This window comes from Vibrio sp. S11_S32, from assembly GCF_014694465.1.
Taxonomy (GTDB): domain Bacteria; phylum Pseudomonadota; class Gammaproteobacteria; order Enterobacterales; family Vibrionaceae; genus Vibrio; species Vibrio algicola.
This window is the reverse complement of record NZ_JAAUWS010000009.1, coordinates 1-57,671: the sequence shown is the minus strand read 5'-3', so window position 1 is coordinate 57,671 and position 57,671 is coordinate 1. Positions and strand designations below refer to the sequence as shown.

Here is a 57,671-nt window from a genome sequence, read left to right as displayed (position 1 = left end):
AAGACTAGGGGCTGTTGATCTTTCGTGATTAAATTTTGTTCGAGATAAAAGCCTTTTAATCGAGGAAAGTCGATTGAAGCCTAGTTATTCTAAGTAAATGAGACTTAACGAAGAGTAAAAGGCTTTTAGCCGAACCCTTCGGGCTGCGTTTGTTGGTCTTTTCTACTTCGTCATCGGCTTTTCGTGTAGCCAGCTACACCACAAAGCCTCTTCCTTGTATAAAAACCCAACAATTCGCAGCAAAAACAACCACGAAAGATCAACAGCCCCTAATCAGATTCAAGCGTTATTAAAGCTTCGTTTAAGAGTGTCACAAACTCAAGCGCTTAGATAGAAAAAAGCCCCAGTCATCACGACTAGGGCTCACTTTCTTTTGATACTAAAGTAAAATTAATCGAGAGAAATAAACAGCACTCGACCTTCTTTCTTGATCGTTGCGTCACCTTTGATTGTGAGTCGCGGATCGTTTATTACTTCAATATTGGCATTTTTCCAACCATATTGATAAAAGAATGGCTTAATGTAGTGATAGCGCAAATTCGATTCTATGTTAAATGAAGTCGATTGTGTGCGATCTAACATATACTTGCTCATTTTTTCTTCATCAACACTCACCACCACTTTATCAAATAGCTTTGGCTGCTTGAGGTAGTCTCGACCATCGTGCTGCATTAAAATCTGCGACATTACATCACGACTGTGGGCGTAGCTGTAGTTATAAGCATGCATCTGATATGAAAAAGGAATAAACAAGGTTAGTAATGTCAATAATCGCCACCATTTATTCGGGATCAACATCAAGAGCACCGCCATACCAATTGGGAAGGTCACTCCAGAGCGAAGTGGCACTTTCACCCCTAATGGCACTACACTGGCATACAGTGAGATCACCACAATTAACACGATGACAGTATATTTAAAGTGCTTAACCAGCGCCCATAAGGCAGTCAAAGCAATCGGGATATAAAGCCAAGGACTTAACGCGCCAAAGTAATCAACGTTACGATCAAAGTTACCAGCACTTTTAGCAATATTGGCCAGTAATGATGACAAGCTATTTGATGGTGTTTCTTGACGCCAACTGACAAAATGAATAAAGGTCGCATGATCGGTAAACATCGAGGTATACAAGTACACCAAGCCATTCGCAACCGCATAACCGGCGACATACCCTAAAACCCAAAAGCACAAGAACTTAAAGATCTCACCATAAGTTGCATTTCTTAAATATGAAAGAAAAAGCAGTGGTATTAAGAAGTAAAAGGCCGGGTAAGTGGCAAATAATAAAATCCCCGCCACAATCAGTAAGGCTGAACGATGAATACTCTCTTTATAACAAGCAAACAACGCTAGCATAAAGCAGCCTGGAAGCAAGGTCATTGGCCATTTCAACAACATGGTAAATGACGGAATATTGATAATTAATAAAGCAACTGCAATCGCTAACCAATAGTCTTTCTTCACCCCCATCACGACTTTATAAGCGAAGATGAACAAGAAGATATTGGCTAAGCTCGCCGCCATCACCGCCGGCATTGCTCGTAAAGGATAATAAAGCGCAAAGTTAATCCAACGACCTTCAGTGGTGAACTTCTCTGCGTAGCCGTTCATATATGGCAATGCATCATGGGCAATATTCGACGACATAGCCAAATGCAAATTCAGCACCGTCACTACTGCAAATACAACCACCACTAACCATTGAATAACTTGTAGCGGATCAAGGCGACCATTTTTGTCGTAAAATCCTTGAGTTAACTTGTCCATCGAAACTCCATCTGTGAACACTTTCTTATAGCCAAAATAATTGATCCCCATTGAGACACAGACCGCTAATGCTTGGCCGATATACACATGTAAATGACCAAAATGCACCAGCAAATACAGCGAACCGGTTGAACACGCCAATGAGGTCAAGTTGACCACACAAAACGGGATAAACTGCCCGCCTTTTTTCTCGCTTTTAAATACAAAAGTACGATTAAGCGCGTAACTCACTATCATGCCAACAAAATACGATAAAACCGAGGACACCAAATAGCGCCCCGACATTTCATAAAACGCCATAAAGGCCAAGTAGGCGGTGACAGTATTCAGTCCCCCTACGATGGCAAAGCGTAACTTTTGCTGAAAATCAGAAGTAACTAAGTTACTCAGCAGTTGGGCTGGTTTCTTCAGCATCGGTTTCTCTTTGTTGTTTAATAATATATAGAGGACGATCTTTTGATTCGTTGTAAATACGCGCAATGTATTCACCGACAATACCGATGGAGATCAATTGAACCCCACCCATAAATAAAACGGCGACGAAAAGAGAAGTCCAACCCGACTCCCAATGATCAGTCATAATACGAACATAAACCGAATAAAGCAGCATTAACATCGCGATACCAGAACAAGCAAAGCCCATTAATACGGATAATTTCAATGGTTTAACCGAGAACGACAAAATGCCATCCAAACCAAATTTAATCATTTTTGTTAGTGGGTATTTAGATTCACCCGCAAAACGTGGAGAACGCTCGTATTCAATTGCCGTTTGATTAAAACCAATCCAGCTCACCATACCGCGAATAAAGCGCGATTTTTCAGGCATCGCAATCAAATGATCCACCACTTGGCGATCCATTAAACGAAAATCGCCGGTATCCAATGGGATTTCAACTTCTGACAAGTAATTCAATAAGCGATAGAAGGTTTTGGCGGTCACTAATTTAAACCAAGATTCACCATCACGACTGGCACGAGTGCCATAAACCACGTCAAAGCCTTGCTCCCACTTAACGATCATATCTTCGATGACTTTAGGTGGATCTTGTAGATCGGCATCGATCAACACCACTGCATCACCGGTGCTAACATCTAAGCCGGCACTCACTGCTTGTTGGTGACCAAAGTTACGAGAAAATGAAACTGTTCTCACATTATCATGCAGCTTACTATGAGCTAAAAGCTTAGCCTCAGTATCATCTGAACTGCCGTCATTAACGAAGATCAATTCAAATTTATAGTTAGCAATTCCCTTAGTGACCGAAAGTAACTCGTCCATCGTTGTATCAATAACTTCGCTTTCATTAAAACAAGGAACCACAATAGAAACTGTTTTCATATTTTCTCCAGGAACTTCTTTAGCTCAATCACCAGTCAAACACTCACATGTCGCTAGTTTTCAAAAATTAATGTTGCTTTCCCGCACCTTAAGTGCCGCCACATGATCGTCTGATCATTCACTAATATTGAAGTTAACAGTTCAATGTTAGAGAAATGACAAGTAAAAGTGTAAATATTTATTACTTAGTGAAATTTAAGTCAATTAACGTCTTATTGATCAAAAAATGCAAGTTGTGAGGCACCTCACACCCAATTCAATCCTAAGTAGGCACCTAAAGCGTGATTTAGTTCGCATTTATTTTCTATTAATTAAACGTATTCAGCTAACCGGTCAGTCACTACGACCTAGATGATAAGTTTAGTTACAAATTGAGATTGTGCTTAGGAGTTAAGGTCTGTTTTGTGTTGAGAGGAAAAGAAACAAAATCAGTGGGGCAGAAGAAATAAAACTTTAAACGCAAAAAAGCCGACCCATGAGGATCGGCTTTTTTCTAAATAGTGGTAGCGGTAGGCGGACTTGAACCGCCACGCCCGAAGGCAACGGATTTTGAATCCCAATTTAGCAGTTTGCATAGGTATAATAGTTGAGTTAAGGCGTTGTTTCAATTGTTTTTAGCTTTTTCTGGTTTCTTCCGGTTTTGGTAGGTTTACGCCTAGTTTACGCCTAGTTATCATTCCTGTAGTCCATAAAAGAACACTGTTTTTTTATTATCGGAGCCCACGCACACAAAAAAAAGAAAGCCCCATATAGGGGCTATTTCACTTAATCAGGTTGTTTGTCTGCTGAGGTGGTAAGCACTTCTTAGCTGATGCTATGGCCGCTTTCCTTGCGTGTTGGTATATCTTAGCCTTGCGCGCTCTTAATGGGGATACAATCTTATTTAATGCCGATGTAAGCGACTCAGCAGCTCTCTGTTCGCGCTCTAAGTCACGAATGACCTCTGGCTTGCCTTTCTCGCCCTTAAGCCACTCAAATACGCTCATGTGAGATTTAGACAGAGCATTCTTAATAGCGGTGCGTTCTTCTTGGTTTGCGTTGAAACCAATAAGTGATAGTAGCTCGTTAGTTGTTGTTGCGTTGTCGTAGTCAAACATATTTACTTCCTTTGCTTGGTTTAGCTTAATGAAAAACACATAAAAGTGACACTCATCACATTACCCAACGTTAAGGTGTGGTAAACAATATTTTATTAGAAGCACCTTAGCAGGAAGTATTTAAACTCATGACTATACTGAAAGTTGATTGTGTATAGTGATTTAACTTAAACAAAGAATGGTCTTAATATGAAAAAAATAATTATGCTTATCGCGCTATTCCAATCAGGATTTGCCATGGCGAACTGGGGCAGAGTGAGTGACGATACATCAGTAACAACAAACAAACACGGCTATAGCGCAGTGCTATATTCGGGCGAGAATGGACTTAGCATTGGTTTCACAGCTCCCGCTTCAGGATGCATTGCACGCAGCGATTCTCTGATAGCAATGAACGCACCGATCCGCGTAGATGGTGTGCCAATAAAAGCTAACGCACAGTGCGCAGATAAGGGGCTTGCGGTATTTTTACCGAGAGAATTAGATCAAGGCACGGTTAAAGCTATATTTCATTTCGGATCGTCGGTAAAGGTTGAATTCAATAGTTATGATAGTCAAACTTATTCTGCTATGGGATACAAGGCGCAAAGCGATAGAATATTTAATAATTGGGTCAAAAGCCGTAAGTAATATAAAGCCCCGAGCAGGGCTTTTCTTTATCAAGGGGCTTAGGAACAAAGTGTACGCTAACAACAAAACCTCCTATTACCCCACCAACTTATTGATTTATATAAAAAAACCACCCCACCACCCCACATTATCCCGCATTACCCCGACCACCATCACGATAAGTGTATAATTTTAAAGGAAAAAAACGCCGTTATCCCGTTATCCAAAATTCTATATATATAAAAACAAATACAGATTAATAGATAAACTTATCAATACTAAGTAAAAAAAAGAGACACTCAAAAGACGGGATAACGGGATAATATATATATTATTACTTATATATCAATCGCTTACTCACACCCTAGCACGAATAATGACCGGATAATTAGGGATAACGAAGGCACAACCCCTTACGAGACAAGGGCTGAGACGGGATAACGGGCACAAAAAAGCCCCCAAAATGGAGGCTCTTACTGCTAAAGTGCTCTTTTTAGTTCAGATAGAGCCAAATTCTCCTATATTGCTTCACTTGCTAACCTCACTTGATTTTTTTCGTTATCTACCGAAAGGACACCGCTCATAACAAGCCGGCCTAATGCGTGCTGATAGATTGATGACTTGCCTTGTTTCTCTGCTTTGCGTACTGCTGAAGATATATCTTTCGGCTTACAAACCTTCTGTTTGAGTGAACTCAATGGCAGCCCCTCGCTAGTGCAAAACTTTAGAATTCGCTCATTAATCATGGTTAGCTGATCTTCATATTCACCACTTTCTGCTGCTGTAGCTTTACTTAGTAGGAATTTGCAGTCCTCGATGTGACGCAAAACAAGCGCAAATGCATAGCGCACATCGGCCTCGGTAACTTCGCCAGTTGTTACGGCTAGCAGTGAGCAAATACATAGCGCACGGTCGCCCAGCCGAGCATATAGGCCGCCTAGCGTTGGATGATTCCGCATGGTCCTATCAAAGTGAATGACGAGACTGTTGAATAGCTTTTTTGCTGTTGGAGTAATTTTGACGTTACCAGAACGGCTCAAGGATCGCTCTAGAGCGATAATTGTATCCCCACTGCACAATTCAGGGCTCGGGTTTAAATTTAGCTCTCTGCGTTCTTCATCGGCGCGAATCACTATAGATCGACCCATTAAGCCGCTTTCTATACTCTCGCTAGATACAACGTTATCTATTTTTTCCGGTGTGGATGCCATGCTCATATTAATCAGCGGATTCTTGAAGCCTGACTCGATGCACTCAAGAACACGCTCAAGCTTTTTGATTTTTTTATTTAAGGCATCCTCGCGCTTTGAATTGAAAGCCTTATCACTCTCTAGAATGTCATTAAGTTGCTTTTGAGTCTTGGCTAAGTCGGCCTCGTATTTTTGGCGAAATTCGCGGCGGTGGTTGCCTGATAATACGTAGTTTGATTTAGTTGCCATTGTTAGCATTTCCGCGCCCATAGCAACCTGATAGCTTTGCGCGTTCTTACTGCTCATTGCATCAAATAGGCCGTGCGCTTCATCAACGGAATACGCCGTTAATCCCTCAGTTTCCACCAGGTTAGTGATCAAGTCTTTGTCCGATCGCGGCTTATTAAAGCAATATTGAGATAGGCTTAGCTGGCTAGCGATTTCATCAAAGAATGCCTGCCCGTTTTCCTTTCCTGCTGCTGTTGGTGCGATCAGTAGTGTAATTACGTTTAGCTTTGAGCCAGTAAACGAACGAATACCAGCCTTAGCAGCCACCAGCGCAAGGACTTGCAAGCCATATAGCGAATAAGCCTCTGGAAGCGCCCTGTGAGCCGATTTAGCCATTGATGCACACATGTCTCCAAGAATTCCGTGCGGCGCTGTTATATCCACTTGAGCAAGGCCGAATGGGTTTGTTTGTTTTTCTGGTACATTACGATCGACTTCACATAGTTGACCTATAAACTTATCAATGGTGTTGTCATGGTTGCTTTGCATAGTGTAACCTCATATCGCTGGTGGATCGTCGATAAACTAAGCCACCAGCTATAGATTAATTAATTAAGCCGCTTCTCTTTGAGTTGTGGCTTTTTGTTTTTTTAAGATTCGATTTGTCGCCTCAATGAATAGCAGTTTCGCCTTTATTCGGTTAAGGCTGGCTTGTGCTTTTTGGGATAAAGGTCTACTCACCTGTACCACCTTGCTGCTCTGGTAGCAGCCCAGCGAGATATAGACCAAACAGGGGGATATTTAGATAGCCGCGCTTACCAACTTGTCGGTAACAAGTTGATAGACCGGCGTGCTTATCTCTTTGCCAGAACAGGCGCTTTAGTTGCGCTGCAGTGAATTGTTGGAAGTGTTTAGGGACCTCTGAAACTGGTAGCCAGTTAGTTAGGTCGCTAGATAGTGTTGCTATTTTTTCTTGGTCAAAAGTAGTCATTTGAGTTTGCCTCCGTCGCATGTGGTTAACTCGCAATAAAGATACGGTCTGCCACTTTTTGAATCACCGGAAGAAAATCAGAAAAATATAACTACTTTTCCCTTCTTATTGTTTTTTAAAGAATTTTACCGCCTCTTTATACTCTGCCGAGTCACTTTTTGCTACGAACACGCCGCTTTTGTGCTCGCGCCATTTGCCTGCCTTTTTATCCGAAGCCGTCTGTTCTGTTTCGTTCCAGAATGCTTGTCCAGTCGCATGTAAAACAATCGTTGCAAGGCTTGTAGCATCTAACTGTTCAGGCTTCAACTCAGGAAACCCACCGCTTAGCCAAAGCATTTCCACATAAGCAAACATCTCAGCCCTTTTGTCACCCTTGATTTTTAGCTTCTCAGACCTTTCTTGTGATCCCTCGACTATTGCAGCCACTTGCAGTCGTGGGTTTATAATGCGCTGGTTGGTTTCCGCATTAAATAATGTATGATCTTTCCAATATTCTGACGGTCTGGCGTTTAGCTTTCTGAGTAGTTCGGCAGCTAGGCGTACTATGTCATCCTCCCTGCTTTTGTTCTCGCTCTTTGAGTCGGGAACTGGTGCCACATCGGTGCAATATATAAAGCTGTTAGCGAATCGCTCCGCTGTTGTATCCCTGCCGTTTTTGATTGGCACATCAGTACAGCCAAGGTATTCAACGTAAAAATCTTTAAGGTCGTTTAAGATTTTGCCCTTATCTTTCATTTTGCGATACCTCCAAAAATTCTATCGGTTAAGTTGGCTTTATGTTCGGTGCATAAGTGCGCGTAACGCTGCGTCATGGTGATTGATTTATGTCCCAACACTTGAGCGATCTCAAGTAAGCTAGCTCCATTCATGGCTAACAAGCTCGCGCATGTGTGGCGCAAATCGTGAAATCGAAAGTCTTTTATATCCGCTTTAGTTAGCGCCTCACGCCAATGGCAATCAAAGTTTTTAAAATAGCCGCATAAATTATCACTGTACGGAAACACATAGCCGCCGATTTGCCTAAACTTAATCAGCTCGGTAACTAGATCGTTGGTTAGCGTCAAAATGCGCTGCTCGCCGTTCTTAGTTTTGGGTAGGTGTGCAGTCCTTGCTTTTAGGTTGATACTTTCCCATTTGAGCGTGATCATCTCACTACGGCGTGCACCTGTCGTTATCGCCATAACTACCAATAAATAAAGCTGCTCCCAGCCCGACTCCTTACAGACGCTTAAAAGTCGCTGTAATTCGTCATTGCTTAAAAACCGCGTGCGCGCGTTATCCTCAGTGGCTTGCTGGATGCCCTTTGTAGGATTGTGATCAATGTCGTATTCGTTTGAAAGGAATTTATACAGCGAGCCAAGCGCTGCTTTGTATCGGTTTACTGTAGCAGGGGATTTACTGCCAGAAAGGCTTTTTAGTTCAGCTCTGACTTGCTGACGTGTGACTTTGCCAACTGGTTTATCACCGAAGATAGAAACCCAGTAATTTAAACGTTGGATTTTTGATAGGTCTTTGCCGCTATCCTGCTTTATAAATTCGCTTGCAGCATCAGCAAAAAGTAATGAATTGAGTGTGTGGTCAGTTAAGGCGTGAGAAAAGTCATCATTCACTAGTACATTAGCCGCGAACTTTTGAGCCTCTTTCTTAAGCTTAAATGTTTTAGATACGCGAAAACCACCACGCATGAATTCAACTCTATACGTAGTGCCTTTTTTACCCTTACGGGATTGAATTGTTGCCATATTTTTACCCTTTACGCCAAATTACGCCAAAAACGCAACCGCATAACGGGGAAACAAAATCAAACAACTGGTTTTAATTTCTCTAAGTCTTTGACCAAAAAGACAAAAAGAAATGGTAGCGGTAGGCGGACTTGAACCGCCACGCCCGAAGGCAACGGATTTTGAATCCGTCGTGTATACCAATTTCACCATACCGCCACTAAATTTTTCATCCGGTCGCGCTTTGAGTTGCCGCTAAGGAGTGACAGGAATTATACTTATGCTAAGACGTCATGCAAGTAATTAATTTTGAAATTGATTTGATCGCTGATATTTTCAGCATAAATTACGCTTTTATACATTTTAGTTCTTTCCAGTGCTCGGCCAACTCGCTATTCTGCTGATAAGTTTACTAATGATAGAGTGCTATGACTTCCCTACCCAATCAATCGCCTGCTGGATTCTTTCGCCGCTTTGGCGCGTTTTTTTATGATACTTTAATCATTATTGCCGTTTTGATGATCGCAGTGGGGATTATTGTCGCCACCATGGAAGCCTTGGTTTACCTCGGCGTAATGGATTATGGCGGCTATATTGATGCCAGCGACTTACTGAACCATCATCCGATTGGGCGTTGGTTGTATCATGCTTATCTTTTATTGGTTTGGTTTGGCTTTTTTAGCTTCTTCTGGCAAAAAGGACAAACGCTTGGTATGCGTGCTTGGAAGATCACTGTGATGAATCAAGATGGTAGTGCGATCAGCTTTAAACAATCTTTAATTCGCTTTGCTACTGCCTTGCTTGGGTTAGGCAACCTACTTTCTCTCGTGACTTCTGATAAAAGAGCACTGCAAGATATCTGCGCTCAATGCCAAGTCGTGTATTCGCCACAAATTCGTTAATACCCATTCCATAAATTGAATGATCGTTCAAAATTGAGTACAGAAAAAAGTATCAAAGGCGACGGATGGACTTTTCTCAAGCGACCAAGGACGGATCAGCGTCTTTTCGGCCTATTCAAATGGATCAAATATTAAATGGAATTGGTATTAGTTAAAATAGCGCGAAATGAATACTCAAAAAAAAGGGATGCCAATCTAAAATGGCATCCCTTTTTTTTAGAACAACTGCCCCTAGGCTGGCTATAGCTTACGGCGCATGAGCATGACGGCAACGATTAAGAATAACACGCTGGGAGTCAAGGCCCCGATTACCGGTGGAATGCCGTATACCAAGCTCATAGGACCAAAAACTTCACTCGATATATAAAAGGTAAAGCCAGCTACAATGCCCGATAAGATCCGAGCGCCCATACTCACCGAGCGCAACGGTCCAAATACAAACGATAACGCCATTAACATCATAACCGCCACCGAAAGAGGCTGGAATACTTTGTGCCAAAATGCCAAATCGTAACGCGAAGCATCTTGTTTTGACTCTTTTAAGTAATTCACGTAATCGTATAAACCACTCAATGGTAACTCTTCAGGCTTGACCGTAACGACGGCTAATTTATCAGGTGTTAATGTGGTGTCCCATTCATAACTGGGTAAATTGGTTTTCGATATTTGTATTTTATTTTCCATTTTAGTGACTTGGACGTTTTTCATTATCCATTTTTGGCCTTTTTCATATTTAACGGTGTCGGACACTAAAATATTTTTAAGGTTTTTATCATGGTCGAATTGCCAAATACTGACGCCGCGTAACTCATGCTCGCCATTAACTCGTGCAATGTAGATAAAGTTATCACCATCTTTGGCCCATACCCCATCTTGTACAGAGGTGATACTGCCACCAGCAATCGCCAATGCACGGCCATCACGCGCCATTTTTTGCGCTTGAGGTGAACCCCATTGGCCCAAAATCATGATCATCAACATTAGCGGAACTGCAGTTTTTAAGACCGAAAGACCAATCTCTAGTTTGGATACGCCAGAAGCTTGCATGACAACTAACTCAGAACTGGCTGCTAACATACCTAAACCAATCAAAGCGCCCAACAAGGCCGCCATTGGAAAGAATACTTCGATATCACGTGGGATACTCAAAATCACAAAATACAATGCTTCGGTTAAATCGTAAGTCCCTTTGCCAACTTTGCGTAACTGCTCAACATATTTGATGATGGCAGACAAACCAACTAAGGTTGCTAAACACAAAGAAGAGGTCGCAATAATGGTGCGGCCAATATACCAATCGAGAATTTTAAACACGGCTTAGATTCCCTTCTTCTTTTTGAATCTATCTTTGAGTTTTCGCACAAAGATACTATCTAAACTATTGAGAATGATCCCGACCACCAATAGCCCAGCATTGATTGCCCACATCCCCACCGAAGCCGGAACGGAACCATCTTCAATACCCGATTTCATCGCACTGATCGATAAGAAATACGCTAAATACAATAAAACGGCTGGGAACAGTTTGGCAAACCGCCCTTGTCTTGGGTTAACCGAGGACAGTGGCACCACCACTAACGTTAATAAAGGCACACACACAATCAAAGTGATACGCCATTGCAATTCAGCTTTTGCCTCTAAATTAGGGTTATTCCATAACTCTTTGATCGGCAGCGCTTCCCATTTACGTTTCTTTTTCTTAGCCTCTCGCTGACCGATCAAACCAGAATATTCATCGTAACTGGTGTTCATGTAATCTAATGAGTTAGGCACACCTTCATAGCGCACCCCATCTTTTAAAGTCAAAATTTGACGACCATCGGCAAACTCTTGCGCCACACCTGAGTTAGCAAACATTACGCTAGGTCTGGTTGAGCCCCTTGGCGCAGGTTGCGCGACAAACACATTGGTCAATTTTTTATCTTTTATATCGTCAACAAACACCACAGCTTGACCATCTGGAGAGGTCTGGAATTGACCTTTTTTCAATAAATCGATACTGCTACTGGTTGAAAGGTGCTCCATGAGTTGAGCCACTTTTTCTTGGCTCCAAGGGGCAAGCCAAACCGAGTTCACCATCGCGATCCCGCCCGTAATAATGGCAAGATAAAGCGCGGCATGGATCAAGAATTTATTCCCGATACCGGTGGCGTTCATTACCGTGATCTCACTCTCGGCATACAAACGACCAAAGGTCAGCAAAATACCGACATAAATACTAAGAGGCAGCATCAGCAAGCCCATCGTCGGCATGTTTAAACCCACGACTTGTAGGATCATGCTGGCAGGGATATCCCCATCAGAGGCTTCGGCAAGCACACTTATAAATTTTTGGCTAAAAAACACGAGAAAAAGCACAAAGAATACGGCTAACTGGCTTTTGAGTGTCTCGCGGATCAAATATCTAACAATAATCACGCAGTATCACCTATACAAAACTTGTTTTTTTGACGGAATCACTATAATTTTCCGATGAGTCTATTATTTTTGATAATTTTTAACTATATTAATTTGTAAAATCTTGGTTGTTTCTGTTGAAGCACAAGATAATCCATTTATACATCAAATGTGTTTAGCTTAATTTTAGAACAAATTCTTTCTATTAAGACCATGACTAAGCATTATCCATCATTTGATTCGATTTGTCTTTAGGATGTAGGAGTAAGCATGGAGTTCAGTGTAAAAAGTGGCAGCCCTGAGAAACAGCGCAGTGCCTGTATTGTAGTCGGTGTATTTGAACCACGCCGTCTTTCTCCTGTCGCCGAGCAACTTGATAAGATCAGCGACGGCTACATTAGTTCTTTATTACGCCGTGGCGACCTTGAAGGTAGACCAGGCCAAATGCTGTTATTGCATCAAGTACCGGGTATTTTATCTGAGCGTGTGTTGCTAGTTGGCTGCGGTAAAGAGCGCGAATTAGGCGAACGTCAATATAAAGACATCATCCAAAAAACTATTGGCACACTTAATGACACCGGTTCAATGGAAGCAGTATGCTTCTTAACCGAACTGCATGTCAAAGGTCGTGATACTTATTGGAAAGTGCGCCAAGCGGTTGAATCAACCAAAGATAGCTTGTACACCTTTGATCAATTCAAGAGCAACAAACCTGAAACTCGCCGTCCTTTGCGCAAATTGGTATTTAATGTCCCAACTCGCCGTGAACTCAGTCTTGGCGAAAAAGCAATTGCTCACGGTTTAGCCATCGCATCTGGGGTTAAATCATCAAAAGATCTTGGCAACATGCCACCAAATATTGCCAATCCTGCTTACTTAGCTTCTCAAGCGCGTCGTTTAGCCGATGACTTTGAAACCATCACCACCAAAATTATTGGTGAAGAAGAGATGGATAAACTGGGAATGCATTCTTACCTAGCGGTTGGTCGTGGTTCTCGCAATGAATCCATGATGTCGGTGATTAGCTATAAAGGCAATCCTGATCCAGAAGCAAAACCAATTGTCCTAGTCGGCAAAGGCTTAACCTTTGATTCAGGCGGCATTTCATTAAAACCTGGCGAAGCTATGGATGAGATGAAATACGACATGTGCGGCGCAGCTTCTGTTTTCGGCACCATGAAAACATTAGCAAAACTGAACCTGCCAATTAATGTGGTTGCGATTCTGGCCGGTTGTGAAAACATGCCAGGCAGTAATGCGTATCGTCCGGGTGATATTCTGACCACCATGTCAGGTCAAACGGTTGAAGTATTAAATACGGATGCAGAAGGTCGCTTAGTATTATGTGACGCATTAACTTACGTTGAACGTTTTGATCCAGATTGTGTGGTGGATGTGGCAACCTTAACCGGTGCTTGTGTGATGGCGCTTGGTCATCATATTAGTGGCTTAGTGGCGAACCATAACCCACTGGCTCATGAACTAATCAATGCCTCTGAACAAGCTGGCGATCGCGCTTGGCGTCTGCCAATGGCCGATGAATATCAAGAACAACTAAACAGTCCATTTGCTGATATGGCGAATATTGGTGGCCGTCCTGCTGGCACTATCACCGCAGGTTGTTTCTTGTCTCGTTTTACTAAAAAGTACAACTGGGCACATCTTGATGTTGCCGGTACCGCTTGGAAATCTGGCGCACAAAAAGGCTCAACCGGTCGTCCTGTTTCTTTGCTGGTGCAGTTTCTATTGAATAAGGCTTCTACTGGCCAAGTTTTATTAGAAGAATAAATAATCTTCGTAATTGAAGCTACAGCTTTGTTGGTTTCGTTCGCTCACCCCAATCACTTAGGCTAGCCTTCTTGTTATAAAAAGAAGGCTCATGGGACTGAACGAACTTACCGCCTCACTGTAACTCCACTTACTTTGATTATATATTTGTTTTACTTAAATTATTGTGTCAAGTAAAACCGATATACAAGCTAAATATAAAAGGGCCATTGTGCCCTTTTTGTGTTTTCGCCTTTCTAATTATCTTTGATGTTTTACAATTACCAATCATTTGAGAGCTTTTATCAATGAGCTTTGAGCTATGGGCCTATTATGAGCATTGCGACTTTTTACATCATTGAGCCAAATTCCGTTCAAGCGACACAAATAGGTCATATTGAATATGTGATTTTTTTAGCTCGCTATTTTGCTGAGCAAGGTGCAAAAGTTTATATTAACGCACAAGATAAAACTCAAGCAGAAACGATTGATGAGCATTTTTGGCAGCAACAAAGTGAAAATTATCAAGCGCATAACTTAGTTGGAGAAGGGCCTCATTATGGCACCCCGATCGAAATTGGTTACTCACAAGTCAGACCAAATCGTAACCGCCAGCTGGTGATCAATATGAGCCACGATGAGACAAATTTTGCCCTGAGCTTTACACAAGTGGTAGACTTCGTTGCTTGCGAAGAAAAAGCAAAGCAACAAGCCCGAGAAAGGTATAAAATCTACCGACAAGCAGGGTTTGAAATGCAGACCATAAACATTGAAAACCAAGCGGCAACTTAACCTAAAATCCTTATAGCTAAACCAATCATTTATAGGCTATTGTTTTAGCTATAACGTTTTACATTGACACTAACCTTATTTTTCACGCTCACAGTATCGATAAAAGAAGACTATGGAAAAGACATATAACCCAACATCAATTGAACAAGCGCTATATCAGCGTTGGGAAGAAGCTGGTTACTTTAAGCCTCATGGTGACACATCAAAACAAGCTTACAGCATTGTGATCCCGCCACCGAACGTCACTGGTAGCCTACACATGGGTCATGCTTTCCAAGATACCATTATGGATACTTTTATCCGTTGTGAGCGCATGAAAGGCAAAAACACCCTTTGGCAAGTCGGTACCGATCACGCAGGTATTGCAACTCAAATGGTGGTTGAACGTAAAATTGCCGCTGAAGAAAATAAAACCAAGCATGATTATGGCCGTGAAGCTTTCATCGACAAGATCTGGGAATGGAAAGCCGAGTCTGGTGGCAACATCACTCGTCAACTTCGTCGCCTTGGTGCATCTGTTGATTGGGAACGTGAACGCTTTACGATGGATGACGGTTTATCTAACGCCACCAAAGAAGTGTTTGTTCGCCTTTATGAAGACGACCTAATCTATCGTGGTAAACGTCTGGTTAACTGGGATCCAAAACTGCACACTGCAATTTCGGATCTTGAAGTTGAAAATAAAGACAAAAAAGGCTTCATGTGGCACTTCCGCTACCCACTTGCCAACGGCGTAAAAACCGCGGATGGTAAAGACTACATTGTGGTTGCCACAACTCGCCCTGAAACCGTATTAGGTGATACTGGCGTAGCGGTTAACCCGGAAGATCCTCGTTATAAAGATCTGATCGGTAAAGAAATCTTACTTCCTTTAGTTAATCGCTTAATCCCAATCGTCGCCGATGAACACGCTGATATGGAAAAAGGCACAGGTTGTGTGAAGATCACCCCTGCGCACGATTTTAACGATTACGAAGTAGGTAAACGTCATCAACTGCCGATGATCAATATCCTGACCCTTAATGCCGACATTCGTGATAACGCCGAAGTATTTACCACGACTGGTGAGCCTTCTGATGTTTACAGCACCGAACTGCCAGGGCAATTTAAAGGCATGGAACGTTTTGCTGCGCGTAAAGCCGTAGTAGCCGAATTAGATGCTCTTGGTCTGTTAGAAGAAATAAAAGATCACGACTTAACCGTACCTTATGGTGACCGTGGCGGCGTGGTGATTGAACCAATGCTGACTGACCAATGGTATGTTCGTACTGCGCCATTAGCGGCACCAGCCGTTAAAGCAGTAGAAGATGGCGAAATCCAATTTGTACCAAAGCAATATGAAAATATGTACTTCGCGTGGATGCGTGATGTGCAAGACTGGTGTATCTCGCGTCAACTTTGGTGGGGTCATCGTATTCCAGCATGGTATGACAACGATGGTAATGTTTATGTTGGACGCGATGAAGATGAAGTTCGCGCGCAAAACAACTTAGCACCGGTTGTGGTTCTACGCCAAGATGATGACGTATTAGATACTTGGTTCTCATCGGCGTTATGGACATTCGGTACCATGGGCTGGCCTGAGAAAACTCAAGATTTGTCTACCTTCCACCCAACCGATGTGTTGGTGTCTGGTTTTGACATCATCTTCTTCTGGGTTGCTCGTATGATCATGATGACCATGCACTTTGTCAAAGACGAAGACGGAAAATCTCAAGTTCCTTTTAAAACCGTTTACATGACCGGACTTATCCGTGATGAAAACGGCGATAAAATGTCGAAATCAAAAGGTAACGTCCTTGATCCGATCGATATGATTGACGGCATCGGCCTTGAAGAATTAGTTGAAAAACGTTGTGGCAACATGATGCAGCCTAAACTGGCCGCTAAAATTGAAAAAGCCACTCGTAAGACATTTGAAAACGGGATTGAACCTTACGGCACCGACGCATTGCGCTTTACTCTGGCGGCAATGGCATCAACCGGTCGTGATATTAACTGGGATATGAAACGCCTAGAAGGTTACCGTAACTTCTGTAACAAGTTATGGAACGCCAGCCGTTATGTGTTGATGAACACCGAAGATCAAGACTGTGGTTTTGCACCGGATGCAGAGCTTGAATATTCACTCGCCGATCGTTGGATTGAATCTCAGTTTGAATTAGCAGCAAAAGATTTTAATACTCATATCGAAAACTTCCGCTTGGATATGGCGGCAAATACTTTATACGAGTTCATCTGGAACCAATTCTGTGACTGGTACTTAGAGTTAACCAAACCAATCCTTTGGAAAGGCACCGAAGCCAAGCAACGCGCCACTCGTCGCACCTTGATCACGGTCCTTGAGAAAACGCTACGTTTAGCGCACCCAGTATTGCCATTTATTACTGAGTCCATCTGGCAAAGTGTCAAGCCGCTGGTCGATGGCGTTGAGGGTGACACCATTATGACTCAGGCATTGCCTCAGTTTAATGCTGACAACCTAGACGAAACCGCAGTGGCGGATATTGAGTGGGTGAAGCAATTCATCACTTGCATCCGTAACCTACGCGCTGAATACGATATTGCGCCAAGTGTTGCGTTATCTGTGATGCTAAAAGCCGATGCTACCGATACTGCTCGTCTACAAGCCAACTTAAACGTACTGAGCTCGCTTGCGAAACTAGAAGAGATCAAAGTATTAGCAGAAGGCGATACCCAAGTCGATGGCAAAGATATTCCAGCATGTGCAACCGCATTGGTGGGTAAATCAACACTGATGATCCCAATGGCTGGTCTTATCGACAAAGACGCTGAACTGGCTCGCTTAGATAAAGAATCGGTTCGTATTCAAGGCGAAATTAAACGCATTGAAGGCAAACTCAACAACCAAGGCTTTATAGCCAAAGCGCCAGAAGCGGTAGTGGCTGCAGAACGTGGCAAGCTTGAAGGTTACCAAGGTACTTTGGTTAAACTGGAAGAGCAAAAAGCGACAATTGCCGCGCTGTAATAAATAGCGTAGTAATGTAAGCTTTTCATTCGAAACAAAAATAAAGGGTCAGCCATTGGGTTGGCCTTTTTTGTTAGCTTTAATAGCCAATACCTATTAATAAAATCGCCAAACTTAATTGATAATGGTTATCATTTGCATTATGGTATTTTCATCAGCTCAACAAATGCCTTGGAGCAAGCTCATGAAAAAAACTCTCACTTTTGCGGTATTACATTTTAGCGTTGCCTTCTCTTTAGCTTATTTACTGACTGGCGATATTATTATTGGCAGCCTGATCGCCATGACCGAACCTATGGTCAATACCGTCGCTTTCTATTTTCATGACAAAGTATGGCAACGAAATAAGCTGTTAAGAGTTGCCCTGCAAGCACCATCAAAAAAGACTCTCAGCTTTGCGGTATTACACTTTAGTGTTGCATTTTTAGTGACTTACTTATTAACCGGCGACGCCTTTATTGGTGGCTTAATGGCGACCATTGAACCGAGCGTAAATACTGTGGTGTTTTATTTTCATGAGCGTTTTTGGCAACGTAAGCAAAATATCCAGTTTAGCTTGCAATGCCACCATCATGACTTACAGCAACACGGTCAGGAATTATCTGAAGCACCATTAGAAAAGAATGCCTTATCGGCTTAACTCGACATACGCCTTCCCATTTTCAACCTTTTAGCTCAATGAACGTCCTCTTCATTGAGCTTTTTTATTGCAGCAATACTTGTCCCTGAAAATTGAGCGTGTTATTAAAGCATTCTCATTTATCAATATGATCATCAACATGCATTCTAATTTCCAGATCCGTCCCATCCAACCAACCGATAACGCGGCCATTGCTCAAGTTATCCGCGATGTTTCTGCCGAGCATGGCTTAACCGCCGATAAAGGTTATAGCGTTGCTGATCCGACATTAGATACATTATATGACGTTTATAATGTTGTTAACGCTCAATATTGGGTACTAGTGGATAGTCACGATACCGTGGTTGGTGGTGCAGGAATTGCGCCATTAGCAGGCAAGCCCGAAGTATGCGAATTACAAAAGATGTATATTTTGCCACCAGCGCGCAGACTAGGCTTGGCTCAACAGTTGATCGCGTTATGTTCAGATAAAGCCAAACAATTGGGCTATACACAATGCTATTTAGAATCGACTGCCGAACTTAACGCTGCATTAGCTTTATATCAAAAACTCGGCTTTGAACATTTAGATGCCCCGTGGGGAAATACAGGGCATGGAGATTGTGAAGTGGTGATGGTTAAAGCGCTATAACGGATAGTGGCTCACGCACTGGGTTTCTGACAGCCCGATATCAAATGGAAAGTGATAACCATCTAAATGAACAAATAGTTGTGTCGCGCCAGATAACACGTCTCGACTATCGTCAGATAATAGCGCTTGTTGCGGCGCGTCGATTTGAAAAATAGCGCTCACATGATCGCTACGAATATCGAGCGGCACCGTATAAGTCATGCCGTTATATTTAATATCTGCCGCCACTAAACCCGGTTTCAATGAATGGTAATAGACATCGACTTTAAGCTCACAACCGCCACCATGATGCCAAATCTGCTCGGTGGAAACATGATGCAAACGGACGCTGCGGATCAAACGTAAAAAAGGCGCACGTTTAATTCCAACACGGTTATTGCAAGGTTCAGCTTGCTGGTGATCCAAATGACAAACCGTCGCTTGTTCATCTATAAGCCAATCCTCTTCTTGATCTAAGAATAATATCTCAATCCGATTCTTGCCTAGGTTTAAATATTCTTTAATGTCTTTTTGGTAACGATAACGACTGCCATCGCAATCATATACCGCCACCCCACCGACACGTACTTCAGCGTAATGGTTGATACCCTCAATCACTAAGTCAATCGCCGCCAAGCCAAGCATAGCTTCATCGACTTCGATATCGTGCATCAAATGCCATTCTTGTTCGGCAATCTGTTGCTCTGATACATGCACAGGAAGCACGGAGCTTAGCACCGCCGGAAATTCAAGATCGGCTTGCGGTAGGGTTAAATCGGTTAATGGTGATAACTGCCAAAGGCCTGTCAGAGGTTGATGCATAATCGTCCGTGAAAAGTAGTCATTTATAGATAAGTATAGATATAAAAAAACCAGCAACAGGCTGGTTTTTTATTGGCAGTAATAAGCGTCTCTTATTCTGCGTCGTAATCGTCATTTTCTTCATCGTAGATAGCGTCTTCGCCTTCATAGAAGGTTCCCCAGCCATCGTAAATGATGTCGTATTTTTCTGCCAAGTTAACCAGTTTTTCAACTTGCTCATCAATCAGAAGTGGATCCAATGCAGATTGCATAATGGCATCGCAGCATAAGACTTTGGTGCCGTCTTCATCTTCTGTTTCTTCCGCTTCTAATACTTCAAAGCCCATCTTGAATGCTTCAATAACCGCTTCTTGCAAAACTTCGAGATCTTCTGCAAATAAGTGGTGCTCGATATCATACAAAGCATCAGGTTCACTGCCATCTTCAATCAATGCTGCGATAATTTCGCGAGTTTCTTCTTTTTGGAATTCAATCAGCTCTTCAACTGATAAGTAATCATCTTGCATAGATTGATCATTGTTAGACATAACCGTGCTCCAATATGGGCTTAATTCAGAATCGCTATTTTGCCACGAAACGCCAACAGAGGTAAGTGAAAATGCGCGATGTTAAGATAAAATCGCATTATGTTTTAACAAAGTAGCATTGCATTGATATAAAAGCCCCTCGCGCTGCATGATGCCGCACAATTCTCAGCGTCACTTTCTGCATAAACACTAAAAACTGTTACTATCGAATTCATCATTATCGCAATTTAGTGTCACTATAGTCACTAACTTCAGCAAAAAAACCATCAACACGATAAATAAAAATTCACTTTATTCGCATTTTTATGTATAAATATCGTTTGGTATATTAATAAGGACATTATTATGGCTTTCAATCTTCGCAATCGTCATTTTCTCAAGTTACTCGACTTCACCCCGAAAGAGATCCAATTTCTATTGGCGCTGTCGGCCGATCTCAAAAAAGCCAAATATGCCGGATCGGAGCGAAAAACTTTAGTTGGAAAAAACATTGCGTTGATCTTTGAAAAGTCATCCACTCGTACTCGTTGTGCCTTTGAAATTGCCGCGTTCGATCAAGGCGCTCAAGTATCTTATCTTGGCCCTTCTGGCTCTCAAATCGGCCATAAAGAATCCATGAAAGATACCGCTCGGGTACTTGGCCGTATGTATGATGGTATTGAATACCGTGGCTACGGACAAAGTATTGTCGAAGAGCTAGCCCAATACGCAGGTGTTCCGGTTTGGAATGGCTTAACTGATGAGTTCCACCCTACTCAAATTTTGGCCGATTTTTTAACCATGCAAGAGTATGCTTGCGGTAAACAATTGCATGACATTAGCTTTGCTTACCTAGGTGATGCGCGTAACAATATGGGCAATTCACTCATGGTTGGGGCGGCAAAAATGGGTATGGACATTCGCTTAGTTGCCCCAAAAGCCTTTTGGCCTGAAGAAGAATTAGTGAGTCAGTGTAAAGCGATTGCAGCGCAAACTGGCGCCACCATCACCTTAACTGAAGATGTGGCCAGCGGCGTGAAAGGTTGTGACTTCCTGTATACCGATGTGTGGGTATCCATGGGAGAGGCAGCACAAGCTTGGGATGAGCGCGTTGCATTAATGACACCCTATCAAATCAACCAAGCCATGCTTGAGGCGACTGGCAATCCACACGTTAAATTTATGCACTGCTTACCGGCTTTTCATAACGATGAAACCACGGTAGGCAAAGAAGTGGCGGCAAAGTACAACATGAAGGGGTTGGAAGTCACCGAAGAAGTGTTTGAGTCCGATCATTCGATTGTCTTTGATCAAGCCGAAAACCGCATGCACACCATTAAGGCGATCATGGTAGCGACACTCGGCAGTTAGGTTTCACTCGTTCACATCGGTTACGCTTTGCTGGGTGAAAGTTGAGCAACACCAACTCGGTTGGCATTAAGTGAGCAAACGCTTGCGCAAACAGAGATTGTGGGTATAATTTTCCCAAATCAATGAGGGGAAGATGAAATGCTACAGCAAGGTAAAATTACCGAGTTATGTTACAAGCGAATTAGCTTGGGTGCTGTTGTTATTCCATCTTTTCATTCATAAATAAACCTCCTGTTATCGGGAGGTTTTTTTATGTCTGGATTATTTAAACCCAGTTGCGGTATTTCATAATCGATTCATATTAATAGACTTAACAATGCAATATCGCCTCATATTCAGTTACTGTCAGCTAATGCAATAAGGAACCCACATGGCAAACTCGCTCTATCAAAAGCATATTATTTCGATTCCAGAACTTTCACGCCAAGAAATGGAATTAATCATTCAAACTGCCGCGAAGATAAAAGCAGAGCCTCAACCTGAATTGATTAAAGGTAAAGTGGTTGCCAGTTGTTTTTTTGAACCATCAACTCGTACTCGTCTTTCTTTTGAAACGGCGATCCAACGTATTGGCGGCAGTGTGATTGGCTTTGATAATGCCGGTAACACCTCTCATGCCAATAAGGGTGAAACACTGGCCGATTCGATTCAAATTATCTCATCGTATGTCGATGCGTTTGTGATGCGTCACCCACAAGAAGGCGCAGCACGTTTAGCCTCTGAATTTTCCAACAACACGCCAATCATCAATGCTGGCGATGGTTCCAATCAACATCCAACTCAAACTTTGCTCGATTTATACACCATTTATGAAACTCAAGGCACATTAGATGGCATTAGCATTGCGTTTGTCGGTGACCTTAAATATGGCCGTACCGTGCACTCGCTCACTCAAGCATTGGCTAAGTTTGATAATGTGCGTTTCTACTTTATTGCACCAGAAGCCTTGGCCATGCCAGATTACATTTGCGAAGAACTCGACGATGCAGGCATTACTTATAGCTTGCATTCAGAAGTGGAAAGCGTGATGGAAAACCTTGATATTTTGTACATGACCCGAGTGCAAAAAGAGCGTTTTGATGAATCTGAATATGCTCACATTAAATCAGCGTTTGTATTAACCGCCGCCTCACTTAAAGATGCCAAAGAGAACTTGAAAGTGCTGCACCCTCTGCCGCGCGTCGATGAAATCACGGTCGATGTCGATAAAACGCCGCACGCCTATTACTTCCAACAAGCCGAGAACGGTGTCTATGCCCGTACCGCGTTGTTAGCCCTTGTCCTTAACTCAACTTTATAAAAGGAGATCATCATGTCTAAGCAAAATCATCTGCAAGTTGAAGCAATTAAAAATGGCACCGTGATCGATCATATTCCTGCGCATGTTGGAGTAAAAGTACTGCGCCTATTTAATATGCACAACTCGAATGAACGCGTCACTATTGGCTTGAATTTGCCATCATCGGCGCTCGGGGCTAAAGATTTATTAAAAGTAGAAAACACCTTTATTAGCCAAGAACAAGCGCAGAAATTAGCCTTATATGCACCAAAAGCGACGGTAAATCAAATTGAAAACTACGCCGTGGTCAAAAAGCTTGAGCTCACTCTCCCTAAACAGGTGGTGGATGTTTTTCGTTGTGCCAATAGCAACTGCATTACACATAACGAACCGGTATCGAGTAGTTTTAGCGTGATTGAGAAAAATGATGTGATTCGATTGAAGTGCAAATACTGTGAAAAAAGCTTCTCGCGCGACATTATGACCGAAAAGTAAATCATCGCTATTGAGTTTGCTCGAAATACGGTTTAACCACTCATCAACATTCGTTATGATAAGCGTTCATATTGACGAATTAATAAATGGATATTGAAACATGACAAAAGTACTTCATACAGACGCAGCGCCAGCAGCAATCGGTCCTTATGTACAAGGTGTTGACCTTGGCAGCATGATCATGACGTCAGGTCAGATCCCAGTAAATCCAACTACAGGTGAAGTGCCTAGTGATATTAAAGCGCAAGCTCGTCAATCGCTTGATAACGTTAAAGCGGTGGTTGAATCTTCTGGTTTAACCGTCGGCGATATTGTGAAAATGACGGTATTTGTAAAAGACTTAAATGACTTTGTCACGGTTAATGAAGTGTACGGCGCTTTCTTTGATGAGCATAAGGTTGCTAACTACCCTGCTCGTTCATGTGTTGAAGTCGCTCGTCTACCAAAAGATGTTGGCATTGAAATCGAAGCAATTGCAGTGCGTAAGTAATATTCGAATTCATATTCACACTAAGTAATACCCATTCCATAACTTTAATGATTGTTCAAAATTGAATACAGAGAAAAGTGTTAAAGGCCATGGATGGCCTTTTCTCAAGCGACCAAGGACGGATCAGCGTCTTTTCGGCGTATTCAAATTGATCAAATATTAAATGGAATTGGTATAATATTGCTTAGAAACATAAAAAAAGGAGCGCCTATATCAGGAGCTCCTTTTTATTTTCTACCACAATGGATATGTTAGTGACCGGCGGCGGGCGCTGCAGGCCCTGCCTTAATAAATGGCCCCTTGGTAAACCAAATAAACACAATCAAGATAAAGAACAAACATCCGAGCAGATAGAAATAATCTGCGGTCGATACCATGAAAGATTGCACCGTAATAATATGGTCTACTGCGGCCAGATTCACTTGCGTCTCACCGCCCATTTTATGCAAATAGTCCACCGCTGCCGGTTGGTAATTACTCACATGTTCGGTTAAGGTCGCATGATGGAAATCGGCGCGACGATGCCAAATCCAAGTGGTTAATGATGAAGCAAAACTGCCGCCTAACACTCGTAAGAAGGTGGTTAAGCCTGACGCTTCGGCAATATCGTGGCCATGCATATTGGATAGGAAAATCGTGGTTAATGGCATAAACATCAGCGCCACTCCAAGCCCCATAAACAACTGCACTAATGCGATGGTTTCGAAATCGACAAAGGTATTAAAACCCGAACGCATAAAGCATGAGGTTCCAATCACCACAAACGACATCGACGCCAATATTCGCATATCAAACTTATGCGCATAGCGGCCCATTAATGGCGTTAAGAAGAATGGAATAATCCCCATTGGCGCGGATGCTAAACCTGCCCAAATCGCGGTGTAACCCATATATATCTGCAACCATTGCGGCAAGATAATATTAATCGCAAAAAAGGCAGAGTAGCTTAGCACTAATGCCAAGGTACCAAAGGCATAGTTTCTATCTTTAAACAGGTATAAGTTTACGATTGGGTGATCGTCGGTTAATTCCCATATAACAAAGGAAATTAATGCAATCACCGAAACAATCGCCATCACCACAATTTTAGTCGATGAGAACCAATCTGCATCATTACCTAAGTCGAGCACCACTTGTAAGAAGCCAACTCCAACCACCAGCAACGCAATACCAATATAATCGACTGGCATTTTAGCGGTAATATCAACGCGATCTTTCAGCTGTGTCCAGACCACCGAGCAACAAAACACCCCAATTGGAATATTAATGAAGAAAATCCACGGCCATGAATAGTTATCAGTGATCCAACCGCCAGTGATCGGCCCTACAATCGGTGCGACCACCGTCACCATCGAAATCAGTGCTAAGGCTACACTTCGTTTGGTGGTGGGGAATATCGCCAATAGCAAGGTTTGACACATTGGGAACATTGGGCCGGCAAAGAAGCCTTGCAACGCACGGAATACGATAAGCTCTGGCATACTGGTCGCCATTCCACATAATGCGGAGGTGACGGTAAACAAGGCAACCGAAATAATAAATAAGCGCAACTGACCAAAGCGACGAGAGAACCACCCCGTGAGCGGCAATGCAATCGCATTACACACTGCAAACGAGGTAATAACCCAAGTACTTTGCTCTGAACTCACGCCTAAATTACCGGCAATGGTCGGCAAGGCAACGTTGGCAATGGTACTGTCGAGTACCTGCATAAACGTCGCTAATGCTAAACCAATGGTCGCGATAACCAGGCTAGGAGGCGTATAGGTTTGATCTTTCATACGACCCTCTGCTACTTAGCAGACTGTGTTGATGTCATTGCTTTATCTGATGCAGCTTCCGATTTTTCTGGCGTAACATCGGTTGGCGCATCAAGTGTTACATCTGGCATACCAAGATTATCGTGCAAAATTTTGGTCACGATAGAATCGACTTGCGATAAAGCATCGGTGTACACATCGGTGCTGTAACTTGGCGTAGTTTTAGGCTCAACCGACAACAACTTACCATCGGTATTTTTAATGCTGACTTCAGCAAGCATCGATAAACCAATACGCAATGGGTACTTATCTTGGTTGGCATCATCTAGGCGAATTTTAACCGGTAAACGTTGCACAATTTTGATCCAGTTACCGCTGGCATTTTGCGCTGGTAATAATGAGAATGCACTACCAGTACCAATACCTAAACTTTCAACTTCACCTTTGTAGACCACTTTCTCGCCGTACAAATCGGAGGTTAACGTCACTGGTTGGCCAATACGCATATCTTTCATTTGGCTTTCTTTAAAGTTGGCGTCTACCCATACTTGATGTAGAGGTACTATCACCATTAACGGCGTACCCGGTTGCACTCGGCTGCCTAATTGTACTGCGCGTTTTGCTACATAACCGCTTACAGGTGCAACGATTTTAGTACGGATATTGGTTAAGTAACTTTGACGTAGGTTCGCCACTGCCGACTTAATGCCTGGGTGGCTTTTTAGCACCGTATTATCCACTAATGCCAAGGTCATTTTTAAGGCTTCTTGAGAAGCTTTTAATTCACTTCGGGTTGCATAAACCGTATCTAAGTAGTGGTTTAGATCTTCTTTCGAGATCGCACCCTTCTCGACCAAATGCTTACGTCGATTGTAATCATTAACCGCTTGGCGGTACTTCACCTGACTAGCCGCTACTTTGGCTTTGAAGTTATCCGCCGTGGCATATAAGCTACGTACTTCACGCACTTTAGAGCCTAATTTGGCCTCTGCTTCTTGCAGCGCAATTTGAGTATCGTTTGAATCTAATTCAACCAATACTTGGCCTTTTTTAACAAAGTCGCCTTCATCCGGCATCACCGTCGTCACCGTGCCAGCAATTTCAGGCGTTAAGGTGACTAAGTTGCCATTAACGTAAGCATCGTCTGTCGACTGATAAAACTTTAAATAGGTTAGGTAATAGAAGTAACCACCAACCGCAAAGCAAATAATAACAAGCAATAAAATAAGGAAAGAAGCTTTACGTTTGCTTCTTGGTTTTGCCGCAATACTATTGTTTTTATTTTGTGTATCCATGATTCAACCATTCAAAAAATGAAAAAAGAAATGCCGTTAGCGCAATTAAACAGTGTAGCCTTCTTCTGGCAGCATCCGCTTTAATAAGTCCAGTAAGATTTCGACTTCATTAGACGATAAATTACCGGTTAAAGCCGGACCAACTTGTTTAGCGATAACGTCTAGGCATTGATCTAAAACCTCAATGCCTTGCGGAGTCAAAGTAACCAACACTCCGCGTTTATCATTAGGATTAGGCAATTTAACAATCAGTTGTTTTTTTACTAACCGTTCAATCATGCGTGTCATCGAACCACAATCAATAGAAAGTGCTTTACTGATTTCAGCCGGAGAATGTTTTTTCTCAACTTCAATCATCATCAACACTTTTATTTGTGCTGGAGTGATATCCAGAGGAGATAAATGTTCGGCCAGTAAACGATCTTTGTATTGATTAACAAAGTGGATCAACTTTCCTACGGGCAGTGCCGCAGCATAAGCATGATTGAGGGTGTATGACGTCATAATTAAATACCTGCCTAGGCAATAAACCAGAGCAGGATATTACTGCCTAGGCAAGTAAATAGCAATAAGATATTTCAAAATGTAACTATAAAATAAAGCCAAGTCTATCGGCGTCATTAAGTCGCTGGCACAAAAAAACCAACGAAGCGCTGATGTCATATTGACGGCTTCATTGGCTTTAAAGGTATTTTACTTCTGTTCTTACTTGGCGTTAAGCTCTACCACTTCGTTATCTAATTGCTCTAATTTATCTTTCATTTGATTACGACATTCTTTAAGCAATTGACGAACATTCTCTTTATCGTAACCTTCTACACTGATTGGTGGCAGCATTTCGACAATCACATGACCATTATTCCAACGGTTCAGTTTAATTTTATCGGTACTACTACATACGATAGGGACAATAGGAACTTGCGCTGCAATTGCAGCATGGAATGCGCCGGTTTTAAAAGGCAGTAAACCGCGTCCGCGCGAGCGAGTTCCTTCAGGAAACATCCATACCGACACTTTTTTCTTTTTAATTTGCTCCGCGACTTGACCAATTGTGCCCATTGCTTTGGTTCGATTAGATCGGTCGATCAAGATGTTGCCAGTGATCCAATACAACTGACCAAACAATGGTAGCCACACTAAACTTTTTTTACCGACTGTTACTACATTTGGCGTTAATGCGGATGAAATGGTAAATAAATCCCAATTATTTTGATGGTTACCTAAATAAATGTGCTGATCTCGCTCATAAGCGTCATCTGGCATTCTTAGCTCAAGCGTAATACCAAACACCTTCGACATACGACCAAACATACGGCCAAAGGTAAAGACATGGCGAGGGTTGCGCGGGCTAAATAAGCAATAACCACAACCGATAATAAACATCAATACAGCAAAAATCGCTACAGCAATAATACGCAGTAAAGCAATCATTTGAGTTCTCCAATCACATTTATTTCCTAAATAAAAAAGCTGAAATCTTAAGACTTCAGCTTCTTAATCCAGAGTATAACATCGACGCTGTTTTTTATTTAAAGCGCTCGATATTAGCCCCTAATTTGTTTAATTTATTTTCAATACGATCATAACCACGATCGATATGATAAATACGGTCAACAAGAGTTTCGCCTTTAGCAATACAACCAGCAATCACAAGGCTAGCCGAAGCGCGTAGATCGGTTGCCATTACTTGAGCGCCTGTTAGGTACTCAGTATCGCCACAAATCACAGTATTACCTTCGACATCCGCTTTAGCACCCATGCGCATTAATTCTGGTACATGCATAAAACGATTTTCAAAGATGGTTTCAGTGATCACACCACCGCCTTTCGCCATCATATTCAATAAGGTGAATTGCGCTTGCATATCGGTTGGGAAGCCAGGATGAGGCGCCGTGCGAATAGTGACCGCTTTTAATTCACGCCCTGTCATATCTAAGCTAATCCAGTCTTCACCCGATTCAACTTTAGCGCCCGCTTCTTCAAGCTTAGCTAAAACCGCTTCAAGTAATGATGCTTTAGTATTTAAGCATTTCACTTTACCGCCAGAAACTGCAGCTGCTACTAGGAAAGTACCGGTTTCAATGCGGTCAGCAACAACGGTATGTTTACCACCGTTTAAGCGTTCAACCCCTTCGATGGTGATCGTGCCAGTCCCTGCGCCAGTAATTTTAGCGCCAAGTGCGTTTAGGAAAGCAGCGGTATCTTCGATTTCTGGTTCACGAGCGGCGTTTTCAAGTACCGTCGTACCTTCAGCTAATGTTGCTGCACTCATCACAGTAATGGTCGCGCCAACTGAGACTTTATCCATCACAACATGTGCGCCTTTTAAGCGACCATCGACTTCGGCTTTCACATAACCATCTTCAAGAATAATGGTTGCACCAAGTTGCTCTAAACCATGGATATGCAGATCAACTGGGCGGGCACCAATCGCACAACCACCAGGAAGTGAAACTTGACCTTTACCAAAACGTGCCACTAATGGACCTAACGCCCAAATAGAAGCTCGCATCGTTTTAACTAAGTCATAAGGCGCACAATATTCATTAATTGGACCAGAATTAACCAAGATGGTTTCGCCTTCACGCGACACCTCGGCACCTAGGCGCTTTAATAGCTCCATACTGGTGTCGATATCACGTAAAGCAGGAACATTAGACACTTCAACCAAACCTTCGGACAAAATGGCAGCAAATAAAATTGGTAGTGCGGCGTTTTTAGCGCCAGAGATAGTCACTTCGCCTTGCAGCGGGCCTGAGCCATGTACTTTAAACTTTTCCATTAAAAACCTTGATTATTTCTTATGCTTCAAAGACGTATTATAACGACATCAATTTTTTATCACGCGCCCACTCTGTAGGCGTATACGCTTTGATTGATACCGCATGAATATCATTTCTTTGGATAAACTCCATCAGCGGAGCGTAAATTAATTGTTGTTTCTTCACTCGACTCATATTTTCGAAGGTTGGATCGACGGCAACCACTTCATAATGACTGCCTTCGCCTTTCACATGGATCTCTTGTAATGCGAGCGCGTCATCTAAAATTTGTTTAACTTGAATAATGTCCATTATGTTTCCTACCGTGTTTAGTCTAACCGATTCATCTATTATTCACATAAAATTACAGTTCTGTGGTAAAGCTGGCTCTTTATGTTAAATAAGTCGGCTATCAATATTTTGTGAAAATAGGTCGTCTATATTACTCAACTCAAACAAAGTTTTCAGTTGTTCGGGCATGAAAGTCAGCATTATATGACAATTTTGTCGTTTTGCATGCTCAATTAAGTGAATTAACATGACCATACCAGCAGAATCGACGCGTTTAACCGATTTTAAACACACTTGAAACGATGAATTGGGCGGCTGCCAGCCCTGAAATTGCTGCCACAACGCAGGAATATGGTCACGAGTCAGTTCACCGCTAAGTGACGCGCTATGATCATCATGTGGCAACCACTGTGGATGATTCATTACTTCTTAGCCTCAAAAGTAATATCTTTTTTAGCTAACTCGGTTAACTCTTTAGTTACCGCAGGAATGCCATCTTGACGAATTTTAGTATTCCATTCCGATTGTTTACTCGACAATAAACTAATGCCTTCAGCGGTCATATCATACGCTTTCCAGTCACCGTTTTTTCTATTTTTCAATAATGTGAAATCCAGTTTAATATTTGGACGTGAACGATCAATAATTTCCACCCGAACATTCACCACGCGGCGATCTTCAGCAATGGTTTGAGCTTGTTCAAATTGAATTTTTTGATCGCTGTATTGAGTGAGTACTTGAGCATAAGAGGTAATTAAATAGGCCCGAAACTCTTCAATAAATGCGCCTACTTCCTGTTTATCCGCACCGCGTAAGTTTGGCCCTAATAACTTTAATGCCGCGTATTGATAATTAACATAAGGCATCATTTCTTCATCAACAATCATTTTTAAATGATTAGGATCGTTATGAATTTGAGTTTGCTCAGCTTTTAAGCGCGCAAAAGTAATTTCTGCCACTTGATGCATCATTTGATACGGATCGCTGGTGTCGATTGCTTTAGTTTCGACAGTTTTTGCCTGTAAGTTAACACTGGCTAACGCGAATACCAGCAGCGCAATTATTTTAGTTATCCCTTTCATCATGACTCCTTCTCTAATGACTTTATTTTTTATCTGAATCCGACCCTTTTACGCTATACAGCATTTGGCCGATCAGATCTTCTAATACTAATGCCGATTTTGTATCTTCCACAAAATCATTGTTATCAAGCATCGCAATACCGTCCATTGAAAACCCAGGAACTAAACTGATGTATTGCTCGCCAATAAGGCCTGAAGTTAAAATCTGTGCGCTGGAGGTTTCTGGATACTGACCAAATTGTCTGCCAATTGTCATGCTCACTACCGGAATATATTGCTCGGTGTCTAAACTAATATCACTGACTCGCCCCACCACAACCCCGCCCACTTTGACTGGCGAGCGCACTTTCAAGTTACCAATATTGTCAAAGTTGGCTTTTAAGGTATAGCTATCACTGGGTCCAATACTGGTCACATTGGCGACTTTAAACACCATCACTAAAATAGCCAATATTGCGCCTAACACAAAACAGCCTACCCATAACTCAATCCGACGATTTTTATCCATAATCCTTTTCCATCATTTATGTTCTATCCCTACACGGTAAAACCAAGCGATTAATTACCTAACATTAATTACCGAACATCAACGCGGTTAATATAAAGTCTAGCCCTAATACTGCTAAAGATGAATGCACCACGGTACGAGTTGTGGCGCGGCTGATCCCTTCCGAAGTCGGTACACAATCGTAGCCATTAAATAACGCGATCCAAATAATAGTGATCGCGAAAGCAATACATTTAATTACGCTATTGCCAATGTCATGGCCTAAATTGACCGCCGATTGCATCGCAGACCAATAACTGCCAGCATCAATCCCTTTCCAATCCACTCCGACAATCTGACCGCCCCAAATACCGACCGCCATAAAAATCATCGCCAGTAATGGCATTGAGATCACTCCGGCCCAAAAACGTGGCGCGATCACTCGTTTTAGAGGGTCTATTGCCATCATTTCAAGGCTAGAGAGTTGCTCGGTTGCTTTCATTAAACCTATTTCAGCGGTTAAAGCTGAGCCAGCACGACCAGCAAACAATAATGCGGTCACCACAGGGCCAAGTTCACGCAATAAAGACAGCGCCACCATTTGTCCAAGATTACCTTCTGCTCCATAATCCACTAAAATTACATAACCTTGCAGGCTCAACACCATACCGATAAATAATCCCGACACCATGATAATCGCCAATGACTGCACGCCAATCACATACAATTGCTTAATCAATAGCGGAAAACTTTTTTTAAACTGAGGTCGACTGCACAATGCACCATACAGCATTAATGACGCGCGCCCTACTGACTGACAAAACTGCAGGCTGTTGGCCCCTAAATCGGCGATCCAATCAAGCTGTCGATTATTATTTTTCTTGGGTTTATTCACGCTCAAATAAATCCTTTTGTAGTGACGGGGCGGGGAAATGAAACGGAACCGGACCATCTTCTTTGCCGGTTAAAAACTGCTGAACACGTTCATCTTCCATATTTCTCAGTTGCTGCGGCGAACCTTGAGCAATCACTTTGCCATTGGCCAGTAAGTAGACATGATCGGCAATGCTCATCACTTCAGGTACATCGTGTGAGACCACCACAGAAGTAATGCCTAATGCATGATTTAAACTTTGGATCAGCGCCACCAGCACCGCCATTGCGATGGGATCTTGTCCAGCAAAAGGCTCGTCATACATGATCAGTTCAGGGTCGAGTGCAATGGCACGAGCGAGTGCGGCGCGTCTTGCCATACCGCCCGACAGCTCACTCGGCATTAATTCAGCCGCGCCACGCAAACCTACTGCTTCTAGTTTCAGTAATACCAATGTTCGGATTAAATCATCGGATAATTCAGTATGCTCACGCAATGGGAAGGCCACATTATCAAAAACGCTCATGTCGGTAAACAGCGCTCCCGATTGAAACAACATGCTCATTTTTTTGCGCACGCGATATAATTCAGAACGGGATAATTGCGGGATGTTATCGCCAGCAAAGTCGATATCCCCACTTTCAGGCAACACTTGCCCGCCAATTAAACGCAATAAGGTGGTTTTACCTATACCAGAAGGCCCCATGATGGCGGTGATCTTTCCTTTGGGGATCGACAAACTAATATCATCAAAAATTACTCGCTGTTGACGACGAAAGGTCATCGACCGAATGGATATTAAATCATCTTCCATAATGACCTCTGTATAAGTAATAACAAATGCAATACACTCAAGCATCATAAGTGATCAGTGCTTGAATTCAAAGTAATCTGCACGTTTGTGTATTAACACTGCAATCTAGGTCAGCCAGTCATTTTTGCTACCGGTATCAGGTTTTAATCCCTATTTACAATAAATTATGAATAAATACCTACAAACACTTCCATTTAGAAGCGCTAAACGTCAGAATCGCGCTTTATGATTTAATCCTAATTTAATACCCCAAAACACTGCTTTTATGCTGAATTTTATTGAAGCGTAATGTCAATTAGAGTCGGTGTACCACAACATAATTCTATTTATTACAGGAAAAAACATGTTATTCACTGCGATTGGATTACTTATTTTTGGCTTAGCATTGTTAGTGTGGAGTGCTGATAAACTCGTATATGGCTCAGCGGCTGTAGCTAAAAATATGGGTATTTCACCATTGGTTATCGGTATGACCATTTTAGCTATGGGCTCTTCAGCGCCTGAAATGATGGTTTCGGGTGCGGCAGCATTAGCAGGTAAAACCGATACTGCAATTGGTAATGTACTGGGTTCGAACATTGCTAATATTGCGTTAATTTTAGGTATTACCGCACTAATCAAGCCGTTATTGATTGGTTCAACTATTTTACGTCGCGAACTGCCACTCATGATGGGCGTCACCGTTATTTCTGGCTTTATCTTATGGGATAATTACCTCAGCTTTTATGAAGGTATTGCATTAGTTGTATTATTTATTGGCTTCATTTTAATGATGTTACGGATCAGTAAAAACGAAAAGCTAACCAATGACGTATTAATTGAACAACAAGAATCAGAAATCCCTGAAGGGGTCGATAATAAAAAAGCGCTGTTCTGGGTGGTAGTCGGATTAGTCTTATTACTCGTCTCATCAAATTTAGTAGTTGATAATGCTGTGGTTATTGCTAAATATTTTGGTATGAGTGATCTGGTGATTGGTTTAACCATCATTGCGATTGGTACTAGCCTTCCTGAATTAGCAGCATCAATTGCCGGTGTGATGAAAGGTGAAGATGATATGGCGGTGGGTAACATCATCGGCTCAAATATCTTTAATATTCTTGCGGTAATGGGTATACCAGCCTTAATCCATCCTTCGGCAATCAGCGAACACATTATGAGCCGAGATTTTTGGGTTATGCTGGGTGTTTCGGTATTACTCGTGATCATGGTGCTCGGAAAATCACGTACTATTAATCGTATTGAAGGCGCAATATTGTTCACCTGCTTTTTAGCTTATCAAGGTTACCTTTTTTACAATGTTGGAGCATGATAAAGTAACAGCAATTTCTCTTGTGACAGTTTCCCCATTTTACTAGGCCTAGCTTGACGCGGCTTTAAGTAACAAAGGGATCTCCCTACTTTGAATTATTTTTAGGATTGTGTTCATGTCGACTTCATTTGATTACTGCGCTGCCGCTAACGACGTTCTTGCGATTGAACTGGCAGGGTTAACCCAACTAGCTCAATATTTTGATAGCCACTTTGCTCAGGCTTGCGAGTTAATTTTGAATAACGACGGCAAAGTTGTAGTCATGGGGATGGGAAAATCGGGTCATATCGGTAACAAGATTGCGGCCACTCTTGCCAGCACAGGCACCTCGGCGTTTTTTGTTCATCCCGGTGAAGCCAGTCACGGCGATCTCGGTATGATTGGCAGCAATGATATTGTGATCGCGATTTCAAATTCTGGTGAATCATCTGAAATTCTCTCGCTTTACCCAGTGCTGCTGCGTCGTAATATCAAAATTATCAGCATGACTGGCAAACCTGAATCTAACATGGCGAAACTGGCCGATATTAATCTGCAAATCACCGTGCCCGAAGAAGCTTGCCCGCTCGATTTAGCCCCAACCACCAGCACCACTGCCACCTTAGTGATGGGCGATGCCTTAGCCATCGCGCTCATGAAAGCGCGCGGATTTACTTCCGAAGATTTCGCCCTTTCTCACCCTGGCGGCGCGTTAGGTCGTAAGTTATTATTAAAACTCACCGATATTATGCACACTGGTAACATGTTGCCAACCGTATCTAAAGACGCACTAATCCGTGATGCCTTGCTTGAAGTCTCCCAAAAAGGATTAGGTATGACGGCGGTGGTTGAAGCTGATATGACCCTATTGGGTATTTTTACTGATGGGGATTTACGTCGCCTACTTGATCAACGTATCGATATTCATACTACGACCATAGATCAAGTAATGAACGCAAAACCAACCGTAGCCAATCCAAATTTACTGGCGGTTGAAGGGCTAAACATGATGCAAGAAAAAAGCATTAATGGATTAATGCTATGTCAAGATGGTAAATTAGTTGGAGCGCTGAATATGCACGACCTATTAAAAGCCGGAGTAATGTAATGAGTTCTATGACTCTCACCCCATATGGACAAGCTTCAAATCAGATCCTCGCGATCGCAAAACAGATCAAACTATTGATTTGCGATGTTGATGGCGTCTTTTCCGATGGTTTAGTGTACATGGGCAATCAAGGCGAAGAATTCAAAACTTTTCACACTCGTGATGGTTACGGGGTTAAGTCGTTAATGCAAGCGGGAATTGAAATCGCGATCATTACCGGCAGACAATCTCAAATTGTTGAAAATCGCATGCAAGCGTTAGGCATTAAACTCATCTATCAAGGGCAAGACAATAAACTCGTCGCCTATCAAGACATCATGGACAAACTAAATCTGCAGCCAGAACAAGTTGGCTACATTGGTGACGATTTGATTGATTGGCCGGTAATGGAGAAAGTAGCATTAAAAGTGAGCGTTGCTGATGGGCATCCACTATTGGTTCAACGCGCCAACTATGTGACCCATATTAATGGTGGTCATGGCGCAGTGCGTGAAGTATGCGATCTTATTTTACAAGCCAGAGATGAACTCGAAACCTACCAAGGGCAAAGCATATGAGTTTTTCGCGGCTCATGTATTTAATTTTGATCATCATTGCCTGTGGTTCCGGTTACTACCTGTATCAAAAATCCTCAAGCGATTCAACCCAGATCACTTTAGATAAAGAGCATCCATTATTTACCAGTAATGACTTAAACTCGGTCAAATATAATCTTGAAGGCACGCGGGACTATAAAATTTATGCAGTCACCCTCGAGAATTATGCCCAGAGTGGCGACACCGTATTTCATAAGCCGGTCCTCACCATTTACCAACAAGGTAAAATAGTTGAATGGGTGGTAAACTCAGATACTGCGGTATTGGATAAAGATCATAAGCTCACACTGATCGGGCATGTGGTGGCTAAAAACCATCTACCAGATTCCAGTTTTGATACCATGAACACCGAAAAAATGTTGATTGACCTGAAAAGTAAAGATTTCTCAAGCGACACTAAAGTTTTCATGATTGGACCACAATTTACTAATAGCGGCAATGCATTAGAAGGCAACTTCAAATCCAATATTGCCACGCTGTTTAACCAAGTACAGGGTAAGTATGAAACTCTCACACCTTAGTTTATTTATTTGCTTATTAATCCCAAACGCATCTTGGGCGCTGACCAGCGATCAACATCAACCCATTCATATCAAATCGGATAAGCAACATCTAGATATGAACACCAATAAAGTGACGTTTACTGGTAATGTTGAGCTTGACCAAGGCAGTATTCATTTAACCGCGGATAAGCTGATCGTGATCCGTAATAGCAAAACTCAGCAACTTGAAGAATTACAAGGCTATGGCAAACCATCGCATTTTTCACAAAAAACCGATGATGGCAAGTTACTCAAAGGACAAGCCAACACCTTAGTATATAACGTCAAGACCGATAAACTGATCATGACCACCAATGCCGAACTGCACCAAGATGATAGCGTGATTAAAGGTAAAGTGATCACTTATCTGATTAAAGCTCAAAACCTTACCGCCGATAGTGGTGATGGACAACGTGTATCCACCGTTTTGCAACCCGATCAAGTAGGTACTAAATAATATGGCAATGCTAAAAGCTGAAAAATTAGCTAAGACCTATGGCAACCGAAAAGTCGTCAGTGATGTGGGTCTTGAAGTAAAATCAGGGCAAATTGTCGGTTTACTCGGCCCTAATGGCGCGGGTAAAACCACCTCTTTTTATATGATAGTGGGATTAGTGTCTCGTGACGAAGGCACCATTAGTATTGATGGTGAAGACATCAGCATTTTACCTATGCATCAACGCTCTCGCATGGGGATTGGTTACTTACCTCAAGAAGCCTCTATTTTTCGAAAATTATCAGTTGAAGATAATATCTTAGCGGTACTTCAAACACGTAAAGAACTGACTCGCGAAGAAAAACAAGACCGACTCGAAGATCTATTAAACGAATTTAGTATTCAACATATTCGTAAAAGTGCAGGTATGGCACTCTCTGGTGGCGAACGTCGCCGTGTTGAAATTGCACGCGCATTAGCCGCTAACCCTCAATTCATCTTATTGGACGAACCCTTTGCTGGTGTCGATCCGATTTCGGTTATTGATATCAAGAAGATCATTCAGCACTTACGTGACCGTGGTCTGGGTGTATTAATCACCGACCATAACGTACGTGAAACGTTGGATGTGTGTGAGCATGCTTATATTGTGAGCCAAGGGCATTTAATCGCTAATGGTACACCAGAAGAAGTGCTAAATAACGCGCAAGTGAAAAAAGTATACTTAGGTGAAGATTTCCGCTTATAGGCGGTTTATTTTGTTAATAGGCTGTTTATCTCAACTCTGCTAATCAACAGCATCGCGACAACTCAAGTATCAAGGATGGTACTTTCCTTAGCTTCTTAACTTAGGTACTTAACGACTTAGCACCTAACATTTAGCTACCGAGACTCTATTATTAAGGCGCTGGACATTGTATGAAGTCTTCATTACAGCTTAAATTTAGTCAAAGTCTCACCATGACACCTCAATTGCAGCAAGCGATCCGCTTATTGCAATTATCCACGCTCGATTTGCAACAAGAGATCCAACAAGCGCTCGACTCAAATCCGTTGCTTGAAGTGGAAGAGCCACAAGAAGACCGTAACGAAGAAAGCACACCATCAAGCCCTGAGTCAGAATCCGCTACCACCAGCGAGAGTGAATTCAACGAAGCCGAAGTGCCGGACAGTTCAGAACAATTTGAACAATCCAATATTAGCGAAGATCTTGCTATTGACGCCAGTTGGGAAGATATCTACAGCGCCAATACTGGCAGCACAGGCATAAGTTCGGAAGCTGAATTACCTATCTACCAAGGCGAAACCACCGAAACCTTGCATGATTATCTTGCTTGGCAATTAGAGCTTACCCCTTTTAGTGAAACCGATCGCACTATTGCTTACGCGATTTTAGATGGTCTCGATAATTTCGGCTATCTGACCGAGTCTCTTGAAGATATTCAACAAAGCTTAGGCGACATAGAAATTGAAATCGATGAGATCACGGCAGTATTAAAGCGGATCCAACAATTTGATCCGCTAGGTGTCGCCTCACGCAATCTACAAGAATGTTTATTATTACAACTGGCCACTTTTCCTCAAGATACCCCTTGGTTAACTCAAGCCAAGATGCTACTGGAACAGCATATCGATCAACTTGGCAATCGAGATTATCGACTGATTTATCGCGATACCAAATTAAAAGAAGATGAATTAAAGCAGGTATTGCAACTGATCCAACAGCTCGATCCTCGCCCAGGTAATAGCATCACACCCGATGATACCGAATACGTTGTGCCGGATGTGTCGGTTTTTAAAGAAAAAGGTAAGTGGACGGTTTCCATAAACCCCGACAGTGTGCCACGCTTAAAGGTGAATCAGCAGTATGCGGCAATGGCTAAAGGCAATAACCCAGACAGCCAATACATTCGCGCCCATACTCAAGAAGCTAAATGGTTAATTAAAAGTTTAGAAAGCAGAAATGAGACCTTGCTCAAAGTCGCACGTTGTATTGTTGAACATCAACAAGATTTCTTTGAGTATGGTGAGGAAGCGATGAAACCTATGGTGCTCAATGATATCGCACTCGATGTTGATATGCATGAATCCACCATTTCACGCGTCACCACCCAAAAATACATGCATACCCCGCGTGGTATTTTTGAATTGAAGTATTTCTTCTCAAGCCATGTCAGTACCGAAGCGGGCGGCGAATGTTCATCGACCGCCATTCGCGCACTGATCAAAAAACTGGTGGCAGAAGAAGACACTAAGAAGCCATTAAGTGACAATAAAATTGCGACCCTATTAGTCGCGCAAGGTATTCAAGTCGCACGCCGTACCGTTGCTAAATACCGAGAATCGCTTCACATTGCCCCTTCAAGTCAACGGAAGCGACTGATGTAGATAATTAATTTCTCATAACACCGGCAAACAAAAGGAAATGTCTATGCAAATGAATATTACCGGACACCATGTCGATCTAACAGATGCACTCAACGACTACGTGAATACTAAGTTTCAAAAGCTAGAGCGATTCTTTGAACATATAAACAATACCCATGTCGTATTGCGGGTGGAGAAACAACAACAAATTGCAGAGGCGACCTTACACGTCAATGGTGGAGAAATACACGCCTCATCACAAAATGAAAACATGTATGCTTCAATTGATGAATTGGTCGATAAACTGAGCCGTCAATTAAACAAACACAAAGAGAAACTGAGTAATCACTAACTATGCAATTAAATGAAGTACTTTCTCTGGACTGCAGCAAAAGCGCAGTCCAGTGTACCAGTAAAAAACGCGCTTTAGAGTTGATCAGCGAACTGGCTGCCACTCGCATTGGCCTCGACTCTACTTACTTATTCGAGTGTATGCTAAACCGAGAAAAGGTTGGCACCACTGGCATAGGTAATGGTATCGCCATCCCGCACGGCCGTATTTTAGACAGCGATCAAGCAATTGCCGTCCTACTACAATGTGAACAACCAATTGATTTTGACGCTATAGATAACCGCCCAGTGGATATCCTTTTTGCGTTATTAGTCCCTGATGCACAATGCAAAACACATTTAAAAACATTGGCACTGATGGCAGAAAAACTTAATGACAAAGCGACGCTAAAACAACTGCGTCACGCTCAGTCCGATCAAGAACTCTACGACATAATGATGCAAGGTTAATCATGCAAAGCGAATCTCATCATCCGGATGTGAACAATGAACACAGCAGTAATATGCGTATTATTGTGGTCAGCGGTCAATCTGGTGCAGGCAAAAGTGTCGCCTTACGAGTACTGGAAGATCTTGGTTATTATTGTGTTGATAACTTGCCAGTAAACTTGCTGGATGAATTTGTTGCCTCGGTAAGAAGTAGCGAACAAAATGTCGCGGTCAGCATTGATATCCGCAACTTACCGCAAGATCCAACCGAAGTCTCTCTCACACTCCAACAACTAAAACAAACCCATGATGTTAATGTGCTGTTTTTAGATGCCAATGCCGAAACCTTATTAAAACGTTATAGTGAAACCCGACGTTTACACCCTCTTTCTATCCTCGGCGAACAGCGCTCACTCGAACAAGCGATTGAGCTAGAAAAAAACCTGTTACTTAATTTAAAAGAAGAAGCTGATTTGGTGTTAGACAGCAGTAACCTGTCTCTGCACGAACTGAGCGAAACGGTTCGGATCCGCGTTCAAGGCCGAGAATCAAAAGATCTGGTAATGGTATTTGAATCATTTGGCTTTAAATTTGGCCTGCCTAATGACGCTGATTATGTCTTTGATGTGCGCTTTTTGCCCAATCCTCATTGGTTGCCAGAGTTACGCCCCCTCACTGGCTTAGATCAACCTATCATTGAATTCCTTGAAGCTCAGCCGGACGTATTAGATCTAAACAACAGCATTGAACAATTTATTAGTCAGTGGTTACCCTTACTTGAGAAAAACAATCGCAGTTACTTAACCGTGGCTATCGGCTGTACTGGTGGCAAACATCGCTCGGTTTATATCACCCAAAAATTAGGCGAGCATTTTAAAGCCCTCGGTCATCAAGTTCAGATCCGTCATACTTCACTTGAGAAAAATCGATAATGCCGACCAATGAAACCACTCACACAAATAATTCCATTAAAATGGAGTCTTGTAGCCAAACGGTACTCATCCAAAATCGATTAGGTTTGCATGCTCGCGCGGCAATAAAATTAGTTGAACTCGCGCAAAGTTTTGATGCGCAAGTGACGATCGGCAATGGTGATAAAGAAGTGATCGCCGATGGCGTAATGGGCTTATTGTTACTCGAATCATCCCAAGGTCAGCATGTGACGATTCAAGCCAAGGGCCCACAAGCATCACAAGCACTGGAAGCGGTTTGTGGATTAATTGAACAAAAATTCGACGAAGATGAATAAACCTCGCCAAGATATCTAATTCCGGTTCATTTTTTTTACCTAACAGCAGGAAAGAAATGACAATTCGACCACAATTACGCTAAGATTCAGCTCACAAGTCGCCGACTATTTGGCCCCCCTCACCTTTTTATTTTTCTTTTTGGAGGACTGCATGGCTGAACAATTAGAGTTTGAACTCACCCACCAAACCCTCCAAGAAGTTAGCGAAGCGATCGAAGAAGGTCGTTTTGTCCATGTCCGTCGTCAACTACAGGATATGGAACCAGAAGATATTGCCCATCTTCTCGAAGCCTCACCACATAAAAGCCGTGATGTTTTATGGCAACTGACTGATCCAGAAGATTACGGTGAGATCCTCGACGAACTGTCGGAAGATATAAAAGATAATATCGTATCCAAAATGGCGCCAGAAAAACTGGCCGAAGCCACTGAAGGCATGGATACCGATGATGTCGCTTATGTACTGCGTAGTCTGCCAGATGATATTTCGCGTGAAGTGCTTGACCAAATGGACAGCGCCGATCGTCAACGGGTTGAAACTGCACTGTCTTACCCAGAAGACTCTGCCGGTGGGTTAATGAACACCGACGTTATTACCATTCGTAGTGACGTTGATGTCGATGTGGTATTGCGTTATTTGCGCATGAAAGGCGAATTACCTGAAAATACCGATGCACTTTATGTGGTCGACAGTGACAACAAATTATCCGGACATCTGTCTTTAACCGATCTCTTAACCGCCCAAACCGACACCCCGATCGTCGATATTATGGAAGATGCGGATGAAGCTATTTCGGTCGATACCAGTGATACCGATGTCGCCAGTTTGTTCGAACGTCGTAATTGGGTTTCTGCCCCTGTGGTCGATGCTAATGGGATCTTAGTCGGTCGTATCACCATCGATGATGTGGTCGATGTTATCCGTGAAGATGCCGAGCACTCGATGATGAGTATGGCGGGTTTGGATGATGATGAAGATACCTTTGCCCCTGTAGTAAAGTCCGTTCGTCGGCGTAGTATCTGGCTCGGTGCCAATGTACTGGCTGCACTGGCCGCCGCATCGGTATCGAATATGTTTGAAGGTACATTAGCGCAAATGGCATCGGTGGCGGTATTAATGACCATAGTGCCATCAATGGGTGGTGTGGCCGGTAATCAAACCGTCGCGCTGGTTATTCGTGGTTTAGCCTTGGGTCACATCGGTAGCACCAACCAACGCTCTTTACTGTTCAAAGAGGCCGCGATTGGTCTGCTGAATGGTATCTTATGGGCCATCATTATTGGTGGTATCGTGATGCTATGGAAAGGCAGTATTGTGCTGGGCTTAATTATGTCGGTTGCTATGCTTGCCAACCTATTAGCCGCCGGTATTGCTGGGGTAAGTATTCCAATATTACTCAAAAAGATGAACATTGATCCTGCTCTGGCCGGAGGAATGGCGCTCACGACGGTTACCGATATGGTGGGCTTGTCGGCGTTCTTAGGCTTAGCCAGTTTGATGATTAAGCTGAATTTAATTTAAACAAAACACGGGACGAGAATTTATCTAACTCGTCCCTCGTACCGAGATGACGCCGATTTAGATTAAACCGCCAACGTTTTATTCACCCGCGACTTTCATTGATTCAATCAAAATTGACCCCGTTTGAATTTGTGAGCGCGTTTCAATATCACTGCCAACCGCAACCATATTGGTAAACATATTCTGTAAGTTACCGGCAATGGTAATTTCAGACACTGGGAATTGGATTTCGCCATTTTCAACCCAGAAACCCGCCGCGCCGCGAGAATAATCACCAGTCACCATATTGACGCCTTGGCCCATCAACTCTGTCACCACAAGGCCAGTACCTAGCATTTTAAGCATACCAGCAAAGTCTGGGCCGTTAGTTTGCACAAACCAGTTGTGAATGCCACCGGCGTGCCCTGTTGGAGTCATATTCATCTTACGCGCTGCATAACTAGTAAGTAGGTAAGTCGATAACACGCCATCAGTAATGATTTGTTTATCTTGGGTAAAGACCCCTTCACTATCAAATGCACTCGAGGCTAAACCACGCAGTACATGCGGTTTTTCAGCCACATTAAACCACTCAGGTAAAATAGTCTCACCCAGTTTATCAAGCAAAAATGATGATTTACGGTATAAATTGCCGCCGCTGATCGCCATCACTAAATGGCCAAGCAAACCGGTGGCGACATCGGCTTGAAATAACACCGGATATTGACCCGTTTTTACTCGCTGCGCATCCAAACGACTAACGGTTTTTTCTGCCGCCTCCAAACCAACTTGTTCTGGAGTCCACAGGGCACCTTTATGACGCGCCATGGTGTAACTGTAATCGCGTTCCATCTCGCCATTTTTGCCTGCGCCAATCACGCTACAGCTTAAACTGTGACGACTAGAAGCATTGCTGGCAATCAAACCGTGGCTGTTACCATAAACACGAATACCGTAATGGCTGTCATAACTTGCGCCATCACTTTGTTTGATCTTATCGCTATAAGCTAGTGCCGCTTGTTCCGCACGAATAGCCAACTCTGCCGCATGATCAGGGTTGGGCTCATCAGGGTGAAATAAATCCAAGTCTAGAATTTCTTTTACCATCAATTCTTTTGGAGCCGGTCCCGCACACGGATCTTTTGAAGTATAACGTGCAATATCTAACGCCGCTTCAACCGCTTTTTGAATCGCGGCATCACTTAAATCCGATGTCGATGCACTGCCTTTGCAATGATCGCGATACACCGTAATGCCTAATGCACCGTCACTATTAAATTCAACGTTCTCCACTTCGCAGTCGTGGCTAGAAACACTGATACCAGTCGTTTTTGTGATCGCCACTTCAACCGCATCGGCGCTGACTTTCGCCATTTCCAATGCTTTTGATACTGCGATTTCTAATTCAATTTTCTGTTGAGCGATCTGTTGTTTTGCGTCCATAACGAGTCTTATTCATCTTTTTTTGAATTAATTACGCTTAGAATAACAAGCTTTTCACTTTATCCCCATAATTCTTGCTAAAATACCCAGTAAGTTCACCAAATAAGTAGAAAATTATGGCTCGTAAGAATCAAAAAGCGCCTTGGGAAGAAGAAGAGGAAATCATCTGGGTCAGTAAAACCGAGATGAAAGAAGATATGAACGCCTTGCAAGCATTGGGCGAAGAGTTAGTTGGCTTAAAAGCATCATCGTTAGATAAGTTTCCGATCAGTGATGATTTACGCCATGCTATCGACAATGCACAACGCTTCAAAAACGAAGCGAAACGTCGTCAACTGCAATACATTGGCAAATTGATGCGTCAGATTGATCCTGCGCCAATTCAAGCTGAGCTGGATAAACTGCGTAACAAGCACTCACAAGCGACTGCAGAATTGCACAAGCTAGAGCAAACGCGTGATCGCATCGTGGTCGATGTTGATCCTGCGATTGAAGAAGTAATGGCAGAATATCCAAACGCTGATCGCCAACGCTTACGTCAATTGGCTCGCCAAGCGCAAAAAGAAAAAGGCAGCAATAAGCCGCCAAAAGCATCGCGTGAAATCTTCCAAATCCTAAAAGAATTGAAAGAAGAAGCGGCAGAGAAAAAGCTCGAACAAAACGATCTTTAGAAGGCTGGTTTTTACCGGTTTTCAGTTTTAATATTTTCGGGTTTTAAGATATCCGTAAATGCGAGCAACAAAAAAGCGATCCTACAAGGATCGCTTTTTTTATGGCTATATTCTTAAGCACAACGGCGTTAACACCATAGCAAAAATTACAACAAAGCAGATCACGGATAACTCGTGCCTCGCTTCCGAGATGACGCCTATTTTAGCTGTAAGTCGCTGTAACCCTGAGTTAATGCCATAGAAAAAACCACGTCATTCCATGCGTGAGCCTAAGCGAATAGACAGGGAATCTCGCTTTTACTGCGTACCACCTACGGTAATTGCATCTAGCTTCAACGTCGGTTGACCTACGCCCACTGGCACGCTTTGTCCAGCTTTACCACACACGCCAACGCCTTTATCAATCGCCAAATCATTGCCGACCATAGACACTTGCTGCATCGCTTCAATGCCCGAACCGACTAAGGTTGCGCCTTTCACTGGGCGAGTGATTTTACCATCTTCAATTAAATACGCTTCTGAAGCTGAGAACACAAACTTACCTGAAGTAATATCGACTTGTCCGCCACCAAAGTTAGGCGCGTATAAGCCCTTTTTGATGGTTGAAATGATTTCTTCTGGGGTATGCTCACCTGGCAGCATGTAGGTATTGGTCATGCGCGGCATTGGTAAATGCGCATAAGATTCACGACGACCATTACCGGTTGGCGCCACGCCCATTAAACCGGCATTGTGCTTATCTTGCATATAACCTTTCAATACTCCATTTTCGATCAAGGTATTGTATTGTCCTGCCACGCCTTCATCATCGATATTAATTGAGCCGCGTAGATCTTTTAAAGTGCCATCATCCACAATGGTGCACAGATCTGATGTCACTTTCTGGCCAAGTTTACCCGAGAAAACCGATGACTCTTTACGGTTAAAATCCCCTTCCAAACCATGCCCTACTGCTTCATGCAATAACACCCCCGGCCAACCTGCGCCCAAAACAATTGGCATGGTGCCAGCCGGAGCTTCATCGGCATCTAAATTAACCAATGCTTGACGAATGGCTTCATCAGCAAAATGCAGCGCCACCGATTTATCGCCATCTTGTTGTAAAAACGCTTGATAACCATAACGACCGCCACCACCTGCGCTACCACGTTCACGTTTATCACCACGTTGCACTAACACGCTAATGGATAGACGTACTAAAGGACGCACATCACCAGCATAAGTCCCATCAGTAGCCGCGACTAACACTTGCTCATAAACGCCATTAATGCTGACAGAGACTTCTTGGATCAGCGGCTCTTTACTGCGAACGTACGCATCAATCTCTTTTAGTAATTCAATCTTCTGCTGCTTATCCAAGCTGTCTAATGGATTAACCGCTTGATACGTTTGCGGCGTCACCACTTTTGAAAACGCTTTAACACTGGCCGATTGACCTTGTTGAGCGATACCACGCGCGGCAATAGCACTTTGTTTTAAACCATTAAGATCGATTTGATCGGAATAAGCAAAACCGGTTTTTTCACCTGAGATAGCGCGAATACCCACCCCTCGGTCAATATTAAATGAACCATCTTTAATGATGCTATCTTCTAGCACCAAAGACTCATGCCAGCTCGATTGAAAATACACATCGGCATAATCAATTTGACGAGTGGCAATACTTTCTAGTGTATGTTGAATATCACTGTCGGTTAACCCTGTTGGGGCTAATAATGCTTGCTCTACTGTATTTAAAGTCATAGGTGCTCTGTTAGTTCTTTGGGTCTGTCGATGTGTTTTTTTCAGACCGAGTAATTAGCTGACAGTCGAATCGTTGATGCTGCATAACCGGCATACGGGTTCGAATATCTTCATTTAATTTGGTATCAATGTTAACGATTAAGTGTCCGGCTGTCTCGGATAAACTGGCAACAATATTGCCCCACGGATCAACCACCATTGAATGACCCCATGTTTCTCGTCCGCAAGGGTGAATTCCGGTTTGCCCGACCGCCACAATCCAGCATTGGGTTTCAATCGCTCGCGCGCGTAATAATACTTGCCAGTGTGCTTGTCCGGTCGGTTTGGTAAAGGCGGCTGGCACCACAATCACTTGCGCACCTTGTTGCCTTAATGCATTAAATAATGATGGGAAACGCACGTCATAACAAATAGATAAACCGATATTGGCAAAAGGAGTTTGCGCTACCACGACTCTATTACCCGCCAAGAAAGTATCAGACTCTCGATAATTGTGATGAGCATCCGCTACATCGACATCGAACAAATGCAATTTATCGTAATCAGCATGCAAGCTTCCACAAGCAGAGAATACCAAGCAAGTGGTTTTGATTTCATCGCCATCTTGGATAGGAAACGAACCCACCACTAACCACATTTGATATTGCTTGGCCAATTGGGCTAATTGGGCTTGGATAGGGCCATTATTTAAGCGCTCTGCAAACTTGCGGTAATCAGACTTACAACCAAACACCAAGGCATTTTCAGGCACGATCGCCCAAGCTACTTGCTGTTGTTGTAATATGTTGAGTTCAGCTTCAATGCTGTTCAAATTTACCTCAGGATCGGGGCCTGAAGTCATTTGGATTAACCCTACCTTTGCCATGGTCCGCTCCTTTCCTTAGAACTCGATCGCCGTATTGCTTCTTAGATGATAATAATAACCTATGCCCAAAGTAATCGAAGCTGTAACTTAGATAATAAGATTACCGCTTTAAGTACCAGGGGGGTTATTTCTTGTCTTCGTTTAGCTTGTACTCACCCTTACTACGCGAGATTTCTTTTACATCTGGCGCATCGAGCGGGCCTTTGATTGAGTATTGCACCTTGGTAAATACATCCACCACTGGCGATAAAACTTTGGTTAAGGCAAAGACGGCTAAGGCGGCTTGTGGGGTAACCGCAAACGCTGCCACAATGGGAATACTGGAGGTTAAATCTGGATAAAAAGTGACTTCAGCATCGACTAAGCGAGTGTTTAAATCCGCTGAACCACGTAATTTTAGATCCCCTGCCGAACCATCCATCACTAAGTCATTAGTGACGAATACCCCTTTCTTCATTTTTCCGGTGCCTTTAATCGAATCAAAGGTCATACCATCATCAAATACGCCGGTGAAATCGAGCTTCATTTTGCGAATAATAGAATCTAAGCTAAATAAGCCGAGTAGACGCGCCGCGCCATTGACATCGGTGATCACACCATCTTTAAACTCACTGGATAAATTGCCCTGTAAAGTATCAGTCTTCATTGACCAAGGCGCACCATCCCAATCGGCGGAAGTATCAATAACAAACGAGGCTTTTTGCACACCTGAGCTGATCCCAAAACGCGCCATCACCTCGGAGTTATTATCTCCGGTTAAGTTGACCTTAAAGTTAGAATGGCTTTTATCGCCGGCCAATTGCCACCAGCCGCTGGACTTCAAGTGGTTAGAGCCGGTTTTTAAATCTAAGGTCTTCCATACTAACTTGTCTTTATCGTGCTGTATTTGCATATTGACGGTGCCGACTTTATAACCTTGCAGCCACAAATCGGAAATTTTCAAATCAAGATTTGGCATCGACTTATGGAACTGACGGTCAAAATCACTGATCAACGGATCATCCTTACCAAGATCACTGATTAAGGTTTTCTTTTCCGATTGCTCCCATTGCGGCACAAAAATATGCGCGCTACTTAAATTGACTCGTAAATCTTTTTTATTCACAAACTGGCCGGAACCAACCGCTTCGCTACTGTTGAGGTTCATTTGCCATTGCTTGGTTTGATGTACCGCTAAAAATTTGAGGTTATGCCAATCTAAATCCGCCAACTTTAAGGTCTTAGTCGTAATGTGTACATTTTCTGGCATTGGTAGTACTGGGAAATTGATTTCAGCTTTTTCTGTTTTCTTTTCAACTTCCGTATTTACTGGCGTTTTAGCTGCTGACGTTTTAGCTGCTTGAGTTTTACTTAGCGACGTCTTGGCGGGTATGGTTGGTTTGGCATCGGGTACGACCGGTTTTAACGCCACGTTATGCTCACCATCCATCAAGAAATCAATCCATTTGTCAGCATCAAATTTAGGGGTATTTATTGCGAAATAATTGCCGCCAATTGGGCTAACCTTAAAGTCCCCTTTACCGACAATAAAGTTACTCGCTTTGATCACTGGCGTAGATGGACGAATATCAATATCGGCTTGATACTTAGCCGTTGGCAAGGTAATACGCGCCGAAACATGTTCTTGATCACCCGCAGCTTGCATTCTAGCCTTGCCTTTCAAACCTAAGCCTTTTCCTAATGGCGCAGGGTAGCTGCTAGTGACATATTCAAGATCCGCTTGGCTGTCTATTTGGTAAGTAAAGCCAACATCATTAAGATTCAGATCGAGATTTAGGTTCCATGGTGCGCTACCATTAAGCGGTTTTAACCAAGGCGATGGGATAGCTTTTTGCAGCTTAGTTAAGCTGGTTTCGCCCAACACATCAACATCGACCCCATAACCACCCGCTTGATTTTGCCCAGTAAAATCGAGCGAAATTGGCTGATCCAGCAAGTTCGCTTTAATACCTTTTGCTTTAACTACATCATTATCAAAAGTAATTCGACCAGATGCTTTGGTTAAATCAATCGGTGGGCTTTGTACTGAGATCGGGCTATCCTTCAAATCTGCATAACCCCAAGCTCGAGCATTACCACCATCAAATGGAATGTTAAGTTTAAATGTTGATGTCACCGGACCACTAACTTGTACCGCCGAAAGCGCAGCGCCAACAGAATCCACTAGCGGGGTTGCCAGCATGTAATCACGCACATCCTTACCGTCAGCTTTGGCTTTAGCGGTAATTTCAATGTGGCCATCAGGTGCAAGGCTTGGGATCTTACCGGTAATGCGTTCGGCGTCCACTCCCATTAATTTAGCGGAATGAGAATCCAAATACATAGCGTCATTTTCAAATAATAAATTCAACTGTAAATTAGTGATCGCAGGCCATGCGGTATCGAAACTAAATTTGGCATTTTTAAGTCCAACCCCGATTTGAAATATTCCATCATGATTATGATAAGGGAAGGTACTTAATGGGCCATACCAAATCAGTTTTGCTGTTTTCGCGGTGCCGCCTTGGATCGCTGCGGATAAATAATCGGTCAGATCGCGCCCTAATGCTAATGTCGGCAAATAACGCCAAGTTTCACCCGCATTAAGTACATCAGCTTCAGCATAAAAAGAGAGGAATGGGGATTTTTCTTTGGGGAAGTCCAACCTAAATGCCCCGACTGCTTTTAGATCTGGCGTACTGACTTCCACTTTATCAGCCCATAACTTCCAACCACTATTATCGCTTTGCCACACTAAATTAACGGCGCTATCTTTGATACGTAACGGGGCTTGGAATACCTCACCATAAGGCAGTTCATCATCTTTGATACTGGCTTTAATTGAGGTGGTATTTTTATTACCACTAATCTTGGCACTCAGCTTATGAAAACCAGGCAGCAAATCGTGTTGCTTGATGCTGCCATCGGTCAAGGTGGCAGAATAGGTCAATTTTTTTTGATCGCGCGGAATATCAACCCGAATATCGGTTAATAATCCCGTAGGTTGAAGTTGCTTAATAAAGTCATCGTTTGATTTTTGATCGGCAAGCAAGGTAACAAAAGGCGTGAGTTTATCCACTTCTATTTGAGACACATTAATCGCAAAGGTTTTAGGTTGCCAATCAAGGGAAAACTTCGGCGCTAACCATGTTTTACCATCGGTTTGAATATCAAATTGCTGACCTTGAACCGCCCAGCCTTTATTCACTGGTTTAAGTTTTAGCACGCCATGATTAATCACTAATTGGTGAGCAGTTTTATCCTCGCCCCAGCGTAAATTAGAGGATTGCAACTCTACCAATGCATCGGTTGGCTTGCCTTGTTTTAAGGTTAGCCAGCCATTGACACTGACTCTACCTGAATGAATAGTAGTTCTCTCTTTCAAGAATTTCGTCATCCATGGGGTAATACGGATATTTTGTGCCGAGACAAAAAAATCCCCATCGAGATAGCGAAGGTCACCATGTTCGGTAAAATTGGCAATCACTGAAACTTTATTTAAATTGACCCCAGCAATACTTAACACTCCTTCAGCCTTGTGATGGTTGTTATTATTTTGGAAGCGTAAACGGTCAATATCTAACTGACGAACATCCCCACTCGGGGCTAAATAGATCACCGACGAGTCGAGCACCGAAAATGAACCTAATTGCTTTAAAAAAACATCTTTAATTTGTTTTAATAACTTAGGATTACTTGATTCAGTTTCTACCGCCTTTGATGGTTCGTCTTTATTTGGAATGATCGACCAGCGGCTAACATCGGCTTGCAGACTTTGAATGGTAACGTTATCTAATTTTGGCTGCCAATGAATCAATGAAGAATAGAGATCCAATTTAAGATCGCTTCGACCAACGGTAACAATCGGGACTTGCTCACCAGGTAAAACAACCTTTACATTTTTTAACGCTAAAGAAGGGGTCAGGTTTTCCCAATAACCTTTAATGCTTCCAACTTGTACCTGAACACCCGTAGATTGAAAGATTTTAGATTCAATTTCTCCACGGTATTGATTGAGGTTAGGCAGAAAAACACGCAAAGCTATGACGATGACCGCCAATAAAACCGCGCCAGTTAATACTATCCATAATAAAGAACGCCAAAGGCGGGTGGCAAAGGTCACAGCTTACTCCATTACATCATGACAACGTCAAATTGCTCTTGTACATACAAAGGCTCAATTTGAATTTTCACTTGTTTTCCAATAAAGACTTCTAGCTCAGCCAAGGCGTGTGATTCATCACCTTGCAATGTTTCTGCTACCGCTGGCGCTGCATACACCACAAAGTTATCTGCATCATAAGCACGGTTAACTCGAGTAATTTCACGTAATACTTCAAAACAAACCGTCTCAACCGTTTTGACTGTGCCGCGACCTTTGCAGGTTGGGCAACCACCACATAGAACATGTTCAATACTCTCGCGTGTTCTTTTACGAGTCATCTCCACTAAGCCTAATTGAGTAAAACCATTAATATTGGTCTTCACTCGATCTGTCGCTAACGCTTGCTCTAATGATAGAATAACACGTTGGCGGTGCTCATTTTCCATCATATCAATAAAATCGATAATGATGATACCGCCCAAATTACGTAAACGAAGCTGACGAGCAATAGCCTGAGTGGCTTCAACATTGGTATTAAAAATCGTGTCTTCTAAATTACGACGCCCAACAAATGCGCCGGTATTTATATCAACCGTGGTCATGGCTTCGGTTTGATCGATGATCAAATAGCCGCCAGATTTTAGTTCGACTTTACGATCGAGCGAACGTTGAATTTCATTTTCCGCATCGTACAAGTCAAAAATCGGTTTATCACCACCGTACAACTCTAAACGCTCGGTTAACTCTGGCACATATTCAGTGGTAAACTCTTGCAGGCTTTCAAACGCTAAACGCGAATCGACCTGAATCTTAGTAATTTCAGTGCCAACGAAGTCGCGTAAAATTCGCTGAGCCAGACCAAGCTCACCATACAGCATGGTTTTACTTTTATATTTACTGCGACGCTCAATGATTTTCTGCCATAACCGTTTTAGAAATGCAGCATCTTGGGCTAATTCATCGCTGTCAGCGGCATCTGCTGCGGTACGAATAATAAAACCACCATTATCATCACAATAAGGTAAAACAATTTTCTTTAAGCGATTACGTTCAGCTTCATCATCAATACGTTGAGACACCCCAACATGTGCAGCCCCTGGCATAAATACTAGATAACGAGAAGGGAGTGTAATATCGGTGGTTAAACGTGCTCCTTTGGTACCAAGCGGATCTTTCACCACTTGCACCACAATATCTTGCCCTTGGCGTACCAGTTGCGAAATATCTAATACTTGAAATTGTTTCTTTTCGTTTTCCGCCACACATTCCGTATGCGGTACGATATCTGAGGCATGTAAGAACGCCGCTTTATCTAAACCAATATCGACAAATGCCGCTTGCATACCAGGTAATACTCGACTGACCTTGCCTTTATAAATATTGCCAACAATGCCTCGGCGAGCTTCACGCTCAATGTGTACTTCTTGCAATTGCCCAAACTCAATCATCGCAACTCGGGTTTCACTTGGGGTGACATTTATTAATAACTCTGCACTTACACTCATGTGCGCCTCATAATCTTATAGGAAATCACTTAACAGCAAATCGGTTTCCATTAAAGGTAACCCCATCACGGCGTGATAGCTACCTTCGATTCGAGAAACGAAACGTCCTCCAATACCTTGAATACCATAACTGCCCGCTTTATCACACGGTTCACCACTGTGCCAATAGGCTTGTATTTCTGCTTCTGTTAGTGGTTTGAAACACACGTCTGTGATTACGGTTGTTGTTTTAAATTTTTGCTCGGTTGCTACCGTGACCGCAGTCATAACTTGATGTTTGCGGTTGGAAAGCTGTTGCAACATACGTTTGCTATCATTGTAATCGACTGGCTTTTCTAATACTTGTTGATCTATCACAACGATAGTATCTGCCCCGAGTACAGGCAACGATAATTGAGGGTTTTGCACTTGAGATAACACTAATCCGGCTTGAGCTTTTTCACGCGACAAACGCGCCACATAATCTTGTGGACGTTCTTCTGGTTGCTGCTGCTCTTCTATATTGGGGATGATAATATCAAATTGATAACCCAGCAAAGTGAGCAGCTCTTTACGGCGTGGTGAACCTGAAGCGAGAAGAAATGAAGAAGACATACGGAGCCTCGGTGAGGTGGATTATATTTAGCTTAAAATGTGTCATTCGATACGCGAGTGGAACAATAAAAACGTCATTCCATACGCGAGTCGAACGAGCAGATAGGGAATCTGCTTTTAACGCATATGCCAATGGCGGCGGAAGCGTCTTAATAACAAGAACATCCACGGCCATAGAATTGCATTCACTAAGCCTGCCCATAAGTAGTGGGCATCAAAATGAACATCGGTTATCAAAAACTCACCAAAAAACTCAATAAATTCAGCTAATACTGTAATTAAACCAATCACGACCGCTTGTTGCCATAGCGCCATGTTACGAAGAACTTGGAAGTTCAACGCCACAATATACGCCACAATTGACATCACTAAGCCATGAATACCGAGCGTAGAACCAATCACCAAATCCCACAGTAGGCCAACAATTAATGCCGATCCTACATTCACTCGATGTGGCAGGGCTAAAATCCAATAACTGATAATTAAAATAACCCAACTTGGGCGCAGCATCTCTAATGGACCAGGCCAAGGAATGGCTTGAAAAATTAAGGCTATCAGCAATGAACACCAAATAATGACTTTGGTACGGAGAATATTATTGCTCATTATTCACCGCCTGATCGGATTTCAATATGGTTTGAGCTTGCTGTTGACGGGCTTGATCGGGCCACACTAAAAGTAAATAGCGCAAACGATCAAATTCTACTACCGGTTTGGCCTTGATCTCAGCAAAGGGACGACGATTATCATTCTTAACGCTAGTGACATACCCAACAGGATAACCTTCAGGGTAACGACCACCAAGGCCAGAAGTGACTAACAAATCGCCAGTTTGAATATCAGTACTTGTAGGAACATCTTCCAATTGAATTGAATCAATATCGCCACTGCCCGATGCAATCACCCGAATATCATTTCTTAAAACTTGTACCGGGATAGAGCTATTACTGTCGGTAAGTAACAATACGCGACTGTTATGTGCTGAAACATTAATTATTTGGCCGACGATACCTTTTTCATTAATCACCGGTTGGCCTTCATAGACACCATCAGTGCGACCTTTATTGATCACTACTTGATGACTGTAAGGTGAAGAATCGACCGCCATAACTTCGGTGACGATTTTCTTTTCATCACGTACGTAAGGCGAACCTAATAACTCACGTAAATGCGTATTTTCTTCTTTATATTGCTTTAATAATAAGGCATCACTTTTTAAGATTAGCACCTCATTTTTTAACGCATTATTGTTATCTACCAACGTTTTGAGGCTATTAAAACGCTCATACATACCGTCAAACATACTGCGAGGTAAGTTAGCCGTATATTGCAGAGGCGAGACCGTACTATTGAGTAAATAACGGACGTGAGAAAAGGTATCTAAACGACTATCTGCCAGCATTAAGCTAGCAGATACAACCAATGCGAAGAATAATCGCAACTGTAAGGATGGGCCGCGGCCAAAAATCAATTTCATGCAAACAAGCCAGTCTCTTTATCAATCAGAAGATTATTCTTCACTGAAAAGATCACCACCGTGCATATCAATCATTTCTAACGCTTTACCACCACCCAATGCAACACAGGTAAGGGGTTCGTCAGCAACAACAACAGGAATACCGGTTTCTTCCATCAATAAACGATCAATATCTTTTAGTAGCGCGCCGCCACCGGTTAATACCATACCGTTTTCAGAGATATCAGAAGCAAGTTCTGGCGGACATTGCTCAAGAGCAACCATGACCGCAGAAACAATACCCGAAAGTGGCTCTTGCAATGCTTCTAGTATTTCATTTGAATTCAAGGTAAAGCTACGTGGAACACCTTCCGCTAGGTTACGACCGCGCACTTCCATTTCAAGCACTTCATCGCCAGGGTAGCCTGAACCAATTTCGTGTTTGATTTTTTCTGCTGTGGCTTCACCAATTAAGCTGCCGTAGTTACGACGAACGTAGTTAATGATCGCTTCATCAAAACGATCACCACCGATACGAACAGAAGAGGAATACACCACACCATTTAGTGAAATAACCGCAACTTCGGTCGTACCACCACCAATATCGACCACCATAGAACCGGTTGGCTCTGACACGCGCAGACCAGCGCCAATTGCCGCAGCCATTGGTTCATCGATAAGATAAACCTCTCGCGCGCCCGCACCTAATGCTGACTCACGAATAGCACGGCGTTCAACTTGGGTAGAACCACAAGGAACACATACTAATACACGTGGGCTAGGTTTTAATACACTGTTATCGTGCACTTGTTTGATGAAGTGCTGTAGCATTTTTTCAGTCACGTAGAAGTCAGCAATTACGCCATCTTTCATTGGACGAATAGCTGAGATATTGCCAGGAGTACGACCTAACATTAACTTGGCTTCATGACCGACTGCAGCAACCGTTTTAGTGGTACCGTTACGATCTTGACGGATCGCAACAACAGAAGGTTCATCAAGAACGATGCCTTGACCTTTTACATAAATGAGGGTGTTAGCAGTACCAAGATCGATAGAAAGATCATTCGAAAACATACCACGAAGTTTCTTAAACATATTCTTCGTTATCCTAAGAGCAATAGAAGGAAATAAAATTGTGCTAAATGTACCAATGCCTCGCACTGTCGGCAAGTAATAACCACCAACCACCTAACAATAGTGCGTATTCTTACAAAAAGTTAACTCAATGAGGTTAATTTTTATAATTATTAGTAAATAAAAGACCATTAATAGGCAATTAAGTTCGGCTCACCACGGTAAATTATTCGGTCGTTACCTCGGTAAGCACCAAAGTTCACTACCGTCGAGGGTCTTCATCGCCTAAGTTACGCCAGTTAAATTGTAGCCAAGGTTGAGCTTGTTCATCATCGTCTCTTTTGGCACTCCAGTCACCACACTGGGTTTGATTTAATGTAGCGTCGGGTAAAGGCAAAGCGCTGTTCATCCCTATCGAGTCATCGCCTTGACGTAAAAATATTCGCGCCATTTCACGCTGACTATTGGCTTGTTCAGCATTAACAATATCACTGCTACCAGTCACAACGCTTTCCACTCCTTCTGGATCACTGCTTAACGCTGCGCTGCTATTCTCTACATTGCTCATCACACAATAAATACTGGCATCAAAATCACTGCCGCTATCGTCCTCATTGCGAACAAAAGACTTACCATTCCAGTACTCAGCGCGCAACGGAACTTGGACCGAACCACCTTGCGGGCCACTGACATTATCCAACGTCATGCGGCCATAACGGAAATCAGGAGCAGTATCAAATGGCATAGCGCGATCATCATCTGCATCGTCTGCATCGTCTGCATCGTCTGGAACTATAAAGCTTTCATTACCATTTGTATTAGCATCAAAATCAAAATTAACATTATCCTCCGTTGGATCGGTAACTGGCTTTGTTGCGTAATTCGATGGAACTAAATGTGAAACTGACGATCAGATCGTTTACTCCCCACTAAACCATCGATATTCATGCCAAAACCTCGTTATAAGACCAAAAACTGGAAGTTATATAATCA

Annotated in this window: 55 protein-coding genes, 1 tRNA gene and 1 pseudogene; 24 read left to right on the top strand and 33 right to left on the bottom strand. The window is 42.8% G+C overall.

Annotation, left to right across the window (positions count from 1 at the left end; all coding sequences use genetic code 11):
• Positions 1-390: 390 nt before the first annotated feature.
• The 3 genes from HC723_RS07170 to HC723_RS07160 form a co-directional block, all read right to left on the bottom strand.
• A complete protein-coding gene (locus HC723_RS07170) occupies positions 391-2,181 on the bottom strand; it encodes a GtrA family protein (RefSeq protein WP_190338630.1) in 1,791 nt (596 codons plus the stop codon).
• A complete protein-coding gene (locus tag HC723_RS07165) occupies positions 2,150-3,109 on the bottom strand; it encodes a glycosyltransferase family 2 protein (RefSeq protein WP_153446223.1) in 960 nt (319 codons plus the stop codon). Before HC723_RS07165 ends, HC723_RS07170 begins: the two co-directional genes overlap by 32 nt.
• A 761-nt stretch (positions 3,110-3,870) precedes the next feature.
• Positions 3,871-4,206, bottom strand: coding sequence for a hypothetical protein (locus tag HC723_RS07160; protein WP_190338629.1), 336 nt, complete (start codon positions 4,204-4,206; stop codon positions 3,871-3,873).
• 189 nt (positions 4,207-4,395) lie between these two features.
• Here HC723_RS07160 and HC723_RS07155 point away from each other — a divergent pair, with 189 nt between their 5' ends.
• Positions 4,396-4,836 carry a hypothetical protein gene (locus HC723_RS07155; protein WP_190338628.1) on the top strand — a complete coding sequence of 147 codons (441 nt, stop codon included), beginning with the start codon at positions 4,396-4,398 and terminating at the stop codon, positions 4,834-4,836.
• Positions 4,837-5,333: 497 nt separating this feature from the next.
• Here HC723_RS07155 and HC723_RS07150 read toward each other — a convergent pair whose 3' ends face one another.
• The 5 genes from HC723_RS07150 to HC723_RS07130 form a co-directional block, all read right to left on the bottom strand.
• On the bottom strand, positions 5,334-6,782 hold the full coding sequence (locus tag HC723_RS07150; RefSeq protein WP_190338627.1) for a hypothetical protein: 1,449 nt from the start codon (positions 6,780-6,782) through the stop codon (positions 5,334-5,336).
• Positions 6,783-6,966: 184 nt separating this feature from the next.
• On the bottom strand, positions 6,967-7,224 hold the full coding sequence (locus HC723_RS07145; protein ID WP_190338626.1) for a hypothetical protein: 258 nt from the start codon (positions 7,222-7,224) through the stop codon (positions 6,967-6,969).
• 105 nt (positions 7,225-7,329) lie between these two features.
• Entirely contained in the window at positions 7,330-7,959 is a 630-nt protein-coding gene (locus HC723_RS07140; RefSeq protein WP_190338625.1) for a hypothetical protein, read from the bottom strand.
• Positions 7,956-8,966 carry a tyrosine-type recombinase/integrase gene (locus HC723_RS07135; RefSeq protein WP_190338624.1) on the bottom strand — a complete coding sequence of 337 codons (1,011 nt, stop codon included), beginning with the start codon at positions 8,964-8,966 and terminating at the stop codon, positions 7,956-7,958. Before HC723_RS07135 ends, HC723_RS07140 begins: the two co-directional genes overlap by 4 nt.
• 113 nt (positions 8,967-9,079) lie before the next feature.
• A tRNA-Leu gene (locus HC723_RS07130) sits at positions 9,080-9,164 on the bottom strand.
• Between the two features lie 209 nt (positions 9,165-9,373).
• On the opposite strand from HC723_RS07130, the gene HC723_RS07125 reads away from it, so the two are divergent.
• Positions 9,374-9,847: an RDD family protein gene (locus tag HC723_RS07125; RefSeq protein ID WP_190338623.1), complete on the top strand. Its 474-nt coding sequence runs from the start codon at positions 9,374-9,376 to the stop codon at positions 9,845-9,847.
• Between the two features lie 240 nt (positions 9,848-10,087).
• Here the strand turns inward: HC723_RS07125 and lptG are convergent, their stop codons facing one another.
• Positions 10,088-11,161, bottom strand: a complete 1,074-nt coding sequence (gene lptG, locus HC723_RS07120; RefSeq protein WP_190338622.1) for an LPS export ABC transporter permease LptG — start codon at positions 11,159-11,161, stop codon at positions 10,088-10,090.
• Positions 11,162-11,164: 3 nt separating this feature from the next.
• Complete coding sequence (lptF, locus tag HC723_RS07115; RefSeq protein ID WP_153446217.1) at positions 11,165-12,265, bottom strand: LPS export ABC transporter permease LptF; 1,101 nt, start codon at positions 12,263-12,265, stop codon at positions 11,165-11,167.
• A 249-nt stretch (positions 12,266-12,514) separates the two neighbouring features.
• Here lptF and pepA point away from each other — a divergent pair, with 249 nt between their 5' ends.
• The 5 genes from pepA to HC723_RS07090 all read left to right on the top strand — a co-directional run bounded on the left by pepA (position 12,515) and on the right by HC723_RS07090 (position 19,063).
• Positions 12,515-14,032: a leucyl aminopeptidase gene (pepA, locus tag HC723_RS07110; protein ID WP_190338621.1), complete on the top strand. Its 1,518-nt coding sequence runs from the start codon at positions 12,515-12,517 to the stop codon at positions 14,030-14,032.
• Between the two features lie 312 nt (positions 14,033-14,344).
• Entirely contained in the window at positions 14,345-14,803 is a 459-nt protein-coding gene (locus tag HC723_RS07105; protein WP_190338620.1) for a DNA polymerase III subunit chi, read from the top strand.
• Positions 14,804-14,915: 112 nt separating this feature from the next.
• Entirely contained in the window at positions 14,916-17,792 is a 2,877-nt protein-coding gene (locus HC723_RS07100) for a valine--tRNA ligase (protein WP_190338619.1), read from the top strand.
• Positions 17,793-17,976: 184 nt separating this feature from the next.
• Positions 17,977-18,432: a DUF2061 domain-containing protein gene (locus HC723_RS07095; protein WP_153446210.1), complete on the top strand. Its 456-nt coding sequence runs from the start codon at positions 17,977-17,979 to the stop codon at positions 18,430-18,432.
• A 139-nt stretch (positions 18,433-18,571) separates the two neighbouring features.
• Positions 18,572-19,063: a GNAT family N-acetyltransferase gene (locus tag HC723_RS07090; RefSeq protein WP_446751392.1), complete on the top strand. Its 492-nt coding sequence runs from the start codon at positions 18,572-18,574 to the stop codon at positions 19,061-19,063.
• On the opposite strand, the gene HC723_RS07085 is transcribed toward HC723_RS07090, so the two are convergent.
• Together HC723_RS07085 and rraB are read right to left on the bottom strand one after the other, a co-directional pair.
• Complete coding sequence (locus HC723_RS07085) at positions 19,058-19,864, bottom strand: glycosyl hydrolase 2 galactose-binding domain-containing protein (protein WP_190338618.1); 807 nt, start codon at positions 19,862-19,864, stop codon at positions 19,058-19,060. The genes HC723_RS07090 and HC723_RS07085 overlap by 6 nt on opposite strands.
• A gap of 92 nt (positions 19,865-19,956) precedes the next feature.
• Complete coding sequence (gene rraB / locus HC723_RS07080; RefSeq protein WP_407701683.1) at positions 19,957-20,391, bottom strand: ribonuclease E inhibitor RraB; 435 nt, start codon at positions 20,389-20,391, stop codon at positions 19,957-19,959.
• Positions 20,392-20,736: 345 nt separating this feature from the next.
• On the opposite strand from rraB, the gene HC723_RS07075 reads away from it, so the two are divergent.
• The 4 genes from HC723_RS07075 to HC723_RS07060 all read left to right on the top strand — a co-directional run bounded on the left by HC723_RS07075 (position 20,737) and on the right by HC723_RS07060 (position 24,005).
• The gene (locus HC723_RS07075) at positions 20,737-21,741 is read left to right on the top strand and encodes an ornithine carbamoyltransferase (RefSeq protein WP_190338617.1); all 1,005 of its coding nucleotides are present in this window, start codon (positions 20,737-20,739) and stop codon (positions 21,739-21,741) included.
• Positions 21,742-22,111: 370 nt separating this feature from the next.
• Complete coding sequence (gene pyrB, locus HC723_RS07070) at positions 22,112-23,041, top strand: aspartate carbamoyltransferase (protein ID WP_153446204.1); 930 nt, start codon at positions 22,112-22,114, stop codon at positions 23,039-23,041.
• A 12-nt stretch (positions 23,042-23,053) separates the two neighbouring features.
• Positions 23,054-23,515 (top strand): aspartate carbamoyltransferase regulatory subunit, encoded by a 462-nt coding sequence (gene pyrI, locus HC723_RS07065; protein ID WP_153446202.1) that lies wholly within the window; start codon positions 23,054-23,056, stop codon positions 23,513-23,515.
• A gap of 100 nt (positions 23,516-23,615) precedes the next feature.
• The gene (locus HC723_RS07060) at positions 23,616-24,005 is read left to right on the top strand and encodes a Rid family detoxifying hydrolase (RefSeq protein ID WP_190338616.1); all 390 of its coding nucleotides are present in this window, start codon (positions 23,616-23,618) and stop codon (positions 24,003-24,005) included.
• Between the two features lie 251 nt (positions 24,006-24,256).
• Here the strand turns inward: HC723_RS07060 and HC723_RS07055 are convergent, their stop codons facing one another.
• The 11 genes from HC723_RS07055 to mlaF all read right to left on the bottom strand — a co-directional run bounded on the left by HC723_RS07055 (position 24,257) and on the right by mlaF (position 33,370).
• Complete coding sequence (locus tag HC723_RS07055) at positions 24,257-25,786, bottom strand: DHA2 family efflux MFS transporter permease subunit (RefSeq protein WP_190338615.1); 1,530 nt, start codon at positions 25,784-25,786, stop codon at positions 24,257-24,259.
• 11 nt (positions 25,787-25,797) lie between these two features.
• Complete coding sequence (locus HC723_RS07050) at positions 25,798-27,060, bottom strand: efflux RND transporter periplasmic adaptor subunit (RefSeq protein ID WP_190338614.1); 1,263 nt, start codon at positions 27,058-27,060, stop codon at positions 25,798-25,800.
• 45 nt (positions 27,061-27,105) lie between these two features.
• Complete coding sequence (locus tag HC723_RS07045) at positions 27,106-27,564, bottom strand: MarR family transcriptional regulator (protein WP_153446195.1); 459 nt, start codon at positions 27,562-27,564, stop codon at positions 27,106-27,108.
• Between the two features lie 201 nt (positions 27,565-27,765).
• Positions 27,766-28,491: a 1-acylglycerol-3-phosphate O-acyltransferase gene (locus HC723_RS07040; RefSeq protein WP_190338613.1), complete on the bottom strand. Its 726-nt coding sequence runs from the start codon at positions 28,489-28,491 to the stop codon at positions 27,766-27,768.
• Between the two features lie 94 nt (positions 28,492-28,585).
• Positions 28,586-29,842, bottom strand: a complete 1,257-nt coding sequence (murA, locus tag HC723_RS07035; protein ID WP_153446192.1) for a UDP-N-acetylglucosamine 1-carboxyvinyltransferase — start codon at positions 29,840-29,842, stop codon at positions 28,586-28,588.
• A gap of 37 nt (positions 29,843-29,879) precedes the next feature.
• Complete coding sequence (gene ibaG, locus HC723_RS07030) at positions 29,880-30,134, bottom strand: BolA family iron metabolism protein IbaG (RefSeq protein ID WP_153446190.1); 255 nt, start codon at positions 30,132-30,134, stop codon at positions 29,880-29,882.
• An 84-nt stretch (positions 30,135-30,218) separates the two neighbouring features.
• Positions 30,219-30,536 carry an STAS domain-containing protein gene (locus HC723_RS07025; RefSeq protein WP_153446188.1) on the bottom strand — a complete coding sequence of 106 codons (318 nt, stop codon included), beginning with the start codon at positions 30,534-30,536 and terminating at the stop codon, positions 30,219-30,221.
• Positions 30,536-31,198 carry an MlaC/ttg2D family ABC transporter substrate-binding protein gene (locus tag HC723_RS07020; RefSeq protein ID WP_153446186.1) on the bottom strand — a complete coding sequence of 221 codons (663 nt, stop codon included), beginning with the start codon at positions 31,196-31,198 and terminating at the stop codon, positions 30,536-30,538. Before HC723_RS07020 ends, HC723_RS07025 begins: the two co-directional genes overlap by 1 nt.
• Before the next feature lie 19 nt (positions 31,199-31,217).
• Positions 31,218-31,703 (bottom strand): outer membrane lipid asymmetry maintenance protein MlaD, encoded by a 486-nt coding sequence (mlaD, locus tag HC723_RS07015; protein WP_153446185.1) that lies wholly within the window; start codon positions 31,701-31,703, stop codon positions 31,218-31,220.
• A gap of 64 nt (positions 31,704-31,767) precedes the next feature.
• Complete coding sequence (gene mlaE / locus HC723_RS07010; protein WP_407701692.1) at positions 31,768-32,535, bottom strand: lipid asymmetry maintenance ABC transporter permease subunit MlaE; 768 nt, start codon at positions 32,533-32,535, stop codon at positions 31,768-31,770.
• 34 nt (positions 32,536-32,569) lie between these two features.
• Positions 32,570-33,370, bottom strand: coding sequence for a phospholipid ABC transporter ATP-binding protein MlaF (gene mlaF / locus HC723_RS07005; protein ID WP_194704506.1), 801 nt, complete (start codon positions 33,368-33,370; stop codon positions 32,570-32,572).
• A gap of 343 nt (positions 33,371-33,713) precedes the next feature.
• Here mlaF and HC723_RS07000 point away from each other — a divergent pair, with 343 nt between their 5' ends.
• From HC723_RS07000 to mgtE, 12 genes are all read left to right on the top strand, one after another.
• Positions 33,714-34,682: a calcium/sodium antiporter gene (locus HC723_RS07000; RefSeq protein WP_153446181.1), complete on the top strand. Its 969-nt coding sequence runs from the start codon at positions 33,714-33,716 to the stop codon at positions 34,680-34,682.
• Between the two features lie 115 nt (positions 34,683-34,797).
• Positions 34,798-35,769, top strand: a complete 972-nt coding sequence (locus HC723_RS06995; protein ID WP_153446179.1) for a KpsF/GutQ family sugar-phosphate isomerase — start codon at positions 34,798-34,800, stop codon at positions 35,767-35,769.
• Entirely contained in the window at positions 35,769-36,326 is a 558-nt protein-coding gene (gene kdsC / locus HC723_RS06990; RefSeq protein ID WP_153446177.1) for a 3-deoxy-manno-octulosonate-8-phosphatase KdsC, read from the top strand. Before HC723_RS06995 ends, kdsC begins: the two co-directional genes overlap by 1 nt.
• Positions 36,323-36,886 carry an LPS export ABC transporter periplasmic protein LptC gene (gene lptC, locus HC723_RS06985; RefSeq protein ID WP_190338612.1) on the top strand — a complete coding sequence of 188 codons (564 nt, stop codon included), beginning with the start codon at positions 36,323-36,325 and terminating at the stop codon, positions 36,884-36,886. Before kdsC ends, lptC begins: the two co-directional genes overlap by 4 nt.
• Positions 36,867-37,364 carry a lipopolysaccharide transport periplasmic protein LptA gene (lptA, locus tag HC723_RS06980; protein ID WP_153446174.1) on the top strand — a complete coding sequence of 166 codons (498 nt, stop codon included), beginning with the start codon at positions 36,867-36,869 and terminating at the stop codon, positions 37,362-37,364. Before lptC ends, lptA begins: the two co-directional genes overlap by 20 nt.
• A 1-nt stretch (position 37,365) precedes the next feature.
• A complete protein-coding gene (gene lptB, locus HC723_RS06975) occupies positions 37,366-38,091 on the top strand; it encodes an LPS export ABC transporter ATP-binding protein (RefSeq protein WP_153446173.1) in 726 nt (241 codons plus the stop codon).
• 170 nt (positions 38,092-38,261) lie between these two features.
• Positions 38,262-39,731, top strand: coding sequence for an RNA polymerase factor sigma-54 (locus HC723_RS06970; RefSeq protein WP_153446171.1), 1,470 nt, complete (start codon positions 38,262-38,264; stop codon positions 39,729-39,731).
• Positions 39,732-39,774: 43 nt separating this feature from the next.
• The gene (gene hpf / locus HC723_RS06965) at positions 39,775-40,062 is read left to right on the top strand and encodes a ribosome hibernation promoting factor (RefSeq protein ID WP_153446169.1); all 288 of its coding nucleotides are present in this window, start codon (positions 39,775-39,777) and stop codon (positions 40,060-40,062) included.
• Positions 40,063-40,064: 2 nt separating this feature from the next.
• On the top strand, positions 40,065-40,511 hold the full coding sequence (ptsN, locus tag HC723_RS06960; protein WP_190338611.1) for a PTS IIA-like nitrogen regulatory protein PtsN: 447 nt from the start codon (positions 40,065-40,067) through the stop codon (positions 40,509-40,511).
• A 53-nt stretch (positions 40,512-40,564) separates the two neighbouring features.
• The gene (rapZ, locus tag HC723_RS06955; RefSeq protein WP_190338646.1) at positions 40,565-41,422 is read left to right on the top strand and encodes an RNase adapter RapZ; all 858 of its coding nucleotides are present in this window, start codon (positions 40,565-40,567) and stop codon (positions 41,420-41,422) included.
• A gap of 41 nt (positions 41,423-41,463) precedes the next feature.
• Positions 41,464-41,739: an HPr family phosphocarrier protein gene (locus HC723_RS06950; protein ID WP_153448109.1), complete on the top strand. Its 276-nt coding sequence runs from the start codon at positions 41,464-41,466 to the stop codon at positions 41,737-41,739.
• Positions 41,740-41,890: 151 nt separating this feature from the next.
• Positions 41,891-43,261 carry a magnesium transporter gene (mgtE, locus tag HC723_RS06945; protein ID WP_190338610.1) on the top strand — a complete coding sequence of 457 codons (1,371 nt, stop codon included), beginning with the start codon at positions 41,891-41,893 and terminating at the stop codon, positions 43,259-43,261.
• A gap of 78 nt (positions 43,262-43,339) precedes the next feature.
• On the opposite strand, the gene pmbA is transcribed toward mgtE, so the two are convergent.
• Positions 43,340-44,683, bottom strand: coding sequence for a metalloprotease PmbA (pmbA, locus tag HC723_RS06940; protein ID WP_153446165.1), 1,344 nt, complete (start codon positions 44,681-44,683; stop codon positions 43,340-43,342).
• A gap of 116 nt (positions 44,684-44,799) precedes the next feature.
• On the opposite strand from pmbA, the gene yjgA reads away from it, so the two are divergent.
• Positions 44,800-45,354, top strand: a complete 555-nt coding sequence (gene yjgA, locus HC723_RS06935) for a ribosome biogenesis factor YjgA (RefSeq protein ID WP_153446164.1) — start codon at positions 44,800-44,802, stop codon at positions 45,352-45,354.
• A gap of 297 nt (positions 45,355-45,651) precedes the next feature.
• Here the strand turns inward: yjgA and tldD are convergent, their stop codons facing one another.
• The 9 genes and pseudogenes from tldD to HC723_RS06890 form a co-directional block, all read right to left on the bottom strand.
• Positions 45,652-47,097: a metalloprotease TldD gene (gene tldD / locus HC723_RS06930; RefSeq protein ID WP_190338609.1), complete on the bottom strand. Its 1,446-nt coding sequence runs from the start codon at positions 47,095-47,097 to the stop codon at positions 45,652-45,654.
• A 10-nt stretch (positions 47,098-47,107) separates the two neighbouring features.
• The gene (locus HC723_RS06925) at positions 47,108-47,962 is read right to left on the bottom strand and encodes a carbon-nitrogen hydrolase family protein (RefSeq protein WP_190338608.1); all 855 of its coding nucleotides are present in this window, start codon (positions 47,960-47,962) and stop codon (positions 47,108-47,110) included.
• A gap of 124 nt (positions 47,963-48,086) precedes the next feature.
• Positions 48,087-52,064: a YhdP family protein gene (locus HC723_RS06920; RefSeq protein WP_190338607.1), complete on the bottom strand. Its 3,978-nt coding sequence runs from the start codon at positions 52,062-52,064 to the stop codon at positions 48,087-48,089.
• 11 nt (positions 52,065-52,075) lie between these two features.
• On the bottom strand, positions 52,076-53,551 hold the full coding sequence (gene rng, locus HC723_RS06915; RefSeq protein WP_153446157.1) for a ribonuclease G: 1,476 nt from the start codon (positions 53,549-53,551) through the stop codon (positions 52,076-52,078).
• Positions 53,552-53,566: 15 nt separating this feature from the next.
• Positions 53,567-54,145: a Maf family protein gene (locus tag HC723_RS06910; protein WP_153446155.1), complete on the bottom strand. Its 579-nt coding sequence runs from the start codon at positions 54,143-54,145 to the stop codon at positions 53,567-53,569.
• Positions 54,146-54,262: 117 nt separating this feature from the next.
• A complete protein-coding gene (gene mreD, locus HC723_RS06905) occupies positions 54,263-54,751 on the bottom strand; it encodes a rod shape-determining protein MreD (RefSeq protein ID WP_190338606.1) in 489 nt (162 codons plus the stop codon).
• Positions 54,741-55,622 (bottom strand): rod shape-determining protein MreC, encoded by an 882-nt coding sequence (mreC, locus tag HC723_RS06900; protein ID WP_190338605.1) that lies wholly within the window; start codon positions 55,620-55,622, stop codon positions 54,741-54,743. Before mreC ends, mreD begins: the two co-directional genes overlap by 11 nt.
• A gap of 33 nt (positions 55,623-55,655) precedes the next feature.
• A complete protein-coding gene (locus HC723_RS06895) occupies positions 55,656-56,699 on the bottom strand; it encodes a rod shape-determining protein (protein WP_153446150.1) in 1,044 nt (347 codons plus the stop codon).
• 170 nt (positions 56,700-56,869) lie between these two features.
• A pseudogene (locus HC723_RS06890) lies at positions 56,870-57,480 on the bottom strand (DUF6701 domain-containing protein); the annotation flags it as partial.
• Positions 57,481-57,671: the final 191 nt, after the last annotated feature.

What these genes read in the sequence shown, in the direction of transcription:
- HC723_RS07170 (WP_190338630.1), bottom strand. Translation starts at nt 2,181, where the DNA reads ATGCTGAAGAAACCAGCCCAACTGCTGAGTAACTTAGTTACTTCTGAT.
- HC723_RS07165 (WP_153446223.1), bottom strand. Translation starts at nt 3,109, where the DNA reads ATGAAAACAGTTTCTATTGTGGTTCCTTGTTTTAATGAAAGCGAAGTT.
- HC723_RS07160 (WP_190338629.1), bottom strand. Translation starts at nt 4,206, where the DNA reads ATGTTTGACTACGACAACGCAACAACAACTAACGAGCTACTATCACTT.
- HC723_RS07155 (WP_190338628.1), top strand. Translation starts at nt 4,396, where the DNA reads ATGAAAAAAATAATTATGCTTATCGCGCTATTCCAATCAGGATTTGCC.
- HC723_RS07150 (WP_190338627.1), bottom strand. Translation starts at nt 6,782, where the DNA reads ATGCAAAGCAACCATGACAACACCATTGATAAGTTTATAGGTCAACTA.
- HC723_RS07145 (WP_190338626.1), bottom strand. Translation starts at nt 7,224, where the DNA reads ATGACTACTTTTGACCAAGAAAAAATAGCAACACTATCTAGCGACCTA.
- HC723_RS07140 (WP_190338625.1), bottom strand. Translation starts at nt 7,959, where the DNA reads ATGAAAGATAAGGGCAAAATCTTAAACGACCTTAAAGATTTTTACGTT.
- HC723_RS07135 (WP_190338624.1), bottom strand. Translation starts at nt 8,966, where the DNA reads ATGGCAACAATTCAATCCCGTAAGGGTAAAAAAGGCACTACGTATAGA.
- HC723_RS07125 (WP_190338623.1), top strand. Translation starts at nt 9,374, where the DNA reads ATGACTTCCCTACCCAATCAATCGCCTGCTGGATTCTTTCGCCGCTTT.
- pepA (WP_190338621.1), top strand. Translation starts at nt 12,515, where the DNA reads ATGGAGTTCAGTGTAAAAAGTGGCAGCCCTGAGAAACAGCGCAGTGCC.
- HC723_RS07105 (WP_190338620.1), top strand. Translation starts at nt 14,345, where the DNA reads ATGAGCATTGCGACTTTTTACATCATTGAGCCAAATTCCGTTCAAGCG.
- HC723_RS07100 (WP_190338619.1), top strand. Translation starts at nt 14,916, where the DNA reads ATGGAAAAGACATATAACCCAACATCAATTGAACAAGCGCTATATCAG.
- HC723_RS07095 (WP_153446210.1), top strand. Translation starts at nt 17,977, where the DNA reads ATGAAAAAAACTCTCACTTTTGCGGTATTACATTTTAGCGTTGCCTTC.
- HC723_RS07090 (WP_446751392.1), top strand. Translation starts at nt 18,572, where the DNA reads ATGCATTCTAATTTCCAGATCCGTCCCATCCAACCAACCGATAACGCG.
- HC723_RS07085 (WP_190338618.1), bottom strand. Translation starts at nt 19,864, where the DNA reads ATGCATCAACCTCTGACAGGCCTTTGGCAGTTATCACCATTAACCGAT.
- rraB (WP_407701683.1), bottom strand. Translation starts at nt 20,391, where the DNA reads ATGTCTAACAATGATCAATCTATGCAAGATGATTACTTATCAGTTGAA.
- HC723_RS07075 (WP_190338617.1), top strand. Translation starts at nt 20,737, where the DNA reads ATGGCTTTCAATCTTCGCAATCGTCATTTTCTCAAGTTACTCGACTTC.
- pyrB (WP_153446204.1), top strand. Translation starts at nt 22,112, where the DNA reads ATGGCAAACTCGCTCTATCAAAAGCATATTATTTCGATTCCAGAACTT.
- pyrI (WP_153446202.1), top strand. Translation starts at nt 23,054, where the DNA reads ATGTCTAAGCAAAATCATCTGCAAGTTGAAGCAATTAAAAATGGCACC.
- HC723_RS07060 (WP_190338616.1), top strand. Translation starts at nt 23,616, where the DNA reads ATGACAAAAGTACTTCATACAGACGCAGCGCCAGCAGCAATCGGTCCT.
- HC723_RS07055 (WP_190338615.1), bottom strand. Translation starts at nt 25,786, where the DNA reads ATGAAAGATCAAACCTATACGCCTCCTAGCCTGGTTATCGCGACCATT.
- HC723_RS07050 (WP_190338614.1), bottom strand. Translation starts at nt 27,060, where the DNA reads ATGGATACACAAAATAAAAACAATAGTATTGCGGCAAAACCAAGAAGC.
- HC723_RS07045 (WP_153446195.1), bottom strand. Translation starts at nt 27,564, where the DNA reads ATGACGTCATACACCCTCAATCATGCTTATGCTGCGGCACTGCCCGTA.
- HC723_RS07040 (WP_190338613.1), bottom strand. Translation starts at nt 28,491, where the DNA reads ATGATTGCTTTACTGCGTATTATTGCTGTAGCGATTTTTGCTGTATTG.
- murA (WP_153446192.1), bottom strand. Translation starts at nt 29,842, where the DNA reads ATGGAAAAGTTTAAAGTACATGGCTCAGGCCCGCTGCAAGGCGAAGTG.
- ibaG (WP_153446190.1), bottom strand. Translation starts at nt 30,134, where the DNA reads ATGGACATTATTCAAGTTAAACAAATTTTAGATGACGCGCTCGCATTA.
- HC723_RS07025 (WP_153446188.1), bottom strand. Translation starts at nt 30,536, where the DNA reads ATGAATCATCCACAGTGGTTGCCACATGATGATCATAGCGCGTCACTT.
- HC723_RS07020 (WP_153446186.1), bottom strand. Translation starts at nt 31,198, where the DNA reads ATGATGAAAGGGATAACTAAAATAATTGCGCTGCTGGTATTCGCGTTA.
- mlaD (WP_153446185.1), bottom strand. Translation starts at nt 31,703, where the DNA reads ATGGATAAAAATCGTCGGATTGAGTTATGGGTAGGCTGTTTTGTGTTA.
- mlaF (WP_194704506.1), bottom strand. Translation starts at nt 33,370, where the DNA reads ATGGAAGATGATTTAATATCCATTCGGTCGATGACCTTTCGTCGTCAA.
- HC723_RS07000 (WP_153446181.1), top strand. Translation starts at nt 33,714, where the DNA reads ATGTTATTCACTGCGATTGGATTACTTATTTTTGGCTTAGCATTGTTA.
- HC723_RS06995 (WP_153446179.1), top strand. Translation starts at nt 34,798, where the DNA reads ATGTCGACTTCATTTGATTACTGCGCTGCCGCTAACGACGTTCTTGCG.
- kdsC (WP_153446177.1), top strand. Translation starts at nt 35,769, where the DNA reads ATGAGTTCTATGACTCTCACCCCATATGGACAAGCTTCAAATCAGATC.
- lptC (WP_190338612.1), top strand. Translation starts at nt 36,323, where the DNA reads ATGAGTTTTTCGCGGCTCATGTATTTAATTTTGATCATCATTGCCTGT.
- lptA (WP_153446174.1), top strand. Translation starts at nt 36,867, where the DNA reads ATGAAACTCTCACACCTTAGTTTATTTATTTGCTTATTAATCCCAAAC.
- lptB (WP_153446173.1), top strand. Translation starts at nt 37,366, where the DNA reads ATGGCAATGCTAAAAGCTGAAAAATTAGCTAAGACCTATGGCAACCGA.
- HC723_RS06970 (WP_153446171.1), top strand. Translation starts at nt 38,262, where the DNA reads ATGAAGTCTTCATTACAGCTTAAATTTAGTCAAAGTCTCACCATGACA.
- hpf (WP_153446169.1), top strand. Translation starts at nt 39,775, where the DNA reads ATGCAAATGAATATTACCGGACACCATGTCGATCTAACAGATGCACTC.
- ptsN (WP_190338611.1), top strand. Translation starts at nt 40,065, where the DNA reads ATGCAATTAAATGAAGTACTTTCTCTGGACTGCAGCAAAAGCGCAGTC.
- rapZ (WP_190338646.1), top strand. Translation starts at nt 40,565, where the DNA reads ATGCGTATTATTGTGGTCAGCGGTCAATCTGGTGCAGGCAAAAGTGTC.
- HC723_RS06950 (WP_153448109.1), top strand. Translation starts at nt 41,464, where the DNA reads ATGGAGTCTTGTAGCCAAACGGTACTCATCCAAAATCGATTAGGTTTG.
- mgtE (WP_190338610.1), top strand. Translation starts at nt 41,891, where the DNA reads ATGGCTGAACAATTAGAGTTTGAACTCACCCACCAAACCCTCCAAGAA.
- pmbA (WP_153446165.1), bottom strand. Translation starts at nt 44,683, where the DNA reads ATGGACGCAAAACAACAGATCGCTCAACAGAAAATTGAATTAGAAATC.
- yjgA (WP_153446164.1), top strand. Translation starts at nt 44,800, where the DNA reads ATGGCTCGTAAGAATCAAAAAGCGCCTTGGGAAGAAGAAGAGGAAATC.
- tldD (WP_190338609.1), bottom strand. Translation starts at nt 47,097, where the DNA reads ATGACTTTAAATACAGTAGAGCAAGCATTATTAGCCCCAACAGGGTTA.
- HC723_RS06925 (WP_190338608.1), bottom strand. Translation starts at nt 47,962, where the DNA reads ATGGCAAAGGTAGGGTTAATCCAAATGACTTCAGGCCCCGATCCTGAG.
- rng (WP_153446157.1), bottom strand. Translation starts at nt 53,551, where the DNA reads ATGAGTGTAAGTGCAGAGTTATTAATAAATGTCACCCCAAGTGAAACC.
- HC723_RS06910 (WP_153446155.1), bottom strand. Translation starts at nt 54,145, where the DNA reads ATGTCTTCTTCATTTCTTCTCGCTTCAGGTTCACCACGCCGTAAAGAG.
- mreD (WP_190338606.1), bottom strand. Translation starts at nt 54,751, where the DNA reads ATGAGCAATAATATTCTCCGTACCAAAGTCATTATTTGGTGTTCATTG.
- mreC (WP_190338605.1), bottom strand. Translation starts at nt 55,622, where the DNA reads ATGAAATTGATTTTTGGCCGCGGCCCATCCTTACAGTTGCGATTATTC.
- HC723_RS06895 (WP_153446150.1), bottom strand. Translation starts at nt 56,699, where the DNA reads ATGTTTAAGAAACTTCGTGGTATGTTTTCGAATGATCTTTCTATCGAT.